The following is a 57,671-nucleotide window of genomic DNA, read 5'->3' on the forward strand; positions in this document are numbered from 1 at the left end:
ACTGCTGCCAAAGGCGAGCAGCAGCAATCCTACCAATAGTGCTGAAGGCAACCGTTTCATTTTTGCTGTTTGAGTAATTCAGCAAGTTGCTGTTGATCTTCCGCAGAGAGTTCCTGCGATTTTGCGTTGTTATGACGTTGCTTGCGAATAAATAAAAATCCGATTAAACCACCGAACAACAACAGTGCCACGGGACCTAACCACAGAATATAAGTTTTGGTTTCCAAACGCGGCTTATACAACACAAACTCACCATAGCGACTGGTCATAAACTCAATGATTTCACTGTCACTCTTGCCAGCATCCACCATTTTGTAGACTTCCATACGCAAATCTCGCGCTACCGGAGAGTTCGAATCCACAATATCCTGATTCTGACACTGCGGGCAGCGAAGACTGCGAGCCAACTTCATGGCGTGTTCCTGATTGGCTTCGTTTTTAAATTGGTAGGTATCGACCGGTGTAGCCGATACCTGGTAAGCGACGCCGAATGCCAACAACGCACTAACAAAGACCTTCAGCAAAGCTTTCATGACGCTTTTCCTTCTTTAGTGGTTTCCTGTTGAGCGGTAGTCGCTTCCTGTTGGAGCTTCTTAACAATTGGGTAAATGGTTTCATTCCATACCCGCATGTCCACCGGGCCGGCATAACGGAAGCGGATGATCCCGTTATGATCGACAATAAAGCTTTCCGGTGCGCCGTACACACCAAGATCTAACCCGAGTTTGCCGTCGGGATCAAAGATATTCATCGTGTAGGGATCGCCTTCCCGATTCAGCTCTTCAACCGCAAGACCGCGCTGATCACGATAGTTGATACCGTAGATAGGCACGATGTTCTGACGTGACAGATGAACCAGATAAGGATGTTCATACTTACAGCTAGGACACCATGTCGCCCAGACGTTCATGATGTAAACCTGACCTTTCAGGTCATGATTGGTGATCATGACCTTTGGGTCTTCCAACTTAGATAAGTTGAAATCCGGTACCGCTTTGCCTTCCAGCGCTGAATCCAACTGCTGAGGATTCAGGTATAACCCCCGATACAGGAACACGCCCATTACCAGGAATAACACCAGCGGAATAAAAAGTAGCAACTTCTTCATATTCAACCTTTCTATCTCACTCAGGCAGATGCCAGACTGGCCTTCTTATCACTTTCAATAGGTTCAACGGCTTTCTGTTTAGCACGATAGCGCTTATCAGACGCTGCAAACAGACCGCCAATCATCATAAACACACCACCGAACCACAACCAACGTACAAATGGCTTGTAGTTCAGACGCACGGCAAATTCAGTCTTGCTGATAGGGTCACCCATGGTGATATAAAGATCGCGGAAGAAACCCCAATCAATACCCGCTTCAGTCATATCCATAGTGCGAACATTATAAATACGACGGTCGGGTTTCAGGAATGCCACTTCTTTACCATCTTTAGTGACCCGAACTTGCCCCTGCTTAGCAGTGTAGTTAGGACCTACCACATCTTTAGTTTCCAGATAATGGAAGGTATATCCCGCCAGTTCCTGACTTACGCCAGGTCCCATGCGGACACTTTTCTCTTGAGCATAGTTAGACACCATAGTGGCGCCCACAACCGATACGGCAATACCAATATGGGCAATAATCATCCCTAATTGGCTGCGGCCCATACGTGCCAGACTCAGTTCGCCATCGTTAGGTTTCACGATGTTATAGGCAACACGCAATGTTGACAGCAGTACCCATAAGGCCATGCCAAGGCCAAACATCACCCAAGCATTGAATTTACCATCAATGACAAAAGGCATGACCACACCAAACACCAGAGAAACCAGCGCAGGGATCAGTAACTGGCGCTTGAGTTCACCCGGCTTGGCTTTCTTCCAGCGGATGATAGGGCCAATCCCCATAAAGGCAAACAACGCAATTGCCAGTGGCACAAATACGGCGTTGAAGTATGGAGGTCCAACTGAAATTTTACCCATGTGCAACGCATCAATCAGCAGTGGGTATAAAGTACCCAGCAGCACGGTGCCCGCGGCGACGGTCAGCAGCACGTTACATACTAACAACATGGTTTCTTTAGACAGCAGCTCAAATCGAGCAGGGCTGCTCATTTCACTAGCACGGAACGCGAACAGTGTCAGCGAACCACCAATTGTCAGGCCCAACAGCAGCAAAATAAACATACCGCGGCTTGGGTCAGCAGCAAATGAATGAACGGAGGTCAGCACACCGGAACGTACGATGAAGGTACCCAGCAAACTCAGCGAGAATGCAAAGATAGATAACAGTACCGTCCAGTTACGGAACGCACCGCGCTTTTCAGTCACGATGAGAGAGTGCAACAACGCAGTTCCTACCAACCAAGGCATAAAGGAAGCGTTTTCTACTGGGTCCCAGAACCACCAGCCACCCCAGCCCAACTCGTAATATGCCCACCAGGAACCCAGAGCGATACCGCCAGTCAGGAAGATCCAAGCTGCCATTGTCCAAGGCCGAGTCCAGCGAGCCCATGCAGAGTCAAGCCGGCCACTCAGTAAAGCCGCGATCGCAAACGCGAAGCTGACCGAGAAGCCTACATAACCCAAGTACAACATTGGCGGATGGAAAATCAGTCCCACATCCTGCAACATGGGGTTCAGGTCACGACCTTCCATTGGTGCTGGCGACAAGCGCTCAAACGGACTGGATGTCAGCAACATAAATAAGCTGAAACCAATCACGATCACCGCCAGAATTGCCAATACTCGCGCAGTAAATACTTCTTCTAGTCCTTTACTAAATAAAGCAACTGAAGAGGTCCAAATGGACAAGGCGAATACCCAGAACAGCAATGACCCTTCATGACCACCCCAGACTGCGGCAATCTTAAAGAAGATTGGCAATTCGGAGTTGGAATGATGTGCCACATAAGCAACTGAGAAATCATCCACTGCGAAGCTGTATGCAAGAGAAACAACAGCGAGAAGAATAAATAAGGTCATACCGTAGCTGAGCGGCCAGGCGTAGCGCACCAGGTACTGGTCTTTTCGGGCAACACCTATCAAAGGCACCGTGGCGAGCAATACAGCGAATGCTAACCCGATGATCATTGAGAGATGTCCAAGTTCTGGAATCATGGTTTTTCCTCGGTTTTACGTTCCGCATCATTCCTGATAGGAATAACTACCATACACAACTTAAGAACTCATAGATCCTAAGCCAATGATTAATATCAAAAATAAAGCTTTATTAACTAGAGTATCTTAATTGAGCTTTAGCTCATTTTAGTATTTGCTTTTGTTCCTGTCTGCCACTTTGCGCTAAATCTGGGTGACGGCTCTCATTCTGCGGCAACGCCCGGATTTTCTTCATATATCTGGCATGACTCTTTGCTGTGACCCATGTTCTTCACATAAGTTTCATCACTTTTTTACCAGAGATGAGGATCTGTGAACCAGTGCCCAACTATCGTGATTAACTCATAACGTTATGGTTATATTACTGTTCAATGAATCATCTTTACGTATAATTTGCGCTCAAGGCTTGCGGTAGGCGACTTTCCGCTTTATCTCCAACCAAAGTGAAACATAATAATGACCACATTCTGGATTTTCATCGCAATCGTTGTGCTGATCAGTCTTGCGCTGATCTGGGTCCCGCATTTCCGCCAGAAAAAATTGCTGGAAGCCGGGGAAACTGAAGTACGCAAAAAAACTAACTTAGAACTGTTCAACGAACGTCTGACCTCGCTGGAAAAAGAACACAGTGAAGGTATCTTGGATGACCAAGAATTTGAATCGTTGAAGAAAGAACTCGAAATCAGTCTGCTGCAGGATATGAAGCAGGCTAAAGATGAAACACTCGCGGTATCTAACAAGCCTCGCGGTCTGCTGTGGCCGAGCCTGATGTCGGTGGCAGTGCTGGCATTAGCCGGTTACGCCTATTATCACTTAGGTGCCTATCAGGAAGTGGAAGCGACTGCAGCCGATCCTGCCAATCCACATGCGGGGATGACACCTGAACAATTGATGGCGAAACGGGTAAATATGTTGGAAACCGCGGTCGCCAAAGAACCCGATAACAGTCAGGCTTGGTTTAGTCTGGGACACGCCTATATCTCTGCCGGTGAATTTGACAAAGCAGTACAAGCCTTTGACAAGGTGATGGATCTGGTCGGGGTACATGCTGAACTGCTCGGTCCTAAAGCAACAGCACTTTACTATAAAGCCGGTCAACGCATGATCCCGATTGTGCAATCATTAATTGATCAAGCGTTGAAAATGGATCCTAAAGATCCTTCAACCCTGTTACTGGTCGGGATGAATGCGTTTTACACCGCCGATTATCAGAAAGCCATCGACAGCTGGCAGACAATTCTCGACAGTGACCGTAACGACGTCGACCGTGCCGCGCTCATTGACGCAGTGAATACTGCCAAAATGCGTCTGCAAGGCAATACTGGCCCAATGCCCGATGATGCGACTCACAATAAGTTGAAGCAGGGAGAAGCTTCTGCGGCCGATGCGACTCAGCAGCCAACCGCCGGGACTGTCACTGTGAAAGTATCAGTAGCGCCAGCATTGGCAGGCAAAATCAGTGATACAGACACTGTGTTTATTTTTGCCCGTCCAACTGAAGGCCCTAGCGTGCCAGTCGCAGCGACCAAAGTCAGTGCCAAGGCGCTACCTGTCACCGTTACCTTAGATGATTCTACTAGCATGGGCAGCAGCGTTAAGTTGAGTACCACTAAAGCGGTTGAAATTATTGCGGTATTGTCCAAGCATGGTAACGTCAAGCCAGAACCAGGTGATCTGAAAGGGAGTGTTGCCAGTGTGGATGTCGGCGGCGAAGGCAACTTAGTCCTGGATACCGAAGTCAAATAACTGATGTCATTTAATAAAAAAACCGGCATTCATTGCCGGTTTTTTATTACTCGGACTCGAATTTAGTTACTTTTTCTGCGCCATAAATGCAATGGCTTTTTTGAATTCGTCATCAGAACAACTGCTGCACATCCCGCCTGCTGGCATGTTGCCCTTACCGTCCTTAACACTCTTCAACAGCGCATCCATGCCCTTATCCATCAACGATTTCCAGGCCGCATCCTGATGCGCACGAGGTGCACCACCGACGCCACTGGCATGACAAAACATGCAAGACTTGTTGTAAACCGCTTCACCTTCGTCTTGAGCAGAGGCATTCGCTGCAAACGCCAGCGTGGCAATCGCGGCAAGGGTATATATCTTTTTCATACACTTCGTTCCTAAAGCAATGACTTATGAGAAAATAGCTACCTTAGTAATACGATAGACTTGTTATTCAACACCGCATCAGCCTACATCAAAGTGTGCTTAAACACATCTTTTTGTGACCTAACTCTCATCTTAAAATTGCTTAACAGATAAAGTTTTGTAAATCACTAATATATTATCCACTTATGAAAAAGTTCCCAAAAGATCCTTTTTATTGGAAGCGCATCAAATTGCTGACACTTAGTCAAAAGCAGTTGTAAACCCATTTGTAGCTTTATGTTAGGATCTTTGCAGTTCTAGAAGTGCATGTTTATCGAGGGCTAAGTGACAGCACAAACCAACCCAGCATTACTGTCGGCAAGCCACCTCACTTGCATCCGTGAAGAACGGATTCTGTTTGATGACCTCAGCTTTGAGATCAACAGTGGCGATATTGTTCAGATTGAAGGCCCCAACGGCGCAGGAAAAACTAGCCTGCTACGGATCCTTGCCGGCCTGTCCCGTCCTTATGGCGGTGATGTGCTGTTTCAGGGAGAACCGATTGTCCGTTGTCGTGACGAATTTAACGAAGATCTCCTGTATTTGGGACATCTTGCCGGTGTCAAAAGCGAGCTGACCGCCGAAGAAAACCTTAACTTCAACTTAAGGATCAATGGCTACGCTCAGGTCGATTCAAGAGCAATACTGGCAAAGGTTAACCTCACTGGGTTCGAAGATGCCTTGGCAGGTCACCTGTCCGCCGGACAACATCGCCGCACTGCGCTTGCTCGTCTATGGCACACTGCCTGCAAAATCTGGATTCTGGACGAACCTTTCACCGCTATTGACAAGAAAGGGGTTGCCGAACTTGAGGAGTTATTTATCGCTCACGCCAATAATGGTGGCAGCGTGATCCTCACAACACACCAGGATATGGGCATTATCTCCGACGACAGATTACGTAAAATTCGTTTGGATTATCGCTTTGTATAGGGAATGAAATGAACAGAGGAATCAGTTATACCCAAGCATTTTTTACCCTGCTCCAACGCGATCTGAAGATTGCCGTGCGTCATCGTGGCGACATTTTCAATCCGCTGTTGTTTTTCATCATCGTCGTTACCCTGTTTCCATTAGGTATCGGCTCTGAAGCCAAAATTCTCAGTCGGGTAGCCCCAGGAATTATCTGGGTTGCTGCGTTATTGGCATCTATGTTGTCACTGGAACGACTGTTCAAGGCTGATTTCGCAGATGGTAGTCTTGAGCAGATGTTGTTAAGCCCGCAGCCACTGCAGCTATTGGTGCTGTCTAAAGTATTGGCCCACTGGTTGCTGACTGGTGTGCCATTGATTATTGTGGCCCCACTGCTGGCAGTGCTATTACATATGGATGCGAGTGCCTACCCCGCACTTATCGAGACGTTACTTCTGGGAACCCCCGTGCTGAGTTTACTTGGTGCGATTGGTGTAGCGCTGACGGTGGGACTGCGTAAAGGCGGGGTTTTGTTAAGTTTGTTAATTTTACCGTTATACATCCCAGTACTGATTTTCGCGACAGGCGCAATCGAGTTTGCCGCAACTAAACAACCCTATGACGGTCAGCTGGCAATTATTGCCGCATTGCTGGTCGGTTCCCTGGTTCTGGCGCCATTTGCCATCGGCGCCTCATTACGTGTGAGTACAAACTGATATGTGGAAATGGTTACATCCTTACGCTGAGCCCCAGAGGGCATACCAATTGGCCGGGAAATTTATTCCCTGGTTATCGATTCTTGCGACCCTGATGCTACTGACAGGCACTATCTGGGGCATGGTCTTTTCACCTACTGACTATCAACAGGGTGACAGTTACCGCATTATCTTTGTGCATGTGCCTGCCGCCTCAATGTCTATGAGTGCCTATATCGGTATGGCAATTGCGGCGTTTGTTGGCCTAGTTTGGCAAATCAAACTGGCTGACTGGATGGCGGCATCCATTGCACCAGTTGGTGCGGTCATCACGTTTATTGCGCTGATCACTGGTTCAACTTGGGGCAAGCCGATGTGGGGCACCTGGTGGGTATGGGATGCACGTCTGACTTCAGAGCTAGTGCTGCTGTTCCTGTATCTAGGTGTGATCTCGCTCTACGCTTCGTTCGAAGATAAAGTATTAGCCGCACGTGCTGCTGGCATTTTAGCCATCGTAGGTGTAATTAATATTCCTATAATTAAGTATTCCGTGGATTGGTGGAATTCTTTGCATCAAGGTTCGATCAAGATGACCGGCAAAACCGCTATGCCACCTGATATGCTGGTGCCATTGGTCATCAACATCTTAGGCTTTGGTGTTATGATCGGCGCACTGAGTCTGATTCGCTTCCGCGCAGAAATCCTCGCACGCAACGGTATGCGCCCTTGGGTTCGGGAACTGGCACAAGCTGAAGGAGTCAAATGATGCAAGCACAATTCCATTCAGTAACAGAATTTATCCACATGGGCGGTTATGCCTTCTATGTGTGGTTGGCTTATGGTGTCGCTTATGGCGCGTTAGCCATATTGATTGGTTTTTGTCTTACTCGTAAAAATCGAGTATTGAAAGAGATTGCAGCAAAGGTCAAGCGTGAAGAACGCCTGGCGCAACATCGGAGTAACAGACAGTGAACTCAAGACGCAAAAAAAGATTAGTACTGGCCAGTGCGCTGGTGGGCGGTGTAGCAGCAGTAGCCTCATTGCTGTTGTATGCGCTGAATTCTAACCTCAACCTGTTCTACACTCCGTCTGAAATTCTCAACGGGAAAGTAGACACCGGTGTCAGACCAGAAATTGGTGATCGTATCCGCATCGGTGGCATGGTGACTGAAGGTTCAGTCGTCCGGGATCCTCAAAGCCTTAATGTCAGTTTTGCAGTACATGATGCCAATGGCGGACAGGTAACAGTGACGTATGATGACCTGCTGCCAGATCTGTTCCGTGAAGGCCAGGGTGTAGTCGCGCAAGGTGTGTTAGTTGCTCCAGGAAAACTGGAAGCGACTGAAGTGCTGGCAAAGCACGACGAAAACTACATGCCACCAGAAGTTGCGGCAGCAATGGGTAAAAACCATCAGAAGATGGAATACACTGCAGAGCAGATGTCTGGTGGTAGTAAATAACGGCTAACGTTATCATTAAAAAAGCGCCTAACTGGCGCTTTTTTGTTGTCTTAAATCTGGACTTTACGCTGCCAGACACAGCAGTTGTTGCAACTCAGGCAACGAATTGACCTCAAAATGAGGGATTATTCCTTCAGGTCTCGGAGCGCCCAGACTATTGAGCCAGCAAGTATGTAAGCCAGCATTAAGACCGCCAAGCACATCCGTATGGGGATTATCCCCCACCATCAGCACTCGGCTTCGTTGCGGATTATCCATCTGCGCCAATGCGTGCTCGAAAATAGCCTTTTCCGGCTTGGGAGCGCCCACTTCTTCAGAAATCACCAACACATCGATCAACTCTGTGAGCCCGACTTTTTCCAGACGAATCCGTTGCAACGCTGAAAAACCATTGGTGATAATGCCCAGCTTTGCATGACCGCGCAGGCAAGCAAGCAGCTCTGCCGCACCCGGCAACATTTCACAGATTTCTGCCATCGCCAGCAGATACTGCTGGTTTAACAGCAGCGGCGCAACACCAAGCCGTTGTCCCCAACAGGCAAAGCGCTGGCGCTGCAATGTTTCCGCATCGATTTGCCGTGCTTGATAAGCCTGCCACAACGGAATATTCGCGGCAGAATAATCGGCAAATTCCGCCGGACCAAAATCCACGCCATATTGGGAAAACATCAGTCGTAGCCCGCGCGGCGCATCAAAATTGAACAGCGTGTCATCGGCATCAAACAATACCCAATCATAATCCGGGTGCTTAGGGCTAGACATAGTTTCTCCACAGCAACAATGAACTCCATAAAGCGTTGCTGATCTTATGCCGCCAAAGGCAGAAGTCGCAATATAGGCCACTAATTGCCAACGTCTGCGCGTTATCAACTTTCAACTTCAATCTCAGTCTCAGCCTCTTTAGACCCCGCAAGCCGTGCAAAATAGTCTCGTGCCGCCGCCTTAACCCGTGGCGCTAACAGGATGGCTGACAACATGGTGGGGATTGCCATCAATGCATAACACCCATCAATGATATTGACCACGTTATCGAGACTGGTAGTCGCTGCGAACAAAATGGCTCCCAGAAACAGATACAGGTATAAATTCACATAACGGCTGCCAAACAAAAAGCGGAAGCACTGACTGCCGTAAAACGCTTGAGTGATAATAGTGGTGATAGAGAAAAAGAACACGCACAACATCAACAGGTAAGGACCAATTCCAGGGATGGTGGTGGCGAATGCAGCACTGGATAAACTAATGCCGTCCATGCCGCTATATTGCCAGACACCAGAAATAAGAATGATTAGCGCCGTTGCAGTACACACCAGTAAGGTATCAATCGCCGGACCCAACATTGCCACCAGCCCCTCTTTAATCGGGTCAGCGGTTCTGGCGCTGCCGTGAGCCATCACTTCAGTTCCGATACCCGCTTCATTGGAAAATGCCGCGCGTTTTACCCCGATCAGCATGGTACCGAGTAACCCGCCCGCGATCGAATTGACCGAAAATGCATCTTCAATAATCATCGCAAAATAGTGCGGGATTTCCCCGAGGTGACTGATGAGTACAAACAGCGCACATCCGACATAAAGCAAAATCATGGTCGGCACTAAGCGGGTCGCGACTGCTGCAATACGGGTGATGCCTCCCAATACCACACTAGCGACCAGCAGCATGACACAGATCCCAATACCCAGCTCCAGCCAAAACTGCGCGCCGCTAGTGGTAGTACTGTCATGCACCTGAAACAGCTGCTCCTTGAGGATTTGCACCAGCTGATTACCGTTGAATAACGGTGCATTCCCCACCAGCCCTACCACTGCGAAGAAAATCGCCAGCGGCTTCCATTTTGCGCCCAGACCTTGCGTCACAATGTACATAGGGCCGCCCTGAACATGGCCGGTATCGTCTTTACCACGATACATAATCGCCAAGGTGCAGGTAAAAAACTTGGTCGCCATCCCGACGAGTGCACTGACCCACATCCAGAAAATTGCGCCCGGGCCCCCCGCAGCGATGGCTAAGGCCACACCGCCAATATTGCCCATCCCGACAGTTCCAGCCATCGCACTGGACAATGCCCCAGCATGAGAGATGTAGCCATCAGCATTAGGCTCATTATATTTGCCACGGACGATATCAATCGCGTGTTTCAAATAACGAAATGGTACAAAGCCGGAATACAACAAGAAAAACAGACCGCCGCCCACCAGCAAAAACAGCATATGGGGGCCCCATGCATAGTTAGCAAAGGCAGAGGTCGCCTCAGCAAAAGTCATATTGTTAACTCCAGGTGAATTTTGTCTAGCGTACCAAGCTGGCTTACTTAATCAAGAATTGCGGCTGAATATCTTATTTTTATTCAGTAGAATTGCATAAATAAAGTTTAAAAAGCGAAACCAATTAGGATCATTCAAAAAATACCGAGGACCATCGATGGCACCTCAACCGCTACTCATCGCGCCGTCGTTTCGCTACCGTCAGCCAATCCAACGCTACCCCAGAGATAGCATTAAAGCCTCGGATGCGGAACACCAGTTGCAGCAGTTGGGGACGTGGGCGCACTTTGGGCTCCACTGAGCGCGGAATAAACCATAAGGCCACTAACGCACGTAACACGGTAGACACCAAAAACACTACAAATATAGGGCTGGCGAGTTGCCAACCGCTCCAAGTCAGGAAATCAGCAGCGTGACTGGCAACCACACCACCACACAGCGCCCCCACAAAAACCAATCCGGCACTCAGTGCCGCCTGTAATGCGGCGTAGCAAGCAAAGTCGGAACGAAATGGACGGATATCATAGAGATAGTTGGCCGTACTTAATGTAAAGCCACTCCAGGAGATACCCGAATAAGCCTGGATCAGCAAAATGTAATAGAAGTTATCAGAGAATAACCACACCAACGGCAATGTGGGGATCATGCATGACGTAATGATCATCACCAACCGGTTACCATAGAGATCGCTGAAACGCCCCCAAAATCTCAGGGTGATAAACTGGGTTAAAATTGAGGCGACACTGCTCATCACAAACTGCAAATAGTTAAAGTGCAATGTTTCCAGCATGTACACCGCAAAAAATGGTGCCGAAATGGCCACCATCGACTGCATTCCAGCCACAAACAGACTGTATTGCCGAAATACCTTGTCTTTCCAGGCTTCTCTGAATTGATGCAGTGTCTGTATAAACAGTCCCGGAGTATGCGGAATGGTAGGTTCTGGGTCGTGCATTTTCCACAGTAGCCAGGCAGACACGAAACGTCCTAAGGCAACGGCGGCAAATAATAACGAAAATCCCAGCCAGGCCATGCTGAAGGAATCCGTCAAATTCAGCACCGTCCCGCCAAGCAGGAAAACGGTTAGTGACGCTATCTGGGTTAAGCGGGTGCGCGCCGCGAAAAAGGTGCCACGGCGTCTGGCGGGTACAATTGCCCCCATCCAGGCCCGCCAATGGGGCTGAATAAGATTAAGAAAGCCCTGGTACAACATTGCCAGCAGGATAAATAACCAGACAGCATGCTCACCAGCGAGGGCGGCCAATAAGCCCATGGCTAACACCCCCACCGCCTGCAGCGCTGCACAAAACACAATAAAGTGACGACGTGGGAAGTGGCTGGCGAGCCATACTGATAACAATTGGCTGATGGCACCAAACAGCTGTGGCAGCCCAGTAACCCAGCCCATCTGCGACAAGCTGGCACCTAAAGAGATGGCAAACGCGTTAAAAAAATTGTCACTGGTCGCCGTCATGGCTGATGAGGCCAACGCTTCCTGTTGCGAACGTTTAAGTGTCAGCCGTAACCAGCTATTGCGGGGGTCCCGCTTAACTTGAGACGTGGCTGCCGACGAGGTGACGGCCATAGTCACAATATCCTTGTGCTGCGGATAGTTGCATTATTGAGCGATTATGGAGTAAGCGAAATAGCAATACCAGATTATAAATTGCTCAGGGAGGCAATTAGTTCTGATTCCTGCGCCAACAGTCGTTGATAGAGGGTGAACTGATTCGCGGCCCGCTGCAAATTGTGCTGTGGATGCTCGACCCGAAAATAATTATCGCCATCCAGATAGTCCGTCAGGAATCTTACCGCGAGCATCAGGGTCACCACCCGCACGCCTAACCATAAGCTCTCACGTTCAGCAGCGGTCATGATCTGTCCGAGCGCGCGTTGCCAGCCTCGCGTAAGCGCCGCGAAGTAGTCTGGCAACACCTGTACCGACGCCAACGCCGTGTTGTCTTCAGCCACCGCAGCACAACAGCTGCGCACCATATCGCCAAAGTCATACATCAAGTAGCCCGGCATACAGGTATCCAGGTCAACTACCGCCACCGGCAACTGCAGCCCTTGCGAAAAAAGCAAGTTATTGATTTTAGTGTCATTATGACAAACACGCAGGGGCAATAGTGGCTCAATGTCGGCTAACTCCTTGAGCAACGACTGTTGCGACAACGCCAATTCATACCAGTTATGGCAACTGCGTAAACGCTGCAACCGATCAGCCGTGGCGGCTTGCTGTAACGCCTGTAATCGTCCCGCGAGCGATCTAAAGCCGGGGATCACCTCCGCCAACTGGTGAGCATCAATGTCTGCAAGTGCGCCGACAAACTGCCCAAAGGCTTGCGCGAGCTGTTCCGCTTGGGTGACATTTGTCAGCTGTTCAATGCTGCAACTATCCGGGATATAGCTGATCGCGCGCCAGAAGCCCTGTTCCCCCAAATCCACCGCTAAATGATTGTCGCGGGTGGGCAATGGCCGGGTATAAGTGAGTGGATAACTGCCCTGATCATGTTTATCCGCCAAATGCTGCGCAATAACAGTGGAATTGGCTATCAGCTGCCACGGTTGAGGAAAAACAATCGTGTTAATGCACTGCAACACCAGTGCTGAGCCGCCATCATCGACTAACCAAGTTCCATTGATATGGCCATTGCCCAGTGGCGTTATGACAAGCGGTGAGATCGCCTTTTCGTCAAAATAGTGGGGTAACACCGCCTCACGGATCAGCCTATCAGTTTTGATATTTGCTGCGGGTGACAAGTCCGATTCCTTATTTCAGATACTGGCTAAAGGCATTGTCTGCTTGCAGCGCTGCCTGACTGCCTTTGAGGCTAAAATCATAGCCGCAAAGTTTAATACTACCGCGCATTGCGATATCGTTGATCAACGCTTTAGTATCCAGTGGACTAAAAGCGGCTTCCACTAAACCGTTGCCATTAATAATACTCACCTTAAGCGGTCGAAACTGGCTGCCATCATTAAACTGCAATGCGGCGCAGCGTTGGTCGCCTGTCGCGGATGCCAAGTCCCAAATAACGCCTGGTTTAAGCGTGTCACCCAGCCAGGAGAGATATAAATTATCCTGCTCCAGTGACAAGCTGAAATGATCCGGCAGTTTCACCGTCTGCCGCTTGACACTTGGCTGTGCTGTATCCATGGCTTGGAGCGGAGCATCCACCTTCGGCGTAGGAGATGGACTGAACCACCACACCAGCGCCATCGTTATACAAACCAGCACGGCCGCAAATGCGCTGAGCGCCTTGCGGTACTGCCAGGCTTGTTGCATTAAATCACGGGCTATTTGTTGCCAACCCGACAGCATTGCCGATAACGAGCCGGGGGGCGAAGGTTCCTGCCATAATGAATCCTCTGGCATATTGGTATCAGCAGCGACAGCCTCATTAACTATCTGAGGTTCCAGGGCGACATCATCATGGGTCTGAAACGTTTGTCCATAGGGTTCCGTTATTGTGGTTGTGGTCACGGTTGCCACAGCAGCAGTTGCGCCGATGGTCGGCTCGACTCGCCTTCCCGGGGTTTTAGGCGATAGATCAACGGGCCCAGCATATCCTTGCAGATACTCACGCCGATTTATTGCGCCCGAACCGGCCACGGCGGGAATAAATGCCAAGCCCAAATGCAGTAATACCGCAAGGCCTAAACCAATGTTGAAATAAATATCGACACCTTCAGTCGACAGCGCCGCCAGCACGAGTAACCAGGGTAAAATCGCCACCGCCGCTATCAATAAAGGCCTGCCGGCATCGCGCATGCGCCGCACAGAAGTCGCCAGAACCAACAGCAATAACAGCATTCCTGGCAACCAGATAAAGTAACGGCTACCGAAAAGTAACCATAGCAACATCAACGATAAATAAGCTGCCCCACTGATAAGAAGATGTCGCCAGCCAAGGTCACATCCGCGGAGACAGATAAGCGATTTAAACAGCACGATGTCCTCTTTTATAGCCCGGTTGCTGCACTACAATAATGTGATGACAGACTAACGAATTTACACTCAAATGTCAGTGGCACTGGTAAGCCTTTCACCACAGTCTTATAATGTCGCCCCTATTTTTCCGTCAATCACCCACAAAAGACGCTATCCGGATATAAATTATGAGTGCCCGTGGAAATCTTTTTATTGTATCGGCCCCCAGTGGTGCAGGGAAATCCTCACTGATTGCCGCGTTGCTGGCTGATACGCCCAAAGACATGCAGGTGTCTGTGTCACATACCACCCGCAAGCCTCGCCCTGGCGAATCTCACGGACAGCATTATTACTTTGTGTCCGTCGATGAATTTAAAACGCTCATTACCGAAAACGCATTTCTGGAATGGGCCGAAGTCTTTGGTAACTATTACGGCACCTCTCGCCGGGTGATTGAACAAGCATTGGCAGACGGCATCGATGTTTTTCTCGACATTGACTGGCAAGGGGCGCAGCAAATTAAGCAACAGATGCCAGAAGCTGTCGGTATTTTTATTCTGCCGCCGTCCCGTGAAGCGCTAGAGCAGCGTCTGAAAGGCCGGGGACAGGACTCAGTAGAAGTGATCGCGTCCCGGATGGAGAAAGCGGTTTCTGAAATGTCGCACTATAACGAGTACGACTTTATTATCGTTAACGACCAATTTGAGCAGGCGCTTGGGGATCTGCGGGCAATAATCCGCAGCCAACGGCTGACTCAAGCTAGTCAAATCAACACCCACAGTGATATGCTTAAAGGTCTGTTGGCAGATTAACTGCCTTCGTGTACACTTTTGCGTCATTTTTTCACTGAACACACTGGAGTTCCAACACATGGCTCGCGTAACTGTAGAAGACGCCGTAAAGCAGATCGGCAACCGTTTTGACATGATTATGGTTGCGGCCCGTCGCGCCCGTCAGATCGCCGTTCAGGGTAAAGATCCCCTGGTGGAAGAAGAAAATGACAAGCCAACCGTAATCGCCCTGCGCGAAATCGAACAGGGTCTGGTGAACGCTCAAACTCTGGAAGCCGATGAGCGCCAGAGTGTGCGTGAACGCGAAGCAGCTGAAATTGCTGCCGTGGCTGCGATTGCTGAAGGCCACCAGTCGCTGTAAGGCGATTTGATAGTAGGAGTATCACCACTTGTATCTGTTTGAAGGTCTCAGGGAAGCCGCGGCCGCTTATCTGGAGCCGGAGCAGGTAGAATTACTCAAACAGGCTTATCAGGTGGCGCGCGATGCCCATGAAGGGCAAATGCGCACCAGTGGTGAACCCTACATCACGCATCCGGTAGCGGTTGCACATATTCTTGCCGATATGCGTCTCGATCATGAGACGCTGATGGCAGCCCTGCTGCACGACACGATTGAAGACACCCACGTTACCCACCAAGATCTCACCAACATGTTTGGCGAGTCTGTTGCCGAATTGGTGGAAGGGGTGTCCAAACTCGACAAAATCAAATTCCGCGATAAAAAAGAAGCTCAGGCTGAAAACTTCCGCAAAATGATGATGGCCATGACCCAAGATATCCGGGTCATCCTGATCAAACTGGCCGACCGCACGCACAACATGCGCACGCTTGGTGCTTTACGACCAGACAAACGCCGACGCATTGCTCGTGAAACCCTGGAAATTTACGCACCGATTGCCAACCGTCTCGGTATTCACAATATCAAGACCGAATTGGAAGATCTGGGGTTTCAGGCTTATTACCCAATGCGTTACCGGGTGTTAAAGGAAGTTGTACGCGCAGCTCGTGGAAACCGTAAAGAGCTGATCCAAGGGATAGAAAACGCTATCCACACGCGACTGGAAGACACTGGCATTCACGGCAAAGTGAAAGGCCGCGAAAAAAACCTTTACTCCATTTATAACAAGATGCGCAGCAAAGAGCTGCAATTCCAGGAAGTAATGGATATCTATGCCTTCCGCATCATCGTTGACAGTGTCGATACCTGTTATCGGGTGCTGGGGGTCATGCATGGCTTATACAAACCACGGCCGCTACGTTTCAAAGACTATATTGCGATTCCTAAGGCTAACGGCTACCAGTCACTGCATACGTCGCTCATTGGTCCACACGGCGTGCCAGTGGAGATCCAGATCCGTACTGAAGATATGGATCAGATGGCAGATAAAGGGGTAGCCGCGCACTGGATGTACAAGAGTGGCCAAAGTGCAGCAGCACCGGGAACCAGTGGCACCACTACCCAGCTGCGAGCACGCAAATGGATGCAGAGCCTGTTAGAACTTCAGCAAAGTGCTTCGTCATCCTTTGAATTTGTCGAGAACGTTAAAACTGAACTGTTTCCAGACGAAATCTACGTTTTCACACCCGAAGGGCGAATTCTGGAGCTGCCAGTGGGGGCAACGCCGGTTGACTTCGCCTATGAAGTCCACACCGATGTCGGTAACACCTGCGTTGGCGCCAAAGTGAACCGCATGTCCTACCCGCTAAGCCAACCGCTGTTATCCGGGCAGACCGTCGAAATCATCACCGCCAAAGGTGCCAAACCTAACGCTGCATGGCTGAACTTTGTCGTGACCGGCAAAGCACGCTCCAAAATCCGTCAGGTGTTGAAGAATCTTAAAAAAGACGAAGCCATTGCGCTCGGTAAACGGCTGCTGAACCATGCGCTGGGTGACAGTAAACTGGAGCAGTTCAGCCAGGAACAGATCAATAAAGTCGTTACCGATACCAAACATAAAGATTTTGATGAGTTGTTGACAGAAATTGGCCTCGGCAACGCCATGAGCCTGGTGATAGCACAACGACTCAAGGGGGATTCTGTCGATTCTCGTAAAGCAGATGACGACAGTAACCTGATGCCAATTCGCGGTTCTGAAGGCATGCTAGTGTCATTTGCCAACTGCTGTCGTCCGATCCCTGGCGATGCGGTCATCGCCTATGTCAGCCCTGGTAAGGGGCTGGTGGTTCACATGGAAAACTGCGCCAATATTCGTGGCTACCAGAGCGAACCGGACAAATATATTCCCGTACAATGGGACGCGGTTGACGGTACTGAATTCCAGGCCAATGTGCGCATTGAAATCGTTAACCATCAAGGTGCATTGGCAAAAATCACGAACATTATTGCCGCAGAAGGTTCCAATATCAGCAATATCAGCACCGAAGAGCGCGATGGCCGGGTTTATCTGATCCATCTGCGTATTTCCGTGCGCGATCGTGTGCATCTGGCCAACGTGATGCGCCGCATCCGGGTATTGCCAGAAGTGCTGCGTATTTCCCGAAACCGTTAACCACAAGGAGTCACCAAGCGTTATGGCTGAGAAAGAGATTATTGCCACCGATAAGGCACCAGCAGCTATCGGCACCTATTCCCAAGCAGTGAAAGTAGGTTCTACCGTTTATCTTTCCGGACAGATCCCCTTAGTTCCTGCCACCATGGAACTTGCCGGTGACGAATTTGAAGCGCAGGTAGTTCAAGTATTTGAAAACCTCAAAGCCGTATGCCAGGCGGCGGGTGGTGAGTTGGCCGATATTGTCAAACTCAATATCTACATGGTTGATTTAGGTCACTTCGCCAAGGTCAATGAAGTGATGGGACGTTACTTCCAGCAACCGTACCCTGCCCGCGCAGCCATCGGCGTTAAACAACTGCCGAAAGGCGCTCAGGTAGAAATGGACGGCGTGGTCGAGCTTTAACGCATATCATTCGACTTAAAAAAGGCGCTATACAGCGCCTTTTTTAATTTCAATCATCCGCTTACTGATTGTCTTTCGCGGTTACGGTTACTGGCGTAATACCTGATTGCTTAAACCAGGTTTCGGCGCGTTGTTTCTCAGCGGCGGTAGGTACATATTCCACCCAATTATCCTGTTCGGATTTGCGATACCGCAGGCATTGTTTTGCGACATCAAACTGATAATAAGGGAACACTTCTCGCAAATTAAAGAACGCTGCCGGGGCGAACAAGATGATATCGGTTGCCAAATATCCGCCGTTAAATTTTAGGGGTAACACGCCATAAAAAGGCTGCTGTCCCGGTTGAATCGCCTTAAACGCATAATGCCCAAAACTGGTGGTTGGCAACGTCTCTGTGCGTGGTGCATCCTGCCCTTTGGCATCCTTGATATAAATTGTCGTGTCGGGCTGCATCGCTGTCAGTGATGTGGTTGCTGAACACGCCCCCAATAACATTGCCATCCCCACACAAGCCGTTAATTTTATAAATTTCAGTTCCATTGATGTGCTCATAATTGTTGTGATATTCGTGCGCTAAATTAGCGGAATTCGACAACCAAAACCCCGAGGGCGACCACATAAAAGCAACTTAGGAAATCAGGCAGAGATCTCATCGGATTTGCACCTCGGTTAATTGCCCGCCATAATCAAACAAGTGTTTTATATTTTTAGAAAACAGAGAGTTTCGACATAATGCTGCTGGTTTTGGGGCAAGTAGCGAATGGTTAACTTAAGGGGAAAACCCATGTCAGCTTCTTATAAAAGTCCAGTGGAAATGCTCAATCAATGGGCAGAGGTTCAGGGCGATGCCGTATATCTGCGTCAACCCATCAAAGGGCAATTCCGTGATTACAGTTGGCGCCAGGTACAACAAACAGCACAACGTCTAGCAGGGGCGTTACGCCATCTGGGTTATGAGCCAGGAGAGAAAATAGCACTGCTATCAAAAAACTGTGCCGAGTGGTTTATCACTGACTTAGCGCTGATGCATGGTGGCTACATTAGTGTACCTATCTACCCCACAGCCAATGCCGATACTATCCGTTATGTTTTGGAGCACAGTGGTTGCAAAGCCATATTTGTCGGCAAATTGGATCACTGGGCAGATCAGGAAGCCGGCGTCGGCGGAGAGCTATTACGCTTGGCATTACCGTATGAAACGATGCCCGCACAATACCAATGGCTGCAGTTATTGAATATGGGGCAGCCATTGGTGGATGCACCGCTACCGGCAGCCGAGCAAATAATGACACTTATCTATACTTCCGGCTCTACCGGTAAGCCTAAGGGCGCCGTACAGACATTTGCCAGTTACAGTTGGACCTGCAATGCCGTCGTGCGAGACTTAAAAGCCTCACAGGAAGATCGCCTGCTTTCCTACTTGCCACTGGCCCATATTACGGAGCGGGTCGCGATTGAGGGATCATCGTTTTATGCCGGCTGTCCGGTCGCTTTTGTGGAAAGCCTAGAAACCTTTGTCGCCGACGTACAACGCATGCAACCCACAGTATTTTTCTCAGTGCCGCGGCTGTGGACCCTGTTCCAGAAAAACATTATCGATAAAGTCGGCAGTTTCAGAAAACTCAATCTGCTGCTGAAAATTCCGCTATTGAACTGGCTGGTGAAGCGCAAGATCCACCAAGGTCTGGGCCTTGGTAAGTCACGACTGTTGGGCTCAGGTTCCGCCCCGATCCCACCTTCATTAGTGCACTGGTATCACAGTATCGGGCTGGACATCTGCGAAGCCTGGGGCATGACCGAAAACTGTGCGTATTCCATTATTAATCATCCATTTGATGCCAGCAAAATCGGGACCGTTGGGAAGCCAATTGTTGGCTGTCAAATCAAACGCTCCGCCGACGGTGAGTTATTAGTGAAAAGTCCGGGGCTGATGCGGGAATACTATAAAGCACCAGAAGCAACAGCTGCTGCCTTTGACGAAGAGGGCTATTTCCGCACCGGCGATCTCTGCGAAATCGATAAAGATGGCTGCGTCAGTATCACCGGCAGGGTGAAAGATAATTTCAAAACCGCCAAAGGCAAATACGTCGCTCCAGTGCCGATTGAGCGCAAGCTGGCACAAGACCCGCACGTAGAATTGCTGTGTGTCATCGGCTCAGGACTCCCGCACCCGGTCGCCTTGATACAACTGTCTGAAGGAGCCATGCTGCAGCCACGGGAAGAGGTGCGTAGCTCCCTTAAAACCACACTTGATGCAATCAATCCGAATCTGGAATCCCACGAAACAGTCGATGCATTGATTGTGGTTACTGAACCCTGGACGATTGAAAACGACGTGTTAACACCGACACTAAAAATCAAACGGCATGTACTGGAACAGCGCTATACCGCAAAGGCAGAGAAAGTACGCGGTGCGGTAGTGGTTTGGGAAGATGAAATTTAAAGCATGACAATCCGCACGATCCCGGCATTTGCCGGGGTCTTTTTGACATATTCTGTCGAATATTCCTTGCTTTGCCAAGCAAACTCCTTATGCTGACACTCCAGCGCCATTCGCCAAATCAACTCGTGAGCTGTAATAAACATGCTGATTTTTTTGTCAATTCTCGGTGGTTTTCTGATCCTTACTTTCGGAGCAGAGGCATTGGTTCGTGGTGCCAGTGCCATTGCCTTACGCTTGGGCGTTACTCCGCTAGTGATTGGCCTGACCATCGTCGCCTTCGGCACCAGTGCCCCTGAATTGGCGGTCAGTGTTAAATCCGCAATGGCCGGCAGTCCCGGCATTGCCTTGGGAAATGTGATCGGCTCCAACATTGCCAACATCGGTCTGATCCTAGGACTAACCGCACTTATTCGGCCTGTAGGTGTACAATCTCAGATGGTTCGCCGCGACATTCCCCTGATGATTGGGGCCTCGCTACTGGTGTGGTTACTGCTACTTGATGGATTGCTCGGGCTAGTCGATGGCTTAATATTGTCACTCTTGCTGCTGGCCTATCTGGTGCACAGCTATTACAGCGCGGGCGCAGATGACACTGAAGAATTTGAAGCCGGACCTCGTAATCCGCTGTTATCCATATTACTTATTGTTATTGGCATCGCATGCCTGGTCGGCGGTGGCGTATTGTTTGTTAACGGCGCGGTAGATCTGGCCCGTGCGTTTGATATTAGCGAAGCCGTGATCGGTCTGACAATCATCGCTATCGGTACCAGTATGCCGGAACTGGTTACCTCGATGGTTGCAGCCATGAAAGGACAAAGTGACATTGCCATTGGTAATGTGGTCGGGTCTAACCTATTCAACCTGCTGGGGATCCTGGGGATCACCGCATTGGTACATCCGATTAGCGCGGCCGGCTTCAGTATTCTGGACTTTGGCGTAATGCTGGCGCTGGCAGTGGTATTGCTGCCATTGGCGCACCGCGGTTACCGCATCGGCCGCCGTGATGGCATGCTGCTCTTGCTCGCATATCTGGGTTATATGGCATGGCTGGTGAGCCACGCATCAGCCTAATGGCAACAACAACTAGTATTTGTCGTGGCTGGCGAAAATAAGTACATTGTCAAAGGGGTAATCTTTGATAATATATGTATAAATTCACAGTAATCCGGTGCTAACGTTTTGCAGAGACTGGATCTTATTCCCATCACCGAGCTCAAAGGCATTGCGGCCAAAATGGCCGGCAAGCTGGAAAAGCTGGGAATTCACACAGTACAGGATCTGCTGTTCCACCTGCCGCTGCGCTATGAAGACCGTACCCGTATCTATGCCATCGCAGAGCTACATCCCGGCGACTATGGCACCATAGAAGCAGAAATCCAATCCAGCCAGATTATCAATGGCCGTAAGCGCATGCTGACCTGCAATGTTCGCGATGCCAGCGGCACTATGACGTTGCGCTTTTTCAACTTTTCTGCGGCCCAACGCAACGCCATGCAACAAGGGCTGATGATCCGTGCTTACGGTGAGATACGCCATGGCAGTCACCATGCAGAAATCATTCATCCCGAGTACAAAATCTTTGCGACCGGAGAACCACCAGCCCTCAATGAAAGTCTGACCCCCATTTACCCCACCACTGAAGGACTGAAGCAAGCCAGCTGGATCAAGCTCAGCAGCCAGGCATTGGCGTTGTTACAAGAGGGCGGACTGCAGGAACTGATCCCCGAAACCCTGCGCCCCAATCAACTGAGTCTGGCAGCAGCGGTACGGCTGCTACACCGGCCGCCCGCCGACGTGGATATCTATCGCCTCATGCAAGGACAACATCCCGCGCAGCAACGGCTGGTACAAGAAGAGTTGCTGGCGCATAACCTGAGCATGTTGAAACTAAGGCAGCGCAGTAATCAGGATAAAGCAGTGTCGTTGCCAGCGACCGGACAGTTACTTAGGCCATTTTTAAAGCGTTTGCCATTTCACCCCACCAGCGCGCAGCAACGCGTTGTAGCCGATATCAACCGTGATATCGAAAAACCGCAGCCAATGATGCGTCTGGTGCAAGGCGATGTGGGCTCAGGTAAAACGCTGGTTGCGGCAATGGCAGCATTACAGGCGATTGAAAACGGCTATCAGGTGGCAATGATGGCACCAACCGAGTTGTTGGCAGAGCAGCACGCCCTTAATTTCAGCAATTGGTTTACGCCATTGGGACTAAAAGTCGGCTGGCTGGCCGGAAAACTTAAAGGCAAGCTCCGCGAGCAATCGTTGCAGGAGATTGCCGACGGCAGCGCACAGATGGTCATCGGCACACATGCCATCTTTCAGGAACAGGTACAGTTTCACAAGCTGGCGTTGATCATTATCGATGAACAACATCGGTTTGGCGTACACCAGCGCCTTGGGCTGCGCGAAAAAGGGGCAATGCAGGGTTATTACCCACATCAGCTGATCATGACCGCCACCCCGATCCCAAGAACGCTGGCGATGACTGCTTATGCGGATTTAGATACCTCGATTATTGATGAACTGCCACCAGGCAGAACGCCGGTGACAACAGTGGCGATCAGCAACCACCGCCGACAGGAAGTGATCGAGCGAGTGCGGCGCGCCACGTTGGACGATGGCCGTCAGGCGTATTGGGTCTGTACCTTAATTGAAGAATCAGAAGTGCTACAGTGCCAGGCCGCAGAAGATACCTGGGAAGAATTAAAAGCAGCGTTGCCCAATCTACATATCGGTCTGGTCCACGGTCGAATGAAAAGTAGCGAAAAGCAACAGGTGATGGACCGTTTTAAACAGGGTGAATTGAATCTGTTGGTGGCAACCACTGTCATAGAAGTAGGCGTTGATGTGCCCAACGCCAGCCTGATGATTATCGAAAACCCTGAGCGCTTGGGACTGGCGCAGCTACATCAGCTGCGCGGCCGGGTAGGACGCGGCGCGGTTGCCAGTCACTGTGTATTGATGTACCAGCCACCACTGTCGCAGACAGCAACCAAGCGTCTGGGAGTGCTCAGGCAAAGTAACGACGGTTTTGTCATTGCGCAGCAGGATTTGGAAATACGTGGTCCAGGAGAAGTATTGGGCACCCGCCAGACTGGACTGGCAGAGATGAAAGTGGCCGACTTGGTACGTGACCAGGCATTAATTCCACACGTTCAAAAGCTGGCGCAGCACTTAATGCAACAAGCACCAGAAAACGTTGATGGCATTATTCAGCGCTGGTTAGGAGATCGACAACAATATGTTCAGGCGTGATCAAAAAATAAACATTTGTTCAGCCAACATTAAAACAATTTGCCGCACAATGTTCGGCAACGAATTATGAAACATAATAATCCCTGCCAACCAGGGGCAGTTTGGTGGACAATCACCACAATATTGGCAGAATGAGGGGGCGCTCCTCACTGTTTGTGAAGAAAGGAAATCCTATGCAAGTCAATGAAGAAGATAGAATTGCTCCTGGGAAGCAGGCATCCGGTGGCAACGGTGTAATCTGGGTGTTAGCGCTGCTGGTCATCGTCCTCGCTGGGGGCGGCTGGTATTACCTGACCAAAGATGAAAGTGCCACAGAAACGCCGCAGCAGAGTGAAGAGCAAGCTGCGGTCAGTCTGCCAGATACCGCACCAGAACAGCCACTACAAACGGAAGCGCCAGTACCTGAACCGGAAGCTCAGCCACAACCTACTGCGGCAGCGCCGCAAGCACAAGAAGAGGCAGCCAAACCAGCTGCCGAGCAACTGCCAGCACTTGCTGATAGCGATAAGTTTGTGCACGATAAAGTGGTACAAATGGCCGATGGCATGAATATCAATCCATTACTGAATGACAGTGACATGGTGCGCCAGTTCGTGGTCTTTGTAGATAATCTGGCGCAGGGTGAATTGGCACGTAAAACCAGTCCAATGAAAGCGCCCACCCAAAAATTTACCGTATCAGACATCACTAACAAGACCTACCTTGATCCTGACAGCTACCATAGATACGACGTCTACGCGGATTTTCTCAGCGGTCTTGATGATAACCAGTTACTGGCCACCTATAAGCAGATGTCACCGTTATTGGAACAGGCATTTGCCGAATTAGGTTACCCCAATATGACCTTCAATCAGCGGTTACATCAGGCGATGAAAGTGCTATTGGGCACACCAATAGTGGACGAGCCCATCGAACTGTATTCCATCAGCGTCAACTACAAGTTCGTTGACCCTAAGCTCGAAGCATTGCCCAATGCCCAAAAATTGTTGATCCGTATGGGCCCGGATAACACGCGTAAAATCAAGAAAGTTCTGCGACAACTCCAAACACTGTTGCCTCAATAATGCGAAAAGCCCATGTTACTGCATGGGCTTTTTTGTTAACTGCAGAAGCTTCTGTTAACAAATGGCTTCTACAGTCTCTGTCAATCAATGTAAAATACCCGCTTATACTGAATTCAACACAGGATGAGTTCTTGCCGGAACCAAAGGAGCTGTTCAACATTCCTGGGGATTTTGGCAGGCAGTTCAGAGACAGCACAGTGCAACTAACGTTCAGCATTCTCAGTTGGGGAGCCTGGTCTCCCGACTATCAACAACGTCAGGACTGGCAGCAGTGGCAACAGGCCAATGGTGCTACGCCGGTGCATACTGCTGTGCCACCATTGCAGCAAGTGCCCTCCATGCAAAAGCGCCGGCTCAGCAGGCTGACGAAAATGATGCTAGAGGCTGCCTTTATGGCGCAACCGCAGCCCGATTGCCGCTCAGTGTTTGCCTCACGCCACGGAGAACTCCATCGCACCATAACGCTGCTGGAAGAAATGCTGCAACAACAACCCTTGTCACCCATGGGGTTCAGCCAGTCCGTGCATAACACCGCCAGTGGTGTCTTTGGTATTCTCACGCAAGATCAGGCTCCATCTACGTCTATTGCGGCAGGCCGCAATACCTTAAGCCAGGCACTGGTCGAAACCTGGACCTTACTTGTAGAAGACTCGAAGCCGGTATTGCTAGTCTTTGGCGACGACCCGGTGCCGCAAGTCTATCAAGACTTTGTCAATGAACCTGAGTATCCATTAGCGTTAGCATTGGTGCTGGCTCCCGAGACTTGTGCTGGGATCGCCTCCCTGACACTGGACACTCACCATCAAGACACATCATCTTTGTGTTATGGCCAACTGCTGCAAAGTCTTGCGACATGCAGAGCAACAGCGGGACAACTTGCAGGTATGTACTGGCAATTACGACCTCGGGAGGGAGCATGCTAGACACTTCCAAGGGGCTGGGTTATCTGCCACGCTGGTTGGCCGGTATGAGTTGCTATATTGCCTTTGGTGTTGGCGGGCTAATCAGCTCGTTTACGCTACTCCCGCTGCTCAAATATTGGCCTGGAGATGCCAATGCGCGTATTCAACGCGTTCAGAAGGCAGTTCATCTGATGTTCCGCGTCTTTGTCAGAATGTTAACCTGGGCACGCGTCATTCGTCTTGATAGTCACTATTGTCAACAATTACAACAAGCTAAGGGGATGGTCGTGATTGCTAACCACCCAACCTTAATTGACGTAGTGGTGCTGATCAGCCTGATGCCCAATGCTGGCTGTATTGTTAAACAGGGGCTCTGGCGCAACCCATTTATGCGTGGAGTGGTCTCTGCGGCGGGCTATATTCCCAATCGTGGCGCAGAGTTGCTGCTGGCCGATTGTCGTGAAGTATTAAATCGAGGTACCAATCTGATTATTTTTCCGGAAGGTACCCGTACCGTCAAAGGTGAAGTGGTTAACGACTTTGCTCGCGGCGCGGCCAATATTGCGCTGCGCTGTCATGCAGAACTGTTGCCTGTAGTCCTCAAAGTCAGTAATGCCGGCTTGACCAAACAGGATCCCTGGTATGAAATTCCTCGCAGGACCATGCATATTCAAGTGCAGGTTGGCGAACATATTAAGACAGTAACCGCTGTTGAGGATAGCAGTGCCAAACAGGCTCGCCGGCTCACCCATGAGCTGGAAATTTATTACCGACAACAATTAGATGGAAACTATGAGCTTACATGACGAAATCAAGCAATTGATTATTGATAGTCTGGATCTGGAAGATGTTAGCGTCGCAGATATCGAGACTGATGCACCATTGTTCGGTGAGGGCTTGGGACTGGATTCGATTGACGCGCTGGAACTGGGACTGGCGATTAAAAAGCAGTTTGATGTCAAAATCGAAGCCAATTCTGAAGCGACTCGCGATCATTTTTACAGTGTCGCGACATTAGCCAAGTTCATTGAATCACAGCGGTCGTAGGAGATGGCAATGCAAAACCGTGAACAGATCCTGCAGATGCTGAGCCGTATTCTGGAAGATGAATTCGAAATAGACGCGGCAGATATCACCCCGGAAGCATCGCTGTATCAAGATCTGGATTTAGACAGCATTGACGCCGTAGATTTAGTGATAAAACTGCAGCAGATCACCGGCAAAAAAATTCAGCCCGAAGCCTTTAAAGCGGTTCGGACTGTCGATGATGTGGTGAATGCTATTCAGCAGTTGGTCAATGATTGATGGGTAAACTGGCCCAGGCAGTGACCTTTATTCTGTTGCTGGGCTACCCGCTGGCAGTTTACCTGGGGCTCAATTATCTGCCCGGAAACCTGCTGGCACCGCTGTTAGCGTTGCTGTTGCTGCTGCGCTTAGTGACACAAAAGCAGCCGTTACGTTTACTGGCATTGCCGGTGTTATTTGGCCTGTTATTGGCGCTGGGCAGTTTTGTCGCAAGGCAGCAGCACTGGCTGCTTTACTACCCGATAGTGATGAATCTGTGCATGTTAGGGCTGTTTGGCAGTTCATTGCTGAAGGGGCCCAGCATGGTAGAGCGGCTGGCAAAGATCACCGAACCACAATTGCCAGACGCCGCGCGGCCATATTTACGTAAAGTGACCGGGCTGTGGTGTTTACTGTTTGTCATCAATGGTTCCATGGCAACTTACACTGCGCTGTATACCAGTTTAGCTACCTGGACCTTATACAACGGACTCATTGCCTACCTGCTGATTGGCCTACTGGCCGGCAGTGAATGGCTATACCGACACTTTTGGCTGACAAGATCGTAAGAGACGGTTATGACAGAGTTACTGAAATCCTGGTTGAGCCAGGGTCCATCCGGACAACAACTGATCAGTTTCAACCATCACGATATTGTGACTGGCGGGCTGTTTGCCACTCAGGTACATCATCTGCATAAACGACTGGTCACCAGTAGCGAGCAACGCTGGCTGCTGGCCTGTGATAGCAGTGACCAGTTCGCTGTCGGCCTCTGTGCTGCGCTGCTGGCAGGCAAGCAACTAATCCTGCCCGCCAATACCCAGCCGGGCACGCTCAGTGAACTCACCCATGAATTTGATGCAGTATTGGCCGATCAGCCTTTGTGTGAAGGCAAACAATATATTGCGCTGAAAAAAGAACTCAGTCAGCCACTCGCGCCTTGGCCAAAGCTCCCCCCCGATTGCGATTTTGGTGAACTGATATTGTTCACTTCCGGCTCCAGCGGCTACCCCAAGGCGGTACGCAAAACGCTGCGGCAATTGGACGCTGAAGTGACCGTACTGGAGCAAACGTTCGCTAAACATCTGCCACACTGCAGTGTGATTGCCACCGTCAGCCACCAGCATATCTACGGCCTGTTATTTAAAATTCTGTGGCCATTGGCAGCCAGTCGACCATTTTTGTCGGATCTGGTGGAATATCCGGAAACCTTAAGTTACTACACAGCGCTGTTTCCTAAGTTGTGCCTGATCAGCAGCCCGGCGCAGCTATCGCGGTTGCCAGAAGCGCTAGGATTTGAGCGGCAAATCCACACCCCCAGTCTGATTTTCAGCTCCGGCGGCCCCCTATCACTGGAAGCGGCACAAGGCATTCGGCAGTGCTATGGCAGTTTTCCCATCGAAGTGTATGGCAGCACCGAAACCGGCGGTATTGGTTATCGCCGTCAGCATAGTGCCGATACCCCTTGGCGCGCATTTGCTCCCATGGTGCTGAACATTGATCCAGAAGATAACGCCCTGCTACTGCAATCGCCATATCTGGAAGACAACCAGGTTTTGCGCTGTGAAGACAAAATCACGCTGCTGGACAAAGAACTGTTCCGGCTGGAGGGACGGCTTGACCGCATTGTGAAAATCGAAGAAAAGCGATTATCACTGACCCAGATGGAAGGGCTGTTGAATAGTCACCCCTGGGTACAACAGAGCCACCTGTTATTGCTGGAAGCCCCGCGGCAGCAGTTAGGGGCGGTAGTGGAATTATCGGCATATGGCAAACAGCAACTGGCCATCGAAGGTAAACTCAGTATTAATAATGGCCTGAAAGCTCACCTTCTGAGTCAGTTTGAGCGTGTCACCTTGCCCCGCCGCTGGCGCTACCCGGACACTATGCCAATGAATGCTCAGGGTAAGTTGCTGAAGCAGGAAATAGTGCAGCTATTTGATCATGATTAAATCGTTATTGCCGCCAGTGGTGGCGCATCAGATTGAGGGCAATGACGCCCACTGGCAACTGCAAATCCCGGTGGACTACCCTGCTTTTACCGGCCATTTCCCCGCATACCCGGTGCTGCCGGGCGTCGTACAGTTGGATTGGGCGGTCCGTTTCGGTTGCCAGCAGTTTGGCTATCAAACAGCCGTAGCGCAGTTGGAGGTGCTGAAATTCCAGCAGTTGATCCAACCAGGCATGCAGGTTTCTCTCTGCATCCGCCACCTGGTCGAAAAGCGTAAATTGCAGTTCAGTTTCAGCGCTGGCGAGCAACGTTTTGCGTCTGGGCGCATCGCCTTTGCCACACCGGAGGTCACATGAAACCTGCACTGGTGATCCCCAACTACAACCACAGCAATTACATCGCCCAGACGCTGCAAAAATTAAAGCCGCTGGGGATACACTGCTTTCTGGTAGATGACGGCAGCAATGACACTACCCGTTATCTGTTGCAGCAGTTAGCCGCACAACATCATGACTGGGTCACCTTGTTGACTCATCCTTATAACCGCGGCAAAGGTGCTGCGGTGGTCAGTGGCCTGCGTACCGCCTGGGAACAAGGCTATTCGCATGCACTGCAGGTGGATGCTGATGGTCAGCATGATCTGGACGATATTCCACAGATGCTGGCGCTGGCACAGCAAAATCCTCAGGCGCTGATCAGCGGGCTACCACAATACGACGATAGTGTACCCAAAGCCCGGCTCTATGGCCGCTATATCACCCATTTCTGGGTGTGGCTGGAAACCCTGAGTCTGAGTATCCGCGATTCCATGTGTGGCTATCGCGTCTATCCATTGGCGGCTTGTGAAGCGCTGTTACGCTGTGAGCCGGTGGGTGAGCGCATGGATTTCGATACCGAAATTATGGTACGACTGTACTGGCGCGGCACCCCCACCCTGCATTTGCCGACCAAAGTGATTTACCCGCCAGACGGCGTTAGTCATTTTCAGGGTTGGGCCGATAATTGGCGCATCAGTAAAATGCACAGTCGATTATTCTTCGGCATGCTTAGACGCAAAATCACCGCGCAAGCATTTGGCCCCAAGAAAAAGCAAGACACGCGCCACTGGTCCAGTATCCGCGAGCGCGGTAGCCTGTTAGGGCTGAAAATTCTGGTGGCTTGTTATCGTCTTGGAGGCCACTGGCTGGCGCGACTGGTGATGTATCCGGTCATCACTTACTTTTTTGCCACAGGACGCAGCGCACGTGCAGCCTCGCAGCAATTTCTGCGGCGCGTGCAACAATTGGAGCCGCGACACCCCGATTTGCACCAACCGACCGACTGGCGCGATAGCCTGCGCCACTTTTTCAGCTTCGGTAACGCCGCATTAGACAGAATCGATGCCTGGTGCGATCGCATTACCCTCGATCAAGTCGACTTCCCAGATAAACAAGCGCTGGCAACACAGTTAGCCAGTGGCCGCGGGGCGGTGCTGCTGGTATCGCATATTGGCAATATTGAATTATGCCGAGCCATCTCTATCCACCAGCGCCAGATTAAAGTTAATGTGATGGTGATGACCAATCATGCGGAAAATTTTAACGAGGTCATCAAGCAATTAAATCCAGATAGCCAGTTACATTTGCTGCAAGTCGCAGAACTGAGTCCGGCCACGGCAATGTTATTGCAGGACAAAATTGATGCTGGGGAGCTGGTAGTGATTGCCGCTGATCGCACCTCACGCCACAGCATGGGCCGGGTGTGTTATGTGCCATTTCTTGGGGCAGAAGCCGCATTGCCACAAGGGCCGTTTATTCTGGCTGGCATGCTGGATTGTCCGGTCTACACCATGTTTTGTGTGCGCCAACAGCGGCGTTATCACGTGTCATTACAGCCCTTTAGCGCGCCACTAAACGGCCCCAGAGCACAACGTCAGCAACGGTTACAACAGGCCGCCCAGCTCTTTGCCCAGCGGCTGGAGGTGATGGCTCGTCAGGTGCCATTGCAATGGTTTAATTTTTACGATTTCTGGCGCAGAGATGACAGCGCGACACGCAAGGAGCAGCCATGACCCAGGCGATTGCCTTTGGCCATAACATATTGTCGCTGGAACAGATAGTGGCCGTTGCCAACGGCGCACCGGTAGTGCTGGATGACAGCCACGATTACCGTGAATATATTGAACGCGGCGCACGCTTCATCGACAAACTGTTAGCCCAGGATGGAGTGATTTACGGCGTGACCACCGGCTACGGCGATTCCTGTACCGTTGCTATTGCGCCCGAGCTGGTGCCAGAACTGCCGCTGCATCTGAGCCGTTTTCACGGTTGTGGCCTTGGACGTCATTTCGATAAAGTGCAAGCGCGGGCGATACTGGCCTGCCGGCTTAACTCTCTCGCCCGCGGCAAATCTGGCGTCAGTTACGCATTGCTGGCACGTATTGCACTGTTGCTGAATCAGGACATCATTCCGCTGATCCCGGAAGAGGGCTCGGTGGGTGCCAGTGGCGATTTGACGCCGCTGTCCTATCTGGCTGCGGTATTGGTGGGGGAGCGGCAGGTCTATTATCAGGACAACATCCGCGACACTGCCGAGGTGTATGGAGAGCGACAACTTCAGCCATTGACGTTGCGCCCGAAAGAGGGATTAGCGTTGATGAATGGCACGGCGGTGATGACTGCGCTGGCGTGTCTGGCATATCAGCGTGCGCAATATCTGCAACGCTTATGTGCCCGCATCACCGCCATGACCTCCTTAACGCTGCAAGGCAACAGCAACCATTTCGATGAGTTGCTATTTTCCGTAAAGCCACATCCCGGCCAAAATCAGGTGGCAGCTTGGATCCGTGAGGATCTTAACCACCAGCAACATCCGCGTAATTCTGAACGGCTGCAGGACCGTTACTCCATCCGTTGTGCCCCCCACATTATCGGGGTCTTGGCGGATGCGTTGCCCTTCATGCGGCAGTTTATTGAAAACGAGCTCAACAGTGCCAATGACAACCCGATTGTGGATGGTGACGGCGAACATGTGTTGCACGGTGGTCACTTTTACGGTGGCCACATTGCATTTGCGATGGACGCCATGAAAAATGCGGTGGCGAACCTCGCAGATCTGCTGGACCGGCAGATGGCACTGGTGATGGACCCTAAATTTAACAATGGTCTACCTGCCAATCTTTCTGGTTGCGACACTGAACGCTGCAGCATTAATCATGGTTTTAAGGCAGTCCAAATTGGTTGTTCTGCCTGGACCGCCGAAGCATTGAAACTGACGATGCCAGCCAGTGTGTTTTCGCGCTCAACCGAATGCCACAACCAGGATAAAGTGAGCATGGGCACCATTGCCGCCCGCGATTGTTTGCGGGTACTGGAATTGACCGAGCAGGTCGCCGCGGCCACGCTGTTGGCGATGAGCCAAGGCATTCGTCTGCGCATCCGCCAACAGCAACTGTCTCCTGAGAGCCTGACTCCGTCACTGGCGAAAACCCTGGCACAGCTGACACAACAGTTACCACTGCTGCAAGAAGATCGGCCTTTGGAAGCCACATTGCGTGATACGCTATTGAAAATTCAGCAAGGTTTTTGGGAGGTCTGCTGATGAAAGCCGTTGTAACTGCCGAAGTGGAGCTGGAAATTCCCTTTTTCGATGTCGACTCGATGGGCATCACCTGGCATGGCAACTACCTGCGTTACTTTGAAGTCGCCCGCTGTAAGCTGCTGGATAAAATCGATTATGGTTACCGGCAGATGCTGAGTTCTGGCTATGGTTGGCCAATTGTCGATGTGCAGCTCAAATATGTGAAATCCTCCACCTTTGAGCAGAAAATCCGCGTGGTCGCAGGGCTGGTAGAATGGGAAAACCGCCTGAAAATCCAATACCAGATTTTCGACGCTGGCAGTGGTGAACGACTGACCAAGGGCTACACCATTCAGGCCGCCGTCAATATGCAGACCAAGGAGTTGTGTTTTGAAACTCCTGCGGTATTTCGTCAGCGGCTACAACCGTTTTTGGAGGCACAATGAGGTATCTGTTTGGCATACTATTGTTACTGTTGTGCCATCCGGTAATGGCAGACAATCGTCCACAGCCGGGCGATTATGACCGTCTGTTTGCTACCGAAGCCAGCAGCGAGCAGCTGCAACAACTACAGCAGCGACTGGCACTTGGCGATAGCAGTCGTGGCAGTTTTCAGCAGACACGTTGGTTGCGGGTATTAAAGCAACCGCTCTATAGCAGTGGTCGCTTTATTTTTGCACCTAACGAAGGCATGTTGTGGCAGCAGCAACAGCCCTTTGCCACGACCTTGATACTAAAACAGCAGCAACTGCTCCAGATAGACAGCCAAGGCCAACTGAGTGTGCAGCAGACCAGTGACGCCCCCACCGCGCTGGCAAGCTTGTTGCCAAAACTGATGCAGGCCTTATTGGCGGGGAATATCGAATACCTGCAACAGCACTTCGCGCTCTACCTGCAACAGCAATCATCCTGGCAACTGGGATTAATTGCCAAAGATAGCCAGCTCAAAACTGTATTACCACGGCTGATTCTCAGTGGGGAAGCGCAGCCGCAGCAACTGCTGATGCTGGGGCGACACGGCGATCTCAGCGATATTCGTTTCAGCCAGATCCATACCGGCCCGCTCAGTAGCGCCGAGCAGCTACTGTTTATACCCAGTGGGACCGCTAACTGATGCCTGCGCCCCGGTTAACGCCACGACAGGGACTTGTTATCTGGCTGATGCTGCTGGTAGCCATTGCAGCCAGCGGTTTATGGCAATGGCAGCGCGGGGCCCATATCGAAACCGACATTCTGGCGTTATTGCCGAAAGTGCAGGAAGCGCCGTTAACTCAAGCAGCGCTAACACAGGTAGAACGGCAGTTTGGCGAACAAATCTATTTAGCTGTCCTGGCCGATTCACGCGCACAGGCAATCGCTGCTGCGCACCAACTGATGGCGCAATTGCAACAGTCTGCCGCGTTTACTCAGGCCCGCAGTGGTGATGACGCGAGTCTGCAAGCGCTTGGCCATTTTTATTTCCCGTATCGCCTGCGGCTGCTGACAAAAAGTCAACAGCAGCTGTTGCAACAGCAGCAGTTACAGCCACTATTACAGTCGGTACAACAACAGCTTTACAGTCCCTTTAGCAGCGCCAACAGTGAATTACTGCAACAGGATCCGTTACTGCTGTTTCCCAGTTGGTTACAACAGCTCGCTGATGGTCAGCAACTACAACAACAAGATGGCATCTTGCTGACCACCAGCGGCAAGCAGACAGCGGCCATCGTCATTGCCAAGGCCCGTGGCAGTGTGTTCAGTCCGCTGGCACAACAGCAGCAATTGCAGGCGCTGCAGCAGGCGTTATCCAGCTTACCGGCGGAAGTTTCGGTGCTGAAAGCTGGCGCACTATTTCATGCCGCTGCCGCCACTACCAGTGCCAAGGCACAAATCGGGATAATTGGCAGTATTTCGCTGGCGGGTGTAGTGCTGCTGGTGCTGCTGGGGTTTCGTTCACTAAAACCGTTAACAGTGGCACTGCTGACGCTGGGCAGCAGTTTTGTGGTGGCGCTGGCAGTGACCTTGTGGTGCTTTAATGGCCTACATCTGCTGACACTGGTGTTCGGCACCAGTTTGGTGGGCATAGCCATCGATTACAGCTTCCATTTCTATTGTGAACGGCTGCAATCGCCGCAAACCACAGTCCAGCAAAGTCTACGGCAGATTGCGCCAACGCTGACCTTGGCGCTGGCATCGAGTGTCATCGCCTATCTGGCATTGGGATTAACACCATTCCCTGGCATGCAGCAAGTAGCAGTATTCTGCGCTACCGGGCTGATATTTACCTGGCTGACGCTACTACTGGCCTACCCAGCGCTGGCGGCCAGCCCGTTGCCAGAAGGTCAGCGACAACTGCAGTTGGCCCATCACTGTTACCTTGCCATTCGCCAACAGTTTCGGCGCAGGCGCGGGTTGTTGAGTTTGATGTTAATACTGCTGCTCACCGGGTTGTTGCGCCTGCATCACGATGACGATATCCGTAATCTGCAGCAAAGTCCGGCCAGTGTGACGGCGGAGGAACAGCAGTTGCGGCAATTGCTAAGTGGTGGCACCGACAATCAGTTTCTGTTAGTCGCCGCCGATAACGCACAGCAATTACTGCAACGACTCGAACAACTGACACCTAAACTGGAAGCGCTGCAGCATCAGCACCAATTGGGCAATTTCGTGTCACTGTCACGCTTTGTTCCCAGCGAGCAACAGCAACAACGCAACTACCAGTTACAGGGCCTAATTTATCAACAGTTGCCTGCGCTACTGCAATACTTAGGACTGGATGAAGCCCTCGCACCGGCGTTACTGCAACAATACCATGCAGCAGCAGCTAACCCGCTCACCATCCAGCAATGGTTAACCACCGCCGCGGCACAAAAGAGCGGATTGGGACAGTTATGGCTGCCGCCGGATGCAAGTCACTCGCAATACGGCAGCATTGTGCTATTGGGTGGGATCAAGGATCTGAGTGCGGTGAAAACCATCAGCGAAACGGTTTCCGGGGTAACCCTGGTTGATAAGGTCGCAGATATCTCTGCCGTTATGGCGCATTTCCGCCAACTAACCTTATGGCTGCTGGGTATCTCATTAGCCATGGCGGCGGTGTTGTTCGTCTGGCGTTACGGCCGGCGCCATGGTCTGGCGACCGCCCTGGTGCCAGTGATGGCCGCATTGCTAACGTTGGCGACACTGGGCTGGTTCGGCGCGGGTCTCACCTTGTTTCACACATTGGCGCTGTTGCTGGTATTTGGCATCGGCGTAGATTATAGCCTGTTCTTTGCCAGTGCCGGACGCCACCCGGCGGCAGTGATGCTGGCGGTATTATTATCTGCCGCGTCCACCCTGTTGGCGTTTGGCTTGCTGGGATTTAGCAGCACCCATGCAATTGCCGCTTTCGGTCAGACACTGACACTCGGCATCCTGTTTACTTTATTGCTGGCATTACTGAATACCAGCGACGCTGCGGAGCCCTCCGGATGCGATCGATAGTTTGCTTGCTGTTGCTAGGGATCATCAGTGGTTGCCAAAGCAGCCACCGTTGGCAGCAAACGTGTGTGCCACTGGCTGCAACTGCCAATTATTGTCTGGCGCCCTTGCCATGGCAGCAACACGTAACCCCCCTACCTGCCGATATCGCCCAACAGGTACGCTTTGAACACAATGGCAAGGCCCAGGAATTACTGTTGCAACTACAATTCGCACCCGAGAACGAAATCATGGTGGGGTTGGCACCGCTCGGGCAATCACTGTTTACCCTAAGCTTTGATGGCAATACACTGAACAGCGAACACAGTGTATTGCTCGCGAGCAACTTCCGCGGTGACTACCTGATGGCAGTGCAGCAGTTGGTATACTGGCCAGCCGCTATGGTGCAGCAAGCAATCCCTGAAGCCAACATCCGGGATTTCCGGTGTCAACAAGGCTATTGCCGTGAACTAACCCTCAACGGCAAAATGCTCGCAAGCATACACTATGAACAGACGCCGGGCTGGCAGAGTCCGGTAGCGGTTGAACTACCGGATGCTAACCTCCGGTTAACGATCAAGCCGATGTAAACAGCGCAGGAATAAGATGCCAATAACCATCAGACACGCTGGATTTTGTACGCCACTCGGCCATGACCCCAGCACAATACTGCAAGCGTTAGTGACTGGCGATACTTCAGCAATGGTGAGTCGCGAAGGCTGGTTATTTGATCGCCCGGCGATTGTTGGTGAAGTAGCAATGCCGTTGCCATCATTACCGCCTGCCTTGGCAAAGTTTTCTTGCAGAAACAACGCACTGCTGTTACAAGCGGTGCAACCGCTGCGAGATGTAATTGCTGCGGCAGTCAAGCATTATGGTGCGGATCGCATCGGTATAGTGCTCGGCACCAGTACCTCTGGCATTGCAAATGGGGAGCAGGCGTTGGCTTACTACCAGCAGCACGGGCGGTTTCCGAAGGATTATCATTACGAACAGCAGGAGTTAGGCAGCCCCGCTGAGTTTCTGCAACAACTCCTTGATTTGCAAGGTCCGGCTTACACGGTATCCACCGCTTGTTCCTCCAGCGCCAAGGTGTTTGCTAGTGGTCGGCGATTATTACTCAGTGGCCTTTGTGATCTGGTGCTCGTCGGCGGCGTTGATAGTCTCAGCCAACTGACACTCAACGGGTTTGACGCCCTAGAGTCCATCGACAATTCGCGCTGCAATCCCTGCAGTCGTAACCGCCACGGCATTAATATTGGTGAGGGCGCGGCAGTATTTACCTTGGAACGTGGTGACGGGGAAATTCTATTGGGTGGCTGCGGCGAATCATCCGACGCCTATCATATTTCCGCACCACACCCGCAAGGGCGCGGTGCTATCGCGGCGATGCAGGCGGCACTGAGCCAGGCAGGGTTAACTGCGGCAGATATCGATTATGTGAATCTGCATGGTACTGCCACAGCAAAAAATGACGCCATGGAGGCGCTGGCGATGAACAGTGTTTTTGGGGCTGATGCGATTCCACCTTGTAGCTCTACAAAACCGCTGGTCGGTCATACTTTGGGAGCTGCAGGTGCCATTGAAACCGCTTTTTGTTGGCTGTTACTGTCCCACTACAATAGTGCACAGTTACTGCCACCGCACCGATGGGATGGGGAAATTGATGAAAAGTTATTGCCATTGCCACTGGTGAAAAAGGGGGATTCAGCTCGACTACAACACCTTATGAGTAACTCTTTTGCTTTTGGCGGCAGTAATGCCAGCCTGATTTTGAGTCGCGGAAACCTGCATGAGTGAACATTTACGGCAGCGGAATATTGCCGATTTTCTGGCCCACAGGCCACCGATGATCCTGATCGATCACATTGAACAGCATGGTGACAACTATCTGCTGACCAGTGTCAGTATCAGTGAACACAGTCCGTTTTTTGATCCAGTCCTCAGACGGGTACCCAATTACGTGGGCATTGAATATATGGCACAAAGTATTGCCGCACTAGCCGGAGTTGAAGCCGAACGTTGCGGTGAACCGATACGGGTAGGATTTCTGCTCGGGAGTCGCAAGTTACAACTGCATTGCGCCGGATTTTGGCCTGGCAAACAATATCAGACGGCAGTACGACGGCTTTATCAGGAAGATAGCGGTCTGGCCGTTTTTGATTGTGAAATATTGCATCAGGGCGAGACCATCGCCAGTGCCAATGTGAATGTATTCCAACCCCGGGACACCGCGGCCTATGTAGCAGGCGGTGCCGAAGTATCTGTGGGAGATCCTACATGAGTAAGCGAATTTTAGTGACAGGTGCCAGTCGCGGTATTGGTAAAGCGATGGCTTTACGTCTGGCACAATCTGGCTACGATATAGCGCTGCATTTTCACAGTAACCAACAGGCGGCCAACGCTACTGCGCAAGCATTAACTGAAATTGGAGTACAGGTAAGCCAATTACAGTTTGATGTGGCTGACAGAGCGGCCTGCCGCAGCGCTATAGAAACCGATATTACCAATCACGGTGCCTATTATGGCGCGATACTCAACGCCGGAATCGCCCGCGATACCGCTTTCCCTGCGATGACCGAAGCGGAATGGGATGGTGTTATCCATACCAATCTCAACGGCTTTTATAACGTGCTCCAGCCACTGCTGATGCCGATGATCCAAGCCCGTAACGGTGGTCGTATCATTACCCTATCCTCCGTTTCCGGTTTGGCAGGCAATCGTGGACAAGTGAATTACAGCGCCTCCAAGGCTGGAATAATTGGTGCCACCAAAGCGCTGGCACTGGAAGTCGCCAAGCGCAAAATCACCGTCAACTGTATCGCTCCCGGCATCATCGACACCGAAATGGTGGACAATCTCGGTGACGAACTGGTGCAACAACTGGTACCGCTGCGCCGCATGGGCAAACCGGAAGAGATTGCCGGGCTGGCGAACTTTCTAATGTCAGATGAAGCGGCCTATATCACCCGCCAGGTCATTTCAGTCAATGGTGGCATGTTATGAGTAAACGCGTTGTCATCACCGGCATGGCCGGCATTTCATCGCTGGGGCAGGACTGGCCGACGATTAAAACGCGGCTGCAGAGTGGGCATAATGCCGTGCAGCGCATGGATGACTGGGATCGATTTCAAGGTCTGAATACCCGCCTAGCGGCGCCGGTCAACGATTTTGCAGTGCCAGCACACTATTCCCGCAAAAAAATTCGCTCAATGGGACGGGTATCCCTGATGGCGACCCGCGCCAGTGAACTGGCGTTAGCTGATGCAGAGTTACTGGACGATCCTGTCATCAGCTCCGGGGCCATGGGTATTGCGTATGGCTCATCTGCCGGAAGCCCAACCGCTATCATCGGCTTTGGTGACATGCTCAAACACGGTGATATGAGTGGTATTGATGCAACCAGCTATATCCGCATGATGGGCCACACCACCGCTGTCAACGTGGGAGTATTTTTCGGTTTGCAGGGCCGTACCATTACCACCAGCAGTGCCTGCACCTCTGGTAGCCAAGGCATAGGTTATGCTTATGAAGCGATTAAATATGGTCGCCAGGTGTTGATGCTGGCCGGCGGTGCCGAAGAACTCTGCGCCAGCGAAGCCGTGGTGTTCGATACGCTATTTGCCACCAGCACCCGCAACGATACCCCACAACTGACGCCAAGACCGTTCGATCGCGACCGCGATGGCTTGGTGATCGGCGAAGGAGCCGGGACCTTGGTACTAGAAGAGTTACAACATGCCCAGGCGCGTGGGGCCCGGATATATGCTGAAGTCATCGGGTTTGGGACCAATGCCGATGGCGCGCATATCACCCAGCCGAATGCAATCACGATGGAAGGTGCGATTCGTTTAGCCTTGGAAGATGCCGGAGTAACACCGCAGCAAATTGGCTATGTAAATGCCCACGGCACTGCCACGGATCGCGGTGATGCCGCCGAAAGTCAGGCCACCTATGCTGTCTTTGGCAGCCAAGTACCCATATCGTCGTTAAAGAGTTATACCGGCCACACTCTCGGCGCATGTGGGGCACTGGAAGCCTGGTGGAGCATTATGATGATGCGCGATGGCTGGTTTGCGCCCACGTTAAACCTTGAACATCCAGCCGATGACTGCGCGGCGCTGGATTACATCCGCGATAATGGACGCGCGTTGCAGACGGATATAGTGATGAGTAATAACTTTGCTTTTGGTGGCATTAACACATCGCTGATTTTCCGCCGCTGGTCAGAATCATCGAGTTAGCGTTGACGATTGTTTATACCGCTTGTACTCCCCAGACCATTAGATTAATCTTATTAATCTGAATCTAATGGTTAAGGGAATTTCTATGTCGCAGTCAGCACTTTCTCGTTGGTCCGGTGCCGTGGGCAGTAATAGCTGTTGGGAATTGATCAAGCACGGCGCACAAGTGTTGGATGTCCGCTCCCCTGATGAATTTGCACAAGCTCATCTGCCACAGGCGACCAATGTCCCCCTCAACCAACTCGACAGCTGGATTAAGCAACAGCCTAACAAACAGCGGCCATTAGTGTTGTATTGCGCCGCTGGCATCCGGGCACAGATGGGCTGCGACATCTTACGTGCGAATGGTTTTGACTGTGCCGTCAATGGTGGCTCGTTACAGGATCTGCTGTATAACCAACCTACTGCTTGAAAAAACAAGCCCCGGGATCCCGGGGCTTGTTTTAATGTCCGTAATGGGTGTCACTGCAGTTTTAGTTAAACAGCAGGTTACCTCTTAAGCATTACACTGACAGTTGATCGATAGCAGCTTTCGCTTCAGCAATACCTTTATCATGAGCTTCATCGCCCATATTCAGTGCTTCAGCATACACCACGTCAACATTAGTAATACCGATAAAGCCAAGGAACGTTTTCAGGAACGGTACTACGTAATCCACAGCAGAACCCTTATGAATGCCACCACGGGTAGTCACAATAACCGCACGTTTACCTGTCAGCAAACCTTCAGCACCAGTCGCAGTATAACGGAAAGTCACGCCAGCACGGGCAACCAGGTCAATCCAGGTTTTCAGCTGCACCGGCACAGTAAAGTTATACATAGGCGCAGCGATCACCAGAGTATCGTTGTCCTTAATTTCTTTAACCAGTTTGTCAGACAGCGCTAACACTTCTTGTTGACGGGCATTCAGATTATCCCCGCCACGCAGGCCACCCGCCAACTCACCATCCAGTACCGGCAGTTGCTCTGCGGCCAGATCGCGCACCTGGATAGCCGCGCCTTTTTCTTTCCATGAAGCAGCCAAATAGTCCAGTAGCAGACTTGACTGTGAATAACCACCGAGAATGCTGGACTTCAATACTAAAACCTTGCTCATAATTCACTCCGCTATATTTGGATAACTATTCAGGGGCTTTCCCTAAATTAATAGCGCCAGTCTATACACGGATAAATTGAATAAAAAGCGGATAAAATTTGAGATTACTTGCTATTTTTTAGAACGGTTAATACGTTAACCGCGGCTCATGAAGACTCAGACTTTGAGACTGAAAGTCACTGGGCCATCATTGATCAGCGCCACCTGCATATCGGCGGCAAATCTGCCAGTCGCCACTGTCATGCCCGCATTGCGGCAATAATCGATAAAAGCTTGGTAGAGTTCATCGGCTCTGGCGGGAACTGCGGCACTTGAAAAGCTAGGGCGTAAGCCGCGACTAGTATCAGCGGCCAAGGTAAACTGCGACACCACTAACAAACTGCCACCGACTTGCGAGACGTTGAGGTTCATCTTGCCCTGCTCATCACTGAACACCCGATAGTGCATCACTTTGTGGGCTAATTTCGCCACAGTAGCTTCATCATCCTGATGCTCGACACCAAGTAAAACCAGTAACCCACTGCCGATACTGCCCGTCACTTGCTGTTCTACTGTGACACTGGCTTCACGGACTCGCTGAATAAGCGCTATCACGCTATCACTCCTGTATTGGCTAATTGCGCGACATTGTCAGCCATTTCCCGAACCGCTGCAATTACCGCCTGCTGCATCCGTGGTTCCATCAAGGAATGGTGTCCACCAGCCACGAGCTGCAATGCGGTGGGCTGCGTTTGCTCGGCCAGCATTTGCTTTAACAGAAATGGCGGACATACCCAATCCTGCTCACCTTGCAACAACCAGGTGTGGGTCGGCCAGCTATCCATGGTGGCTTTTAACAAGACGTAAGCATCAAAGTAATGATGACGGGCAAAGTGATTTTCAATTAATGCGCAGCTTCGGTCGGCCAGAGAATATTCAGTCGGCAACAGGGTCCAGGGATGCGCCAGCGTTCGTTCCCAATGGCACCACGCCGCCACCGTCTTGAGTTCACTGCGTTGCAGTGCCTGCGCAAATGCCTGTAACAACGTATCCTCATCGTTTGCTGATACCGCATCCCGCCAACCGCGGTAATCAACCGGAAACCGCTTTGCGGCTCCCTGACTGCCATAAAGCCAACTGCGACCCGCCGCCGATGGCACAAATATGCCCCAATAACATTGCCCGAGCACCCGTTGCGGACACAAACCAGAGTATATCAACCCTAGCGTCGCCCCAAATGATCCCCCGGCGAGACACCAGCGCTCCAGCCCTAGCCATTGCCTTAACCGTTCAATATCTGTCAGCAGACTCAACACATCGTTATGTACCAGTCTGCCTGACGGCTGTGACTTACCGGCACCGCGTTGATCTAACAACAGTACGCGAAACCGCTGGAGATCAAACAACTCCAAATCGCTGATATGGCATCCAGCGCCAGGGCCGCCATGTAAAAACAATAACGGGATCCCCTGCGGCTTGCCGTACTCTACCAGATGTAATAGATGCCCATCGCCGACATCCAGCCACTGCCGGGATAACGGCTCAATCCTGCTCATTTGATGACCTATCACACTCAGCGTCAGCCACCTGCTGTAGCTCATCCAGATATTCGGGCAAAGATGCGGTAATTTCGGCCCCCAGCAGCACGATCATCCAGGACAGATACACCCACAAAAACAGAATCGGAATGGTTGCCAGGGCACCATAAATGGCTTCATAGGTCGGGAAATGTGTCACGTAAAATGCAAAACCTTTCTTGCCCGCTTCAAATAGCAGTGCCGCAACCACAGCGCCCAATAACGCATGTAGCAAGTGCACCTTCTGATTAGGCACCACGGTATACAGCAGCAAAAAGGTCGCCACCGAAAAGAGAAAGGGTAAGCGCGCGACGAAAAAAGCCCCCACCCCATAGGTATCGGCTTCATTAAAGATCTTGAGCGATACCACATAGGAAGTGGCTGCCAGGCTAGCACTGATAAGAATTGGCCCTAGCGTCAGGATCATCCAGTACATAGAAAACGACAGCACCAACGGCCGCTTTGTACGATTCCCCCAGATATAGTTGAGTGCTTTATCAATCGCCGAGATCAGCATAATTGCCACGACCATTAATGCCGCAATACCAATGGCGGTGCCTTTAGAGGCGTTACCGACAAATTGGTTGATATACACCTGTACCGTATCACCAGCTGCAGGCAGAAAATTCTGATAAATAAAATTCTCGATCTCTTTGCGAACCCCTTTAAACACAGGAAAGGCCGATAACATTGACATGGTCACGGCCACCATCGGCACCAGCGACAGCAGAGTAACGTAGGCCAAATGACCCGCACGGATATTAATCTGATCATTCAATACCCGGCTTTTTACATGCTTGATGTAGCACCAGATGCTATGAGTGATGGCGCCTGCACGTTGCAGACTGAACTGAGAATTCACAGTAATCATGATTGTTGGATGACTTATGCCAATATCTTCGTACAATAACAAACAGATTACAAAATCCCGACAGAAAAAGCGCCCTGCAATTTTTGCCGGAAACCAAGGAGATATCGAATGTCACAACAAGGATCTACCGGCAATGTCATCGCAGCGCTGGTAAATGTCTTTTTCCCGGGGTTAGGACAGCTGATCCAAGGTCGTATTCTGGCGGCACTGCTATTTTTTGTCATAACCGTTGTCGGATATGCCTTATGGTGGCTGGTCGTGCCCCCCATTATTGGTGCTATTGCCCATCTCTGGAGCATTGTGGATGCAGCCAGATACCGTGCATGAAGGATGGAAAGGATAATCCAATGAAAATATTAGTGAGCTCGACGCTGATGTGTCTGGCGTTAATGCTGGGCGGTTGCCAATCGGCCTACTATGGGGCTATGGAAAAAATTGGCTATCACAAGCGCGACATTATGGTCGATCGCGTCAAAGATGCGCAGGAGTCACAACAGGATGCGCAAAAGCAGTTCAGCTCTGCGCTCGAGGAGATGCAGGCATTACTGCACCATGATGGCGGCGATCTGGAACAAGCGTATAACAACGCGAAAGATGAATATGAATCCGCACAGTCTGCGGCTGAACGGGTGAGCGACAGGATTGATAAAGTTGAAAGTGTTGCTGAAGCGCTCTTTGATGAATGGCAGCAAGAAATTGGTGAAATCAGTAAATCCAGCCTGCGACAGAAAAGCCAAAGCAAATTAAATCAGACACAGCGCTCGTACCAACAGATGCTGAAAAGCATGCGCCGGGCAGAAAGCAAAATGGCACCGGTACTCACCGCCATGAAAGACAACATGTTGTACTTGAAGCACAATCTCAATGCGCAAACCATCGCGTCAGTTAAAGGCGAATTCACCAGTTTGCAAACTGATATTTCGTCACTGATTAAAGAGATGAACCGTTCGATTGATGAATCCAATAAATTCATCGCTCACATGGAACCTTAACTTAACCACACAGTGAATCGAGGGGTGGATGTTATCCCACCTCTTGTTCACGGCACCGCTGTTTATCGGCATACATGGCTCGGTCAGCGTTGTGCAACAGATCTTCAATTGTCTGTGCAGCTTCCGGAAAACAGGCATATCCCATACTTAGCTGTATCGGTAAGGTAATGCCGTGCCAAACAAACGTCGGCGCGCAAACTTCGGCATGAATCTTATCCTGTACCGCCTGAATGTTCTCAATCGCCGAAATACGCGGCAGGATCACTAAAAATTCATCACCGCCGATACGGGCAACCAGATCACTGCCACGCAAGACACTCTCTAACCGTCGCGCAATCTCCACCAGCAGCGCGTCACCGGCCACATGTCCGAAATTATCATTTATCTGTTTGAAATTATTCAGATCTATGTTGAAAATACAAAAGTGACTACCATGTTTGTGGAGCTTTTGCAGCATCTGCATAGCGCGGCGACGGTTACCAATTTTGGTTAACACATCTTCGTACGAATAGCGGTGAGCATTACGATAGGTGTTCAGCAACAAGATAACGCTAATAAACAGAACCACCGACAAGGTGTAACCCAACAACCGTACCAGATTGCTTTTGAACCAGATTTCTAACGAGTCATGCGCGATCTCTTTAATGGCTAATTGCCAGGTGCCGCTCACCAAGTTCACGGTTTCGGTACGCAGTGGCTGCGTAAATACCTGAGGATCACCATAGAATACTGCGCCTAGTTCACCCTGACCGTCCACACCCCGTATCGCCAGTTCTACATCATCAGGAAACGAATCGCTACCGGCATCGTGCAATAACCGGTTCCAGTCGAGTGCAACACTGAACACTCCCCAATAGTTTTTATTGTTCGGAGGGTCAGAGAAAATAGGGATGCGGGCGATGATCGCTTCCCCGCCCTGCACCAGGGTTAATGGGCCAGCGACAAAAATCTTGCCGTTATTTTTGGCGATTTCTACGGTGCGCCATTGCTCCGGATGCAGGCGAAAGTCCAGTCCTAAGGCTTTCTCATTGCCTTGCCGTGGATAAACAAAACTGATGACATCATTCGGAGCCACCCCAATATTGCGAATATGGTGAGCCTTGCGCCGGATATTTTCAGCTAATGGTAACCATTGATGGGCTGAAGATTGCGGACTGACGGCAATATAGGCCGCTAGTGCATTGGCCTCAAAGATCTCTGACGTGACTGATGCTTCCAGACGATATCGTACCAATGCGAGTTGTCGTGACAGATCATCGGCGCGGTCATCTGCAATATCTCGGCTGTAACTATGCTGGAGATATTCCACTATCTCATAGGTGGCTGCAAAGTAGAGCAGGGCCACTAGACCCCAAACCACTCGGCTCTTGAATCGCCCATCACTCCGCATCAGCACACACCCTAAAATTTTACATTATTTTTACATGATTCAATATCAACTGGAATAGCGAAATACCATTGTCTAACTGGATTATGGCCAGATATTAGATACTTAATTTTAGCGTTCTCTGGACTATACATCTGTGTGAGCAACCACACGAATTTTGGCAAGCCCAGGGTGTTTGTTGGATCTGGCGCACAATTCACGCAAGTGAAATACAACTATTTCAGACTTCGGCTTTCACAATACACACAAACTATTTGATGTGGAACATCACATGACTATTACCGAATCCCTTACCTTGATGTTGGCATTATTATACGGTGCCACTCAGTTGTGGTGGGCTGGTAAACGCTTTGGCGCTATCGCCGCCACCATTTCCTTGTTATTAGCCTTAGTGATAAGTGCCAGCCTGACATTATTGGTCGGTACTGCAATTGCAATTGCCGGTTTAGCCCTACTCCAATGGCGTAAACCTGCCTTTGCCAAAGGTGATTTGCGTATCAATGACTTACGGGCAGGCTGTCAGAACTTAATTGTCCTGTCACTATTGATTGTCGCCATCCAATATACGGTGAATAGCCTGATGCTAAAAGCTGGCATAGCCGACCCTTGGGTTGCCCGTCCTAACGTGGTGGATGCTTTTCTTCCGATTGCCGGCGCTATTGAAGTAAAAGGTATCGTCTCGTTGGGATTATGGGATCAGAACCACCCTGCCGCAGCGGTTATGTTAGGCATCGTGTTACTGACAGGGTTGCTGTGCAAACGTGCCTTCTGTGGTTGGGCCTGTCCCATTGGGCTCGCAGGGGAATACCTGTATAAACTGCGCAAACGTGTTATCAAAGAAGAGCTGATGCCACCTAGATGGCTGGACTGGCCGTTGCGGATGCTGAAATATCTGCTGTTGGCTGGTTTTATCTATCTGGTTGTAGGCATGCCAGCAATGGGGATTCCGGGTTATTTGCAAGGCAATTACCACCGTATCGCCGACCTCAAGATGGCACTGTTTTTCCTGACGCCCGGACTGGTCACACTGTGTTGTTTTGCGTTGATCCTGATGATTGCGTCATGGCGTCGTCAGGGATTTTGTCGCTACTTATGCCCTTATGGTGCCATTCTGGGGATACTGAGTTTCTTCAGTCCGCTGAAAATTCGCCGTAACCAGCAAGAGTGCTTGATTGATAAAGGCATGAAATGTGACAAGTGCACACGCGCCTGTCCGGCCAATATCATTGTTCATACCAAAACCACGGTGCGCAGTGATGAATGCCAAGCCTGTATGCGCTGTGTTGCTGCTTGTCCGAAAAAGGCAGCGCTCGGTTTTGGTCTGCCCGGCAACCATATGTTATCGGCACGCAGTCTGATGATTGGGGTGCTGGCGATTATGTTCTTCCTGCCATTAGTGGCTTGGCTCTTCGGCTATTGGGACAGTCAGATACCGGATGCGATTCGGATGCAGCTATTGCAAGTTGCTGATCATATCGGACACTAAATGCTATCTTGGCTGAGGGAAGTGGAGATTGCAGGATTAGGTGTAACAAAGTGTAGAGATCCACTTCCCAAACTATCTTGGTTAAGTCAGTAACAGCACAAAATAGGGCAGAAAATTGCAACGCGCTGTTTCAAAGCTGAAATATTGCTCGATATCACACCAGCCATATTCAGGAAGCTAAGTGACTTAGTCCTTACCGTTTTAGCGCGTAAAGCCTCGCCCAATTCGGGCGGGGATACAAGCGCATACCGCGAAGCGGTATTTACAGAATTGAATATTTTCTGTAAATTGCATTGTATGAAGCGAGCATACAAAGAAAGATTCTATCCAACCGAACAACAAACCGAACTACTGGCAAAGTCGTTTGGCTGTGCTCGTTTTGTCTGGAATAACACGCTTAAGCACCGTACAGACGCTTATTATGAGCGAGGTGAATCTATTGCTCACTCCGTACTAGAAAAGCGTTTAGTGCCTTTAAAAGCTGAGTTTGAGTGGCTTAAAGAAGTGTCCAGCGTGATATTTCAGCAATGCCTACGCGATCAACAAGAGGCGTTTAAAAACTTTTGGGATAAGCGTACTAAGTACCCACGTTTCAAATCAAAGCATGACAGGCAATCGATAAGATTAACCAAGGCCGCTTTTCACTATAACGACGGTCAACTCTTCATTGCTAAATCAAAAGAGCCGCTAAACGTTCGATGGTCGCGTAACCTATCAAGCGAACCTAGCTCAATCACCATTTCAAAAGACAGGGCAGGACGCTACTTTGTGTCGATGCTTTGTGAATTTGAATCTAAACCAATGCCTGTCACTGCAAAAACAGTGGGCATTGACTTAGGTTTAAATAACCTGTTCATCACTGATGATGGCATCAAAATCGACAATCCACGCCACACTAAACGCTACGAAAACAAACTGGCCTACCTACAGCGCAAGCTCGTCAAGAAAAAGAAAGGCAGCAAGAACCGCGACAAGATACGTCAAAAAGTAGCCCGTCTACATGCCAAAATAGCCGATAGTCGATTAGATAACTTGCACAAGTTGTCTCGCAAATTAATCAACGAAAACCAAGTGATTTGTGTTGAGTCGTTAGCGGTGAAGAACATGATCCGCAATCCAAAACTAGCTAAACATATCGCTGATGCGAGTTGGGGTGAGTTCATTCGCCAACTCAAATACAAAGCGGAATGGGCGGGAAGGACTATCGCAGAAATAGATCGCTTCTTCCCTAGCTCAAAGCGTTGTAGTAGTTGTGGATTTGTACATGAATCAATGCCGTTAAATATCCGTAACTGGACTTGTCCAGAGTGCAAAACACTCCAAGATCGCGATATTAATGCGGCTATGAATATAAGAACCGTCGGACTGGCGGGGTTAGTCTAGGGAGCGACTGGAACGGGGATTGGAGCAATCCAGTCTAGTGAAAGCGTGATGAACTAGAAATGTTCTCATAGCAATATAAGAACCCTAGCCCGATAGGGCGGGGAGAAGTCAGTTTTAGGCCACTTATGAATCTTTTGAAACTTTTAGCAAGCCAAACATCGTGGGGGTTACGGCAATAAAAAACCCCGGAAAACCGGGGTCTTAAAAAACAGATTGCCATTAGCTCTGACGATAGGCGCGTTTGCGATCCATCTCGGTCAGATACTTCTTACGCAAACGAATGCTCTTAGGCGTCACTTCCACTAATTCATCATCGTCGATAAATTCCAGTGCCTGCTCCAGCGTCATTACAATCGGTGGTGTCAGGGTCTGAGCTTCGTCAGTACCTGATGCACGAATGTTGGTCAGCTGCTTGCCTTTCAGACAGTTCACTGTCAGGTCGTTAGAACGACTATGGATACCCACAATCTGGCCTTCATAAATTTCTGCAGCATGGCCAATAAACAGACGACCACGTTCCTGCAGATAGAACAGAGAGTAAGTTAGCGCTTTACCGGTAGCGTTGGAGATCAATACCCCGTTAGCACGCTGGCCGATATCCCCTTCCTTATATGGACCGTAGTGATCAAATGAATGATACAGCAGACCAGTACCAGAAGTAGAAGTCATGAAGTCAGTCTGGAAACCAATCAACCCACGGCTAGGGATCATAAAGTCGATACGCACGCGACCTTTACCGTCTGGCTGCATATCCTTCATATCTGCTTTACGGATACCCAGCTTTTCAATCACGGCACCTTGATGCTGCTCTTCTACGTCCACGGTCAGCTGTTCATAAGGCTCGCATTTTACGCCATCGATCTCTTTAAGGATCACTTCTGGACGAGAAACAGCTAACTCATAACCTTCACGACGCATGTTTTCGATCAGGATAGACAGGTGGAGTTCACCGCGACCAGAGACCTTGAAACGATCCGGGCTGTCAGTTTCTTCTACGCGCAGCGCTACGTTATGCACCAGTTCAGTCTGCAGACGTTCAAGAATATTACGAGAAGTGATGAACTTACCTTCTTTACCAGCAAACGGTGAAGTGTTTACCTGGAAAGTCATGGTCATGGTGGGTTCGTCAACACTCAACGCTGGTAATGCTTCCACATTATTAGTGGCGCACACAGTGTCAGAAATCTTCAGCTCGCCCAAACCGGTAATCGCTACGATGTCACCAGCATCCGCTTCAGCAACTTCGTTACGATCCAGACCAAGATAACCTAATACTTGACCGACCTTACCATTACGGGTTTTGCCATCCGCACCAATCACAGTCACCTGCTGGTTGGTTTTAACGCTACCGCGTTTGATGCGACCAACACCAATAACCCCAACGTATGAGCTGTAATCCAGCTGAGAGATCTGCATCTGGAATGGGCCTTCATCGTCTGCATCAGGAGGTGATACTTTGTCGATGATGGTCTGGAATAAAGGGGTCATGTCATCGCTATGAGTTTCTGGATCCAGAGATGCGTAACCGTTCAGTGCAGAGGTATAAACAATTGGGAAGTCCAATTGCTCATCGGTCGCACCTAAGTTCACAAACAAGTCGAACACCTGGTCAATAACCCAATCAGGGCGCGCCCCTGGGCGGTCGATTTTGTTGATAACCACAATGGGTTTCAATCCCTGTGCAAATGCCTTCTTTGTCACAAAGCGAGTCTGAGGCATCGGGCCATCTACGGCGTCGACCAGCAGCAATACTGAGTCTACCATCGACAACACGCGTTCTACTTCACCACCGAAGTCAGCGTGCCCGGGGGTATCAACGATGTTGATACGATAGTCCTGCCAGCGAATCGCGGTATTCTTCGCCAAAATGGTGATACCACGTTCCTTTTCCAGATCGTTTGAGTCCATCACACGCTCAACCGCTTCACCGCGGGAGGCTAATGTACCTGATTGAGACAGCAGCTTGTCCACCAGAGTGGTCTTGCCATGGTCAACATGCGCGATAATCGCGATGTTTCTTAATTTATTGAGTGAACTCGACATTTTACTTGTGAAGCCTATGTTTGCATCGGGGACTGCATGCCAGCGGCAGAATTTGTCACCGCCGGACGCGTTAATTCTTGCGAAAAGGCGGCGATTATACACTGAGCAAGGTGTCATTGATATTAATTTATACAATTGCCTCACGTTGTCGCAGTCAGACAATGCCGTGGGTCAACTGAGGTAAAACGATTCGACGCTTTTTACGGAGCACTCACATCACCAACTTGGGGCAATGTTAACTTGATCACAGGTTTTATGGACAGATTTTGAACGATGTTTAATCGTGTGATTTCTGCCAGCCATGACACACTATTTTATCTCAACGAAATCACACTTTTGAGTCGTCGAATACAGCCACAGAGTCAGCTGGCACCATCCATAAAAACATTGATTTAGACAGCGCGACCGTGAAATTTTAAGATTTTTACAACAGTGCGATAACGGTTGATTTACCGGTCATTGCGCTCTAATCTAGCCGAGGGAAATAACAGTATAAGTGGCCAGCTTTACGTAAAATTCAACATCTCTAAAACAGCATTTTAGAGCATGGATTGCACCAAAAAATAGCGTTTCCGCACCACTATTGTGCGTTACCGACTGTATTATTCGCCCAATATTCGAACATGCCCTTTGATTTCAGCGTGTTAAAAAGCTGGCACGATTTTGGCTGCTCAAAAGCCTTAAAATTGAAGATACGCCAGTCGTTAAACTTACACCAAGTAAACAAAGGGCCGAATCTATACCCTATCCGGAGGCTTTAGAATGTCAGTTGAATCGGTACTGAAACAACTCCAAGAGTTGGAAGTAAAATTTGTTGATCTGCGTTTTTGCGATACCAAAGGTAAAGAACAACACGTATCTGTGCCTGCACACCAGGTAGATGCCGACTTTTTTGAAGACGGTAAAATGTTTGACGGCTCTTCAATTGCAGGTTGGAAAGGCATCAACGAATCAGACATGGTGCTGATGCCAGACGTAAACACTTTCGTGCTGGATCCTTTCTTCGAAGAAACCACCGCAATCATCCGTTGTGACATCCTCGAACCAGCCACTATGCAAGGCTATGAGCGTGACCCACGTTCTATCGCTAAGAAAGCAGAAGAGTATCTGAAGTCTACTGGTATTGCTGACACAGTGCTGATTGGCCCAGAACCAGAATTCTTTGTATTTGACGATGTACGCTTCGGCTCTGACATGTCAGGCAACTTCTACAAAGTTGGTGCAAAAGAAGCTGCTTGGAGTTCTGCTAACGAATACGAAGATGGCAACACAGGCCACCGTCCTACCGTTAAAGGCGGTTACTTCCCAGTGCCACCAGTGGATTCATCACAGGATTGGCGCAGTGCGACCTGTCTGGTATTGGAAGAGATGGGTCAAGTGGTTGAAGCTCACCACCACGAAGTGGCCACTGCTGGCCAGAACGAGATTGCTACCCGATTTAACACTCTGACGGCTAAAGCAGACGAAATTCTGACCCTGAAGTATGTTGTGCACAACATGGCGCATGCTTACGGCAAAACTGCGACCTTTATGCCTAAACCTATCATGGGCGATAACGGTTCAGGTATGCACGTTCACCAGTCACTGTCTAAAGACGGTGTGAACCTGTTTGCGGGTGACAAGTATGCGGGTCTGTCTGAAACCTGTTTGTACTACATCGGTGGTATCATTAAGCACGCTCGCGCGCTGAACGCCTTCACCAACCCAAGCACCAACTCTTACAAACGTCTGGTTCCTCACTTCGAAGCTCCAGTAATGCTGGCTTACTCAGCACGTAACCGTAGTGCTTCAATCCGTATTCCGGTAGTTCCATCACCAAAAGCTCGTCGTATTGAGACTCGCTTCCCAGATCCAATGGCTAACCCATATCTGGCGTTCTCTGCATTGATGATGGCTGGTCTGGACGGTATCCAGAACAAGATCCACCCTGGCGATGCCATGGACAAAGACTTGTATGATCTGCCAGCTGAAGAAGCTGCAGCAATCCCACAAGTTGCTGAGTCTCTGGATATTGCGCTGGCAGCACTGGATGCTGACCGTGAGTTCTTGACTAAAGGCGGCGTATTCTCTAATGACTTCATCGATTCATACATCGCACTGAAAACTGCAGAAGCTGAGAAAATCAACCGCACAGTTCACCCACTTGAGTTCGAACTGTACTACAGCCTGTAAGCTATTGCTTTGCAATCAACCCGATGAGTCAAGCCATCGGAGTATAAAAATAAAGCCCCGGGTCTATCCCGGGGCACTTATTTTAGATGCCATCTAACGGTTATCCGTTCAACACTATCCCTTCCCGTTCTGAGAGCAGTTGTATCAGCCAGTCACTGAGCAACCTTAACCGTTGCGCCAGATGACGACGATATGGGTATAACAGATATATGGGCATACTCGGCACCGTTATATCCGGTAATATCTGCGTCAATTCCCCCGTGATTGAGACCGAGTAACGGCGACTGAATGATTTCTAAGTGGCCTCGACAAGCAGCGACATCAGCATCACGGTTATTGACAAAGAGCCGTGTCGGCATCGGCAATATCTTTAACGTTTCACCTTCCAGATATTCAAGGCCTCCCGGATTACCAAACAGCGTGACATACTGCACCAACAGGTGCCGTGCTAACGCCTTCAGCGTAGGGGTGTGCCATAGCGTTGCAAATAGCCAAGTTTTTTAGCCACTATGCCATCCTGCTCCAATTTGCCGACCCGCATCACCGCATCCAAGCCTTCACGACAATATCCACTTTGCGGTCAGTACTGCCGATTTCCAGCGTCAGCTGAGGATGCTGTTCCATAAAGTGCTGTAATGCCGGGAATAGCAGCTGTCTGGCAAAACCTTGCGACATGTCGACACGAATGCGACCACTTAATTCGCTTTCTCGTCGCCAAAGCAGCTCCTCCAATTCGCGGTATTGAGCGAACAGAGACTGGGACCGAGAAAAATCCGCGTGAAGGTGTTGGCTCCCGGCGCGATTGAAACGGACTTTAGTGTTGGCGCGGTGCGCGATAACCCGGAAATGAATCGCTATGTCGCTTTGCAAACCGCGTTGGGGCGCGCAGGATTACCTGCAGGTATCGATGCGGCCACTGCATTATTGCCGTCAGACAGTGCGGCATGGATCATGCCGCAACGTATTGAAGCCTTTGGCGGTATGTTTATTTGAGCAATCGCAGAAATATCTGCTGCTAGCCGCTGAAATCTATAGCGGGAATCGATTAAAATAAGCGTTAGTTTAACTATCCATTGCCAATCCCGATGTTTTCCAAGTTATTAAAGCTTACGCTGCACTGGCTACCTGATCGTTCAGATTTGCCAGAAGGGTTACGTATTGGCCTGCCAATGATGGCAGGCTTACTTTTATTTTCTGCCGTTGGCGATACCGCCAGCGGCGTTAACGCCTTGATTTGTGCTTGGTTGGTTGGCGTGCAAGGACGAAACCTTGCTTACCCCAAACGCACCATATTACTGAGTCTGTCGGCATTATTATGTTGTATCAGCAGCGCGCTAGCATTACTGAGCCTGATTGAACCGCTGCTCGGTATCGCCGTGTTAATGCTGATTGGTCTGTTGTATGGACTTAGCTCCAATCAACGAAAATACATTCAGCTACTCACCTACAATGCCGGATTCTCGTTGATTTGCGCCATGCATCTGCTGGAAAGTGACACCCCTTGGGTAATGGTGTTGCTTTCCAGTGCTTTTGGCAGCTGGAGTGCCATGCTCAGCGCAGTAATCGCAGGCCCCTGGCTATCCATTCGCCAAGGAGAGCAACTCCTCGCCAAAGTCTCTACACAATTTGTAAATTGGTGCACTATTTTGGGCTATTCCGATGCTGCCAACGTAGGTAAACGTCTGGCGTTACGTGAGCAACTGGATGAAGCCATCGCCGTGCTGGCGCACTGGTTACAGGAAATGCCTGATAACAGTGCAGTGTTAAAGATTGCTAAAGGTCTGCGTTCACGGATGCAACTGATTGAAGCGATGGAAGAAATTGGTCGAATTCGGCAACAGGAAAGCTCTGAAGCCAACGCCGATGCGCTGCAATGCTATATCACAGACTTTGCCATTAATTTCAACGCAATAGTGGAACAGGGGGCGCCATTACCTGATTTACCACAAGGCAACGGCCAACATCCGACGCTCACCGCTATTGAACAGCAGATTACCGCAGCGATACTCGCCAATGATCCGTTATCAGAAAACTGGCGCGCCCTGCTTAAACTTATCTGGCCATCAGATGCCGACAGTATCCGCAGCCAATGGCGCAAAGCACTGCAAAAAGGTTCGCGTGAATGGCACCATGGCTTACGCATTCTGTTCACCTTAATGTGTTGCCAGTTAGTGGTGGCGTTATTGCCATTTCAACAGGGGTATTGGGTGACACTGACAGCATTTATCGTAATGATGACAGCGCCCCTGGGACAATTGCAGTTACGGATCTGGGGGCGAGCCTATGGCACAATCCTGGGGTCGATATTAGCACTGGCGATGGTCTGGTATTTCGGCACTGGTGCCTGGCTGGAACCGGCCACCTGTATCACGCTGTTTCTTGCCTTTGCCACCTACTACAAGGCTCGCTACGAAATTCATGTGTTTTGGATAACCGTGATGATGATTTTTGCCATCACCTTGCTGCTGCCAGCCGAACCCTATATTGCCTTTTATCGGGCGCTGGATACGTTGACCGGTGTGATTCTGGCAGTGCTGGCGATGTATCTGTTCATTCCAAGCTGGACCAAGCGCTGGCTTGACAATTATGTGTGCCACTTCATCGAACTGGAACAGCGCTGGTTGCAAAGCATTGCCGAGGGTAAACCGGATCTGGCATTACGTTGGCAAGCACATGCGGCATTAAGGCAATTGAGTCTTGAGATCAGTTATATGAAGCTTGAACCCAATAACTCCGCCAGAGAACTGCAAGATTGGCAGAGTTTCCTGTGGCTGGGCCTGACGTTGCACTGCACGCTGGTAGTGCTCGCCAGACAGGGGCAACATCCGCAGCTGCAGCAGGCATGTAACCAACTGCAATCATGGTTGCCATTATTCCGCAGCCGTTACAAACCGCAATGGTGTGTGATTGAACAACCATTACTGACCAGTGATGATGTGCATCTGTGGCTAGCGCAGGATTTGTCGCAACTTTATGCCTGGTTATATTGGCAACGACCATTTCAGTTGTCGTCAACCATCGAGCATCACTGATTGCGATACACGTTGCGGATATGATTTCGCTGGGCAATGACGCCGCAACACGCTAGTCTTAACAGATAATAACCAACGAAAGGAACAGGTTATGCGCGTCTTGCTGATGTTACTCTGCCTGCTGTCAGTGACAGCTCAGGCTACTGTCTATAAATGGATAGACAAGGACGGTAATATCCATTTTAGTGATCAGCCACATGCTAACGCGCAGCAAGTGAAGTTGCCGGATAACACCGGCAACCAAGTCACGATGACACCAGTCAACGCCATCAGCAACGAAGAGCCAACCACCGCTGCCGAACAAAAAGCGCTATATCAGGTCAGCATTGTATCGCCGCACCATGAAGCAACTATCCGGGATAATGCCGGAGACTTCACCGTGACCGGTAACGTGCAGCCTGAGCTGGCATCAGGCCATTATCTGCAACTCTTTATTGATGGGGTAGCCACCAGCGATGCCCAGGCGAGCCCAGTGTTTCAACTCAAAAATATCGATCGCGGCGAACATAAGCTTCAACTAAAGGTCGAACAGCAAAACGGCAAAGTCCTTGCATCCAGCTCAGAAATAACCATTTTTCTGCACCAAGCTGGGCTAATTAAACCCGCAATTCCGGCGCCGAGTGCTAAACGGGTCAATGGATAACTATGTTGTATCATATAGTTAGCTATATTGTTCTGTTTATGTAGATTGTCGGCACTATCTTGCGGCTTGCACCAGAATGGCGCACTATAATGGTGCAATCAATCTGGAATAATGCCGATGGACACAAATCTACTGCTAAATCATCTGGTGACTGCAGTTTTGGTTATCGACGGCGAACTGCGCCCTGCGTATGCCAATGCTGCTGCGGAGCAATTGCTGGGAGTCTCCAGTCATAAACTGAAAGAGCAACCGCTGGTCGACTGGCTCCATACGTTGGCCATTGACGCCAAGGTCCTTAAAGGTGCAGTAGTCGCAGCGCAAGGATTGACGGTGAATACCATCCAATTAGTGACCTTGGATGGGCAACACCATACGGTTGATCTGACATTGGTACCGATTGAGCATGATACTGAGCAGACGGCATTCAGCCTGCTGGAGCTAAGGCAAGTCGACCAGCAACGGCGTATTCATCAACAACTGACATTGGATGCACAGCAACAGGCTGCCCAGTTTTTGGTGCGCAATCTGGCCCATGAAATCAAAAATCCCTTAGGGGGACTGCGTGGGGCTGCCCAGTTACTGTCCAGAGAACTCAGCGATGAGCATCTGCGAGAGTTTACAACTTTAATTATTGA

General features: G+C 50.3%; 60 protein-coding genes (2 of these 60 running past the window's edge). 41 read left to right on the top strand and 19 right to left on the bottom strand.

What is annotated here, in order from left to right:
- The 4 genes in view from KDN34_RS16125 to KDN34_RS16140 are tightly spaced (at most 20 nt apart) and all read right to left on the bottom strand, a layout consistent with a single transcriptional unit that may run on beyond the window.
- Positions 1–60 carry the 5' portion of a TlpA disulfide reductase family protein gene (locus KDN34_RS16125; RefSeq protein WP_212594713.1) on the bottom strand. The gene continues 567 nt to the left of window position 1, outside the view, so only the first 60 of its 627 coding nucleotides appear in the window; the start codon lies at positions 58–60; its stop codon lies off the left edge, out of view.
- Positions 57–533 carry a heme lyase NrfEFG subunit NrfF gene (gene nrfF, locus KDN34_RS16130; protein ID WP_212594714.1) on the bottom strand — a complete coding sequence of 159 codons (477 nt, stop codon included), beginning with the start codon at positions 531–533 and terminating at the stop codon, positions 57–59. Before nrfF ends, KDN34_RS16125 begins: the two co-directional genes overlap by 4 nt.
- Positions 530–1,108, bottom strand: coding sequence for a DsbE family thiol:disulfide interchange protein (locus KDN34_RS16135; RefSeq protein ID WP_212594715.1), 579 nt, complete (start codon positions 1,106–1,108; stop codon positions 530–532). The genes nrfF and KDN34_RS16135 overlap by 4 nt, the downstream gene beginning before the upstream one ends.
- A 20-nt stretch (positions 1,109–1,128) precedes the next feature.
- Positions 1,129–3,108 carry a heme lyase CcmF/NrfE family subunit gene (locus KDN34_RS16140; RefSeq protein ID WP_212594716.1) on the bottom strand — a complete coding sequence of 660 codons (1,980 nt, stop codon included), beginning with the start codon at positions 3,106–3,108 and terminating at the stop codon, positions 1,129–1,131.
- 456 nt (positions 3,109–3,564) lie between these two features.
- On the opposite strand from KDN34_RS16140, the gene ccmI reads away from it, so the two are divergent.
- A complete protein-coding gene (gene ccmI, locus KDN34_RS16145) occupies positions 3,565–4,854 on the top strand; it encodes a c-type cytochrome biogenesis protein CcmI (protein ID WP_212594717.1) in 1,290 nt (429 codons plus the stop codon).
- 66 nt (positions 4,855–4,920) lie between these two features.
- Here ccmI and KDN34_RS16150 read toward each other — a convergent pair whose 3' ends face one another.
- Positions 4,921–5,223, bottom strand: a complete 303-nt coding sequence (locus tag KDN34_RS16150) for a c-type cytochrome (RefSeq protein WP_212594718.1) — start codon at positions 5,221–5,223, stop codon at positions 4,921–4,923.
- A 324-nt stretch (positions 5,224–5,547) separates the two neighbouring features.
- Here KDN34_RS16150 and ccmA point away from each other — a divergent pair, with 324 nt between their 5' ends.
- From ccmA to ccmE, 5 genes are read left to right on the top strand one after another with little or no spacing between them, the layout of a single operon-like run.
- Positions 5,548–6,195, top strand: coding sequence for a cytochrome c biogenesis heme-transporting ATPase CcmA (gene ccmA, locus KDN34_RS16155; protein WP_212594719.1), 648 nt, complete (start codon positions 5,548–5,550; stop codon positions 6,193–6,195).
- A gap of 8 nt (positions 6,196–6,203) precedes the next feature.
- Positions 6,204–6,890 (top strand): heme exporter protein CcmB, encoded by a 687-nt coding sequence (ccmB, locus tag KDN34_RS16160; protein ID WP_212594720.1) that lies wholly within the window; start codon positions 6,204–6,206, stop codon positions 6,888–6,890.
- Position 6,891: 1 nt separating this feature from the next.
- Entirely contained in the window at positions 6,892–7,635 is a 744-nt protein-coding gene (locus KDN34_RS16165; protein ID WP_212594721.1) for a heme ABC transporter permease, read from the top strand.
- Complete coding sequence (ccmD, locus tag KDN34_RS16170; RefSeq protein ID WP_228730371.1) at positions 7,632–7,841, top strand: heme exporter protein CcmD; 210 nt, start codon at positions 7,632–7,634, stop codon at positions 7,839–7,841. The genes KDN34_RS16165 and ccmD overlap by 4 nt, the downstream gene beginning before the upstream one ends.
- Entirely contained in the window at positions 7,838–8,329 is a 492-nt protein-coding gene (ccmE, locus tag KDN34_RS16175; RefSeq protein ID WP_212594722.1) for a cytochrome c maturation protein CcmE, read from the top strand. The genes ccmD and ccmE overlap by 4 nt, the downstream gene beginning before the upstream one ends.
- 63 nt (positions 8,330–8,392) lie before the next feature.
- Here ccmE and yjjG read toward each other — a convergent pair whose 3' ends face one another.
- From yjjG to KDN34_RS16200, 5 genes are all read right to left on the bottom strand, one after another.
- The gene (gene yjjG / locus KDN34_RS16180) at positions 8,393–9,091 is read right to left on the bottom strand and encodes a pyrimidine 5'-nucleotidase (protein ID WP_212594723.1); all 699 of its coding nucleotides are present in this window, start codon (positions 9,089–9,091) and stop codon (positions 8,393–8,395) included.
- Positions 9,092–9,195: 104 nt separating this feature from the next.
- Positions 9,196–10,593 (bottom strand): alanine/glycine:cation symporter family protein, encoded by a 1,398-nt coding sequence (locus KDN34_RS16185; protein WP_212594724.1) that lies wholly within the window; start codon positions 10,591–10,593, stop codon positions 9,196–9,198.
- A 172-nt stretch (positions 10,594–10,765) separates the two neighbouring features.
- Positions 10,766–12,178, bottom strand: coding sequence for an MFS transporter (locus tag KDN34_RS16190; RefSeq protein WP_212594725.1), 1,413 nt, complete (start codon positions 12,176–12,178; stop codon positions 10,766–10,768).
- A gap of 74 nt (positions 12,179–12,252) precedes the next feature.
- Positions 12,253–13,356 carry a phosphotransferase enzyme family protein gene (locus tag KDN34_RS16195; RefSeq protein ID WP_228730372.1) on the bottom strand — a complete coding sequence of 368 codons (1,104 nt, stop codon included), beginning with the start codon at positions 13,354–13,356 and terminating at the stop codon, positions 12,253–12,255.
- A 10-nt stretch (positions 13,357–13,366) separates the two neighbouring features.
- The gene (locus KDN34_RS16200; protein WP_212594726.1) at positions 13,367–14,548 is read right to left on the bottom strand and encodes a hypothetical protein; all 1,182 of its coding nucleotides are present in this window, start codon (positions 14,546–14,548) and stop codon (positions 13,367–13,369) included.
- A gap of 167 nt (positions 14,549–14,715) precedes the next feature.
- On the opposite strand from KDN34_RS16200, the gene gmk reads away from it, so the two are divergent.
- The 4 genes from gmk to KDN34_RS16220 are packed head-to-tail and all read left to right on the top strand — an operon-like array spanning position 14,716 to position 18,234.
- Entirely contained in the window at positions 14,716–15,339 is a 624-nt protein-coding gene (gene gmk / locus KDN34_RS16205) for a guanylate kinase (RefSeq protein ID WP_212594727.1), read from the top strand.
- 58 nt (positions 15,340–15,397) lie between these two features.
- Entirely contained in the window at positions 15,398–15,679 is a 282-nt protein-coding gene (gene rpoZ, locus KDN34_RS16210; RefSeq protein ID WP_133040421.1) for a DNA-directed RNA polymerase subunit omega, read from the top strand.
- Between the two features lie 28 nt (positions 15,680–15,707).
- Positions 15,708–17,828, top strand: coding sequence for a bifunctional GTP diphosphokinase/guanosine-3',5'-bis pyrophosphate 3'-pyrophosphohydrolase (spoT, locus tag KDN34_RS16215; RefSeq protein WP_212594728.1), 2,121 nt, complete (start codon positions 15,708–15,710; stop codon positions 17,826–17,828).
- Between the two features lie 22 nt (positions 17,829–17,850).
- Positions 17,851–18,234 carry a RidA family protein gene (locus tag KDN34_RS16220; RefSeq protein ID WP_212594729.1) on the top strand — a complete coding sequence of 128 codons (384 nt, stop codon included), beginning with the start codon at positions 17,851–17,853 and terminating at the stop codon, positions 18,232–18,234.
- Positions 18,235–18,295: 61 nt separating this feature from the next.
- Here KDN34_RS16220 and KDN34_RS16225 read toward each other — a convergent pair whose 3' ends face one another.
- A complete protein-coding gene (locus KDN34_RS16225; RefSeq protein WP_212594730.1) occupies positions 18,296–18,775 on the bottom strand; it encodes a hypothetical protein in 480 nt (159 codons plus the stop codon).
- A 244-nt stretch (positions 18,776–19,019) separates the two neighbouring features.
- Between KDN34_RS16225 and KDN34_RS16230 the strand changes: the two genes are divergently transcribed.
- The 22 genes from KDN34_RS16230 to KDN34_RS16335 all read left to right on the top strand — a co-directional run bounded on the left by KDN34_RS16230 (position 19,020) and on the right by KDN34_RS16335 (position 40,786).
- Positions 19,020–20,678 carry an AMP-binding protein gene (locus KDN34_RS16230; RefSeq protein ID WP_212594731.1) on the top strand — a complete coding sequence of 553 codons (1,659 nt, stop codon included), beginning with the start codon at positions 19,020–19,022 and terminating at the stop codon, positions 20,676–20,678.
- 141 nt (positions 20,679–20,819) lie between these two features.
- A complete protein-coding gene (locus tag KDN34_RS16235) occupies positions 20,820–21,749 on the top strand; it encodes a calcium/sodium antiporter (protein ID WP_212594732.1) in 930 nt (309 codons plus the stop codon).
- Between the two features lie 108 nt (positions 21,750–21,857).
- Positions 21,858–23,933 (top strand): ATP-dependent DNA helicase RecG, encoded by a 2,076-nt coding sequence (gene recG / locus KDN34_RS16240; RefSeq protein ID WP_212594733.1) that lies wholly within the window; start codon positions 21,858–21,860, stop codon positions 23,931–23,933.
- A gap of 173 nt (positions 23,934–24,106) precedes the next feature.
- Positions 24,107–24,997: a DUF3014 domain-containing protein gene (locus KDN34_RS16245; RefSeq protein WP_212594734.1), complete on the top strand. Its 891-nt coding sequence runs from the start codon at positions 24,107–24,109 to the stop codon at positions 24,995–24,997.
- Positions 24,998–25,194: 197 nt separating this feature from the next.
- Entirely contained in the window at positions 25,195–25,920 is a 726-nt protein-coding gene (locus tag KDN34_RS16250) for a beta-ketoacyl synthase chain length factor (protein ID WP_212596697.1), read from the top strand.
- Positions 25,914–26,705: a lysophospholipid acyltransferase family protein gene (locus tag KDN34_RS16255; protein WP_228730373.1), complete on the top strand. Its 792-nt coding sequence runs from the start codon at positions 25,914–25,916 to the stop codon at positions 26,703–26,705. Before KDN34_RS16250 ends, KDN34_RS16255 begins: the two co-directional genes overlap by 7 nt.
- The gene (locus KDN34_RS16260) at positions 26,692–26,946 is read left to right on the top strand and encodes a phosphopantetheine-binding protein (protein WP_212594736.1); all 255 of its coding nucleotides are present in this window, start codon (positions 26,692–26,694) and stop codon (positions 26,944–26,946) included. Before KDN34_RS16255 ends, KDN34_RS16260 begins: the two co-directional genes overlap by 14 nt.
- Before the next feature lie 9 nt (positions 26,947–26,955).
- On the top strand, positions 26,956–27,204 hold the full coding sequence (locus tag KDN34_RS16265) for an acyl carrier protein (protein ID WP_212594737.1): 249 nt from the start codon (positions 26,956–26,958) through the stop codon (positions 27,202–27,204).
- Positions 27,204–27,752: a COG4648 family protein gene (locus KDN34_RS16270; protein WP_212594738.1), complete on the top strand. Its 549-nt coding sequence runs from the start codon at positions 27,204–27,206 to the stop codon at positions 27,750–27,752. Before KDN34_RS16265 ends, KDN34_RS16270 begins: the two co-directional genes overlap by 1 nt.
- 9 nt (positions 27,753–27,761) lie before the next feature.
- A complete protein-coding gene (locus tag KDN34_RS16275) occupies positions 27,762–29,135 on the top strand; it encodes an AMP-binding protein (RefSeq protein WP_212594739.1) in 1,374 nt (457 codons plus the stop codon).
- On the top strand, positions 29,128–29,490 hold the full coding sequence (locus KDN34_RS16280; RefSeq protein WP_212594740.1) for an ApeI family dehydratase: 363 nt from the start codon (positions 29,128–29,130) through the stop codon (positions 29,488–29,490). The genes KDN34_RS16275 and KDN34_RS16280 overlap by 8 nt, the downstream gene beginning before the upstream one ends.
- Positions 29,487–31,184 (top strand): glycosyltransferase family 2 protein, encoded by a 1,698-nt coding sequence (locus KDN34_RS16285; RefSeq protein WP_212594741.1) that lies wholly within the window; start codon positions 29,487–29,489, stop codon positions 31,182–31,184. Before KDN34_RS16280 ends, KDN34_RS16285 begins: the two co-directional genes overlap by 4 nt.
- A complete protein-coding gene (locus KDN34_RS16290; protein ID WP_212594742.1) occupies positions 31,181–32,713 on the top strand; it encodes an HAL/PAL/TAL family ammonia-lyase in 1,533 nt (510 codons plus the stop codon). The genes KDN34_RS16285 and KDN34_RS16290 overlap by 4 nt, the downstream gene beginning before the upstream one ends.
- A complete protein-coding gene (locus tag KDN34_RS16295) occupies positions 32,713–33,138 on the top strand; it encodes an acyl-CoA thioesterase (protein WP_212594743.1) in 426 nt (141 codons plus the stop codon). The genes KDN34_RS16290 and KDN34_RS16295 overlap by 1 nt, the downstream gene beginning before the upstream one ends.
- Positions 33,135–33,806, top strand: a complete 672-nt coding sequence (locus KDN34_RS16300) for a LolA-related protein (protein ID WP_212594744.1) — start codon at positions 33,135–33,137, stop codon at positions 33,804–33,806. The genes KDN34_RS16295 and KDN34_RS16300 overlap by 4 nt, the downstream gene beginning before the upstream one ends.
- Complete coding sequence (locus KDN34_RS16305; RefSeq protein ID WP_212594745.1) at positions 33,806–36,154, top strand: MMPL family transporter; 2,349 nt, start codon at positions 33,806–33,808, stop codon at positions 36,152–36,154. Before KDN34_RS16300 ends, KDN34_RS16305 begins: the two co-directional genes overlap by 1 nt.
- Positions 36,142–36,720, top strand: a complete 579-nt coding sequence (locus KDN34_RS16310) for a DUF3261 domain-containing protein (protein ID WP_212594746.1) — start codon at positions 36,142–36,144, stop codon at positions 36,718–36,720. The genes KDN34_RS16305 and KDN34_RS16310 overlap by 13 nt, the downstream gene beginning before the upstream one ends.
- Positions 36,721–36,736: 16 nt before the next feature.
- A complete protein-coding gene (locus KDN34_RS16315) occupies positions 36,737–37,930 on the top strand; it encodes a beta-ketoacyl-[acyl-carrier-protein] synthase family protein (RefSeq protein WP_212594747.1) in 1,194 nt (397 codons plus the stop codon).
- The gene (locus KDN34_RS16320; RefSeq protein WP_212594748.1) at positions 37,923–38,414 is read left to right on the top strand and encodes an ApeP family dehydratase; all 492 of its coding nucleotides are present in this window, start codon (positions 37,923–37,925) and stop codon (positions 38,412–38,414) included. Before KDN34_RS16315 ends, KDN34_RS16320 begins: the two co-directional genes overlap by 8 nt.
- Positions 38,411–39,136, top strand: coding sequence for a 3-ketoacyl-ACP reductase FabG2 (locus KDN34_RS16325; protein WP_212594749.1), 726 nt, complete (start codon positions 38,411–38,413; stop codon positions 39,134–39,136). Before KDN34_RS16320 ends, KDN34_RS16325 begins: the two co-directional genes overlap by 4 nt.
- On the top strand, positions 39,133–40,374 hold the full coding sequence (locus KDN34_RS16330; protein WP_212594750.1) for a beta-ketoacyl-ACP synthase: 1,242 nt from the start codon (positions 39,133–39,135) through the stop codon (positions 40,372–40,374). The genes KDN34_RS16325 and KDN34_RS16330 overlap by 4 nt, the downstream gene beginning before the upstream one ends.
- A gap of 85 nt (positions 40,375–40,459) precedes the next feature.
- Positions 40,460–40,786, top strand: coding sequence for a rhodanese-like domain-containing protein (locus tag KDN34_RS16335; protein ID WP_212594751.1), 327 nt, complete (start codon positions 40,460–40,462; stop codon positions 40,784–40,786).
- A 91-nt stretch (positions 40,787–40,877) separates the two neighbouring features.
- Here the strand turns inward: KDN34_RS16335 and KDN34_RS16340 are convergent, their stop codons facing one another.
- The 4 genes from KDN34_RS16340 to KDN34_RS16355 all read right to left on the bottom strand — a co-directional run bounded on the left by KDN34_RS16340 (position 40,878) and on the right by KDN34_RS16355 (position 43,889).
- A complete protein-coding gene (locus tag KDN34_RS16340) occupies positions 40,878–41,471 on the bottom strand; it encodes an FMN-dependent NADH-azoreductase (protein WP_212594752.1) in 594 nt (197 codons plus the stop codon).
- A 156-nt stretch (positions 41,472–41,627) separates the two neighbouring features.
- Positions 41,628–42,065, bottom strand: a complete 438-nt coding sequence (gene dtd, locus KDN34_RS16345) for a D-aminoacyl-tRNA deacylase (RefSeq protein WP_212594753.1) — start codon at positions 42,063–42,065, stop codon at positions 41,628–41,630.
- A complete protein-coding gene (locus KDN34_RS16350; protein ID WP_212594754.1) occupies positions 42,062–43,006 on the bottom strand; it encodes an alpha/beta fold hydrolase in 945 nt (314 codons plus the stop codon). The genes dtd and KDN34_RS16350 overlap by 4 nt, the downstream gene beginning before the upstream one ends.
- Complete coding sequence (locus KDN34_RS16355) at positions 42,993–43,889, bottom strand: virulence factor BrkB family protein (RefSeq protein WP_275482892.1); 897 nt, start codon at positions 43,887–43,889, stop codon at positions 42,993–42,995. The genes KDN34_RS16350 and KDN34_RS16355 overlap by 14 nt, the downstream gene beginning before the upstream one ends.
- 117 nt (positions 43,890–44,006) lie before the next feature.
- Between KDN34_RS16355 and KDN34_RS16360 the strand changes: the two genes are divergently transcribed.
- On the top strand, positions 44,007–44,225 hold the full coding sequence (locus KDN34_RS16360; RefSeq protein WP_212594756.1) for a hypothetical protein: 219 nt from the start codon (positions 44,007–44,009) through the stop codon (positions 44,223–44,225).
- A 20-nt stretch (positions 44,226–44,245) separates the two neighbouring features.
- The gene (locus tag KDN34_RS16365) at positions 44,246–44,890 is read left to right on the top strand and encodes a DUF2959 domain-containing protein (protein WP_212594757.1); all 645 of its coding nucleotides are present in this window, start codon (positions 44,246–44,248) and stop codon (positions 44,888–44,890) included.
- Between the two features lie 31 nt (positions 44,891–44,921).
- On the opposite strand, the gene KDN34_RS16370 is transcribed toward KDN34_RS16365, so the two are convergent.
- Positions 44,922–46,235: a diguanylate cyclase gene (locus KDN34_RS16370; protein ID WP_212594758.1), complete on the bottom strand. Its 1,314-nt coding sequence runs from the start codon at positions 46,233–46,235 to the stop codon at positions 44,922–44,924.
- Positions 46,236–46,548: 313 nt separating this feature from the next.
- Here KDN34_RS16370 and KDN34_RS16375 point away from each other — a divergent pair, with 313 nt between their 5' ends.
- Both KDN34_RS16375 and KDN34_RS16380 read left to right on the top strand, forming a co-directional pair.
- On the top strand, positions 46,549–47,763 hold the full coding sequence (locus KDN34_RS16375; RefSeq protein ID WP_212594759.1) for a 4Fe-4S binding protein: 1,215 nt from the start codon (positions 46,549–46,551) through the stop codon (positions 47,761–47,763).
- Between the two features lie 144 nt (positions 47,764–47,907).
- A complete protein-coding gene (locus KDN34_RS16380) occupies positions 47,908–49,146 on the top strand; it encodes an RNA-guided endonuclease InsQ/TnpB family protein (protein ID WP_228730374.1) in 1,239 nt (412 codons plus the stop codon).
- 219 nt (positions 49,147–49,365) lie between these two features.
- On the opposite strand, the gene typA is transcribed toward KDN34_RS16380, so the two are convergent.
- A complete protein-coding gene (gene typA / locus KDN34_RS16385; protein ID WP_212594760.1) occupies positions 49,366–51,189 on the bottom strand; it encodes a translational GTPase TypA in 1,824 nt (607 codons plus the stop codon).
- A gap of 762 nt (positions 51,190–51,951) precedes the next feature.
- Between typA and glnA the strand changes: the two genes are divergently transcribed.
- Positions 51,952–53,361, top strand: a complete 1,410-nt coding sequence (gene glnA / locus KDN34_RS16390; protein WP_212594761.1) for a glutamate--ammonia ligase — start codon at positions 51,952–51,954, stop codon at positions 53,359–53,361.
- 152 nt (positions 53,362–53,513) lie between these two features.
- Here glnA and KDN34_RS16395 read toward each other — a convergent pair whose 3' ends face one another.
- Together KDN34_RS16395 and KDN34_RS16400 are read right to left on the bottom strand one after the other, a co-directional pair.
- Positions 53,514–53,795 carry a type 2 periplasmic-binding domain-containing protein gene (locus tag KDN34_RS16395; RefSeq protein ID WP_212594762.1) on the bottom strand — a complete coding sequence of 94 codons (282 nt, stop codon included), beginning with the start codon at positions 53,793–53,795 and terminating at the stop codon, positions 53,514–53,516.
- A 106-nt stretch (positions 53,796–53,901) separates the two neighbouring features.
- Positions 53,902–54,093: a LysR substrate-binding domain-containing protein gene (locus KDN34_RS16400; RefSeq protein ID WP_212594763.1), complete on the bottom strand. Its 192-nt coding sequence runs from the start codon at positions 54,091–54,093 to the stop codon at positions 53,902–53,904.
- 9 nt (positions 54,094–54,102) lie between these two features.
- On the opposite strand from KDN34_RS16400, the gene KDN34_RS16405 reads away from it, so the two are divergent.
- The 4 genes from KDN34_RS16405 to glnL all read left to right on the top strand — a co-directional run.
- A complete protein-coding gene (locus KDN34_RS16405) occupies positions 54,103–54,354 on the top strand; it encodes an SDR family oxidoreductase (protein ID WP_212594764.1) in 252 nt (83 codons plus the stop codon).
- Positions 54,355–54,446: 92 nt separating this feature from the next.
- Positions 54,447–56,393, top strand: a complete 1,947-nt coding sequence (locus KDN34_RS16410) for an FUSC family protein (RefSeq protein ID WP_212594765.1) — start codon at positions 54,447–54,449, stop codon at positions 56,391–56,393.
- Positions 56,394–56,484: 91 nt separating this feature from the next.
- The gene (locus KDN34_RS16415; protein WP_212594766.1) at positions 56,485–57,036 is read left to right on the top strand and encodes a DUF4124 domain-containing protein; all 552 of its coding nucleotides are present in this window, start codon (positions 56,485–56,487) and stop codon (positions 57,034–57,036) included.
- A gap of 117 nt (positions 57,037–57,153) precedes the next feature.
- Positions 57,154–57,671, top strand: the 5' end (the start) of a protein-coding gene (glnL, locus tag KDN34_RS16420; protein ID WP_212594767.1) for a nitrogen regulation protein NR(II). The gene runs 550 nt beyond the window's last position; the window shows 518 of its 1,068 coding nt (coding positions 1–518); it begins with the start codon at positions 57,154–57,156; its stop codon lies off the right edge, out of view.

The sequence above is a fragment of the Shewanella yunxiaonensis genome (genome assembly GCF_018223345.1).
Classification (GTDB): Bacteria; Pseudomonadota; Gammaproteobacteria; order Enterobacterales; family Shewanellaceae; genus Shewanella; species Shewanella yunxiaonensis.

What these genes read in the sequence shown, in the direction of transcription:
- KDN34_RS16290 (WP_212594742.1), top strand. Translation starts at nt 31,181, where the DNA reads ATGACCCAGGCGATTGCCTTTGGCCATAACATATTGTCGCTGGAACAG.
- KDN34_RS16135 (WP_212594715.1), bottom strand. Translation starts at nt 1,108, where the DNA reads ATGAAGAAGTTGCTACTTTTTATTCCGCTGGTGTTATTCCTGGTAATG.
- KDN34_RS16335 (WP_212594751.1), top strand. Translation starts at nt 40,460, where the DNA reads ATGTCGCAGTCAGCACTTTCTCGTTGGTCCGGTGCCGTGGGCAGTAAT.
- KDN34_RS16330 (WP_212594750.1), top strand. Translation starts at nt 39,133, where the DNA reads ATGAGTAAACGCGTTGTCATCACCGGCATGGCCGGCATTTCATCGCTG.
- KDN34_RS16320 (WP_212594748.1), top strand. Translation starts at nt 37,923, where the DNA reads ATGAGTGAACATTTACGGCAGCGGAATATTGCCGATTTTCTGGCCCAC.
- KDN34_RS16230 (WP_212594731.1), top strand. Translation starts at nt 19,020, where the DNA reads ATGTCAGCTTCTTATAAAAGTCCAGTGGAAATGCTCAATCAATGGGCA.
- KDN34_RS16310 (WP_212594746.1), top strand. Translation starts at nt 36,142, where the DNA reads ATGCGATCGATAGTTTGCTTGCTGTTGCTAGGGATCATCAGTGGTTGC.
- KDN34_RS16165 (WP_212594721.1), top strand. Translation starts at nt 6,892, where the DNA reads ATGTGGAAATGGTTACATCCTTACGCTGAGCCCCAGAGGGCATACCAA.
- KDN34_RS16300 (WP_212594744.1), top strand. Translation starts at nt 33,135, where the DNA reads ATGAGGTATCTGTTTGGCATACTATTGTTACTGTTGTGCCATCCGGTA.
- KDN34_RS16150 (WP_212594718.1), bottom strand. Translation starts at nt 5,223, where the DNA reads ATGAAAAAGATATATACCCTTGCCGCGATTGCCACGCTGGCGTTTGCA.
- ccmB (WP_212594720.1), top strand. Translation starts at nt 6,204, where the DNA reads ATGAACAGAGGAATCAGTTATACCCAAGCATTTTTTACCCTGCTCCAA.
- KDN34_RS16265 (WP_212594737.1), top strand. Translation starts at nt 26,956, where the DNA reads ATGCAAAACCGTGAACAGATCCTGCAGATGCTGAGCCGTATTCTGGAA.
- KDN34_RS16325 (WP_212594749.1), top strand. Translation starts at nt 38,411, where the DNA reads ATGAGTAAGCGAATTTTAGTGACAGGTGCCAGTCGCGGTATTGGTAAA.
- KDN34_RS16190 (WP_212594725.1), bottom strand. Translation starts at nt 12,178, where the DNA reads ATGGCCGTCACCTCGTCGGCAGCCACGTCTCAAGTTAAGCGGGACCCC.
- rpoZ (WP_133040421.1), top strand. Translation starts at nt 15,398, where the DNA reads ATGGCTCGCGTAACTGTAGAAGACGCCGTAAAGCAGATCGGCAACCGT.
- KDN34_RS16315 (WP_212594747.1), top strand. Translation starts at nt 36,737, where the DNA reads ATGCCAATAACCATCAGACACGCTGGATTTTGTACGCCACTCGGCCAT.
- KDN34_RS16220 (WP_212594729.1), top strand. Translation starts at nt 17,851, where the DNA reads ATGGCTGAGAAAGAGATTATTGCCACCGATAAGGCACCAGCAGCTATC.
- KDN34_RS16350 (WP_212594754.1), bottom strand. Translation starts at nt 43,006, where the DNA reads ATGAGCAGGATTGAGCCGTTATCCCGGCAGTGGCTGGATGTCGGCGAT.
- KDN34_RS16270 (WP_212594738.1), top strand. Translation starts at nt 27,204, where the DNA reads ATGGGTAAACTGGCCCAGGCAGTGACCTTTATTCTGTTGCTGGGCTAC.
- KDN34_RS16375 (WP_212594759.1), top strand. Translation starts at nt 46,549, where the DNA reads ATGACTATTACCGAATCCCTTACCTTGATGTTGGCATTATTATACGGT.
- KDN34_RS16285 (WP_212594741.1), top strand. Translation starts at nt 29,487, where the DNA reads ATGAAACCTGCACTGGTGATCCCCAACTACAACCACAGCAATTACATC.
- ccmD (WP_228730371.1), top strand. Translation starts at nt 7,632, where the DNA reads ATGATGCAAGCACAATTCCATTCAGTAACAGAATTTATCCACATGGGC.
- yjjG (WP_212594723.1), bottom strand. Translation starts at nt 9,091, where the DNA reads ATGTCTAGCCCTAAGCACCCGGATTATGATTGGGTATTGTTTGATGCC.
- KDN34_RS16140 (WP_212594716.1), bottom strand. Translation starts at nt 3,108, where the DNA reads ATGATTCCAGAACTTGGACATCTCTCAATGATCATCGGGTTAGCATTC.
- KDN34_RS16185 (WP_212594724.1), bottom strand. Translation starts at nt 10,593, where the DNA reads ATGACTTTTGCTGAGGCGACCTCTGCCTTTGCTAACTATGCATGGGGC.
- KDN34_RS16340 (WP_212594752.1), bottom strand. Translation starts at nt 41,471, where the DNA reads ATGAGCAAGGTTTTAGTATTGAAGTCCAGCATTCTCGGTGGTTATTCA.
- KDN34_RS16225 (WP_212594730.1), bottom strand. Translation starts at nt 18,775, where the DNA reads ATGGAACTGAAATTTATAAAATTAACGGCTTGTGTGGGGATGGCAATG.
- KDN34_RS16275 (WP_212594739.1), top strand. Translation starts at nt 27,762, where the DNA reads ATGACAGAGTTACTGAAATCCTGGTTGAGCCAGGGTCCATCCGGACAA.
- KDN34_RS16235 (WP_212594732.1), top strand. Translation starts at nt 20,820, where the DNA reads ATGCTGATTTTTTTGTCAATTCTCGGTGGTTTTCTGATCCTTACTTTC.
- KDN34_RS16260 (WP_212594736.1), top strand. Translation starts at nt 26,692, where the DNA reads ATGAGCTTACATGACGAAATCAAGCAATTGATTATTGATAGTCTGGAT.
- KDN34_RS16410 (WP_212594765.1), top strand. Translation starts at nt 54,447, where the DNA reads ATGTTTTCCAAGTTATTAAAGCTTACGCTGCACTGGCTACCTGATCGT.
- KDN34_RS16415 (WP_212594766.1), top strand. Translation starts at nt 56,485, where the DNA reads ATGCGCGTCTTGCTGATGTTACTCTGCCTGCTGTCAGTGACAGCTCAG.
- KDN34_RS16245 (WP_212594734.1), top strand. Translation starts at nt 24,107, where the DNA reads ATGCAAGTCAATGAAGAAGATAGAATTGCTCCTGGGAAGCAGGCATCC.
- KDN34_RS16280 (WP_212594740.1), top strand. Translation starts at nt 29,128, where the DNA reads ATGATTAAATCGTTATTGCCGCCAGTGGTGGCGCATCAGATTGAGGGC.
- gmk (WP_212594727.1), top strand. Translation starts at nt 14,716, where the DNA reads ATGAGTGCCCGTGGAAATCTTTTTATTGTATCGGCCCCCAGTGGTGCA.
- KDN34_RS16295 (WP_212594743.1), top strand. Translation starts at nt 32,713, where the DNA reads ATGAAAGCCGTTGTAACTGCCGAAGTGGAGCTGGAAATTCCCTTTTTC.
- KDN34_RS16255 (WP_228730373.1), top strand. Translation starts at nt 25,914, where the DNA reads ATGCTAGACACTTCCAAGGGGCTGGGTTATCTGCCACGCTGGTTGGCC.
- glnA (WP_212594761.1), top strand. Translation starts at nt 51,952, where the DNA reads ATGTCAGTTGAATCGGTACTGAAACAACTCCAAGAGTTGGAAGTAAAA.
- KDN34_RS16305 (WP_212594745.1), top strand. Translation starts at nt 33,806, where the DNA reads ATGCCTGCGCCCCGGTTAACGCCACGACAGGGACTTGTTATCTGGCTG.
- ccmI (WP_212594717.1), top strand. Translation starts at nt 3,565, where the DNA reads ATGACCACATTCTGGATTTTCATCGCAATCGTTGTGCTGATCAGTCTT.
- KDN34_RS16365 (WP_212594757.1), top strand. Translation starts at nt 44,246, where the DNA reads ATGAAAATATTAGTGAGCTCGACGCTGATGTGTCTGGCGTTAATGCTG.
- nrfF (WP_212594714.1), bottom strand. Translation starts at nt 533, where the DNA reads ATGAAAGCTTTGCTGAAGGTCTTTGTTAGTGCGTTGTTGGCATTCGGC.
- typA (WP_212594760.1), bottom strand. Translation starts at nt 51,189, where the DNA reads ATGTCGAGTTCACTCAATAAATTAAGAAACATCGCGATTATCGCGCAT.
- KDN34_RS16360 (WP_212594756.1), top strand. Translation starts at nt 44,007, where the DNA reads ATGTCACAACAAGGATCTACCGGCAATGTCATCGCAGCGCTGGTAAAT.